This window comes from Arcicella aquatica (assembly GCF_034928825.1).
In the GTDB taxonomy this organism is placed as follows: Bacteria; Bacteroidota; Bacteroidia; order Cytophagales; family Spirosomataceae; genus Arcicella; species Arcicella aquatica.
In genome coordinates this window covers 1-57,671 of the sequence record NZ_JAYFUL010000010.1, presented here as the reverse complement: position 1 = coordinate 57,671, position 57,671 = coordinate 1, and the positions used below count along the sequence as shown (strand labels likewise).

The 57,671-nt window shown below is 36.3% G+C and carries 32 protein-coding genes (1 of these 32 running past the window's edge); 27 read left to right on the top strand and 5 right to left on the bottom strand.

From position 1 onward, the window contains the following. The 21 genes from VB264_RS08490 to VB264_RS08390 form a co-directional block, all read left to right on the top strand. Positions 1-3,107, top strand: partial view of a DUF6298 domain-containing protein gene (locus VB264_RS08490; RefSeq protein ID WP_323248461.1) — the 3' portion only. Its footprint begins 40 nt before the window's first position; the window shows 3,107 of its 3,147 coding nt (coding positions 41-3,147); its start codon lies beyond the left edge, outside the window; the stop codon is at positions 3,105-3,107. Then, entirely contained in the window at positions 3,104-4,513 is a 1,410-nt protein-coding gene (locus VB264_RS08485) for a glycoside hydrolase family 140 protein (RefSeq protein ID WP_323248460.1), read from the top strand. The genes VB264_RS08490 and VB264_RS08485 overlap by 4 nt, the downstream gene beginning before the upstream one ends. Positions 4,514-4,520: 7 nt before the next feature. Continuing rightward, positions 4,521-5,444, top strand: coding sequence for a glycoside hydrolase family 43 protein (locus VB264_RS08480; protein WP_323248458.1), 924 nt, complete (start codon positions 4,521-4,523; stop codon positions 5,442-5,444). 10 nt (positions 5,445-5,454) lie between these two features. Then, on the top strand, positions 5,455-7,296 hold the full coding sequence (locus VB264_RS08475; RefSeq protein WP_323248456.1) for an exo-alpha-sialidase: 1,842 nt from the start codon (positions 5,455-5,457) through the stop codon (positions 7,294-7,296). A 95-nt stretch (positions 7,297-7,391) separates the two neighbouring features. Next, positions 7,392-8,711 carry a sialate O-acetylesterase gene (locus VB264_RS08470; protein WP_323248455.1) on the top strand — a complete coding sequence of 440 codons (1,320 nt, stop codon included), beginning with the start codon at positions 7,392-7,394 and terminating at the stop codon, positions 8,709-8,711. Between the two features lie 2 nt (positions 8,712-8,713). Continuing rightward, a complete protein-coding gene (locus VB264_RS08465; protein WP_323248454.1) occupies positions 8,714-11,488 on the top strand; it encodes a glycoside hydrolase family 2 protein in 2,775 nt (924 codons plus the stop codon). Between the two features lie 109 nt (positions 11,489-11,597). Continuing rightward, positions 11,598-12,785 carry an ATP-binding protein gene (locus VB264_RS08460; RefSeq protein ID WP_323248452.1) on the top strand — a complete coding sequence of 396 codons (1,188 nt, stop codon included), beginning with the start codon at positions 11,598-11,600 and terminating at the stop codon, positions 12,783-12,785. Positions 12,786-12,819: 34 nt separating this feature from the next. Beyond that, positions 12,820-15,576, top strand: a complete 2,757-nt coding sequence (locus VB264_RS08455) for an alpha-L-rhamnosidase (protein ID WP_323248450.1) — start codon at positions 12,820-12,822, stop codon at positions 15,574-15,576. A 49-nt stretch (positions 15,577-15,625) separates the two neighbouring features. After that, positions 15,626-16,756: a sialidase family protein gene (locus VB264_RS08450; RefSeq protein ID WP_323248448.1), complete on the top strand. Its 1,131-nt coding sequence runs from the start codon at positions 15,626-15,628 to the stop codon at positions 16,754-16,756. A gap of 4 nt (positions 16,757-16,760) precedes the next feature. Continuing rightward, on the top strand, positions 16,761-18,149 hold the full coding sequence (locus VB264_RS08445) for an alpha/beta hydrolase (protein ID WP_323248446.1): 1,389 nt from the start codon (positions 16,761-16,763) through the stop codon (positions 18,147-18,149). A gap of 4 nt (positions 18,150-18,153) precedes the next feature. Further along, complete coding sequence (locus tag VB264_RS08440) at positions 18,154-19,032, top strand: sugar phosphate isomerase/epimerase family protein (protein WP_323248444.1); 879 nt, start codon at positions 18,154-18,156, stop codon at positions 19,030-19,032. Positions 19,033-19,035: 3 nt separating this feature from the next. Beyond that, positions 19,036-21,552, top strand: coding sequence for an L-rhamnose mutarotase (locus tag VB264_RS08435; RefSeq protein WP_323248442.1), 2,517 nt, complete (start codon positions 19,036-19,038; stop codon positions 21,550-21,552). A 38-nt stretch (positions 21,553-21,590) separates the two neighbouring features. Beyond that, positions 21,591-22,679 carry a Gfo/Idh/MocA family protein gene (locus VB264_RS08430; RefSeq protein WP_323248440.1) on the top strand — a complete coding sequence of 363 codons (1,089 nt, stop codon included), beginning with the start codon at positions 21,591-21,593 and terminating at the stop codon, positions 22,677-22,679. Continuing rightward, positions 22,679-24,262: a sodium:solute symporter family transporter gene (locus VB264_RS08425; protein WP_323248438.1), complete on the top strand. Its 1,584-nt coding sequence runs from the start codon at positions 22,679-22,681 to the stop codon at positions 24,260-24,262. The genes VB264_RS08430 and VB264_RS08425 overlap by 1 nt, the downstream gene beginning before the upstream one ends. Before the next feature lie 26 nt (positions 24,263-24,288). Further along, positions 24,289-26,472 (top strand): alpha-L-rhamnosidase-related protein, encoded by a 2,184-nt coding sequence (locus tag VB264_RS08420; RefSeq protein ID WP_323248436.1) that lies wholly within the window; start codon positions 24,289-24,291, stop codon positions 26,470-26,472. Positions 26,473-26,801: 329 nt separating this feature from the next. After that, positions 26,802-29,567, top strand: a complete 2,766-nt coding sequence (locus VB264_RS08415; protein ID WP_323248434.1) for an alpha-d-galacturonidase — start codon at positions 26,802-26,804, stop codon at positions 29,565-29,567. Between the two features lie 237 nt (positions 29,568-29,804). Further along, positions 29,805-31,355 carry an MGH1-like glycoside hydrolase domain-containing protein gene (locus VB264_RS08410; protein ID WP_323248433.1) on the top strand — a complete coding sequence of 517 codons (1,551 nt, stop codon included), beginning with the start codon at positions 29,805-29,807 and terminating at the stop codon, positions 31,353-31,355. Between the two features lie 359 nt (positions 31,356-31,714). Then, on the top strand, positions 31,715-34,531 hold the full coding sequence (locus VB264_RS08405) for a glycoside hydrolase family 95 protein (protein WP_323248431.1): 2,817 nt from the start codon (positions 31,715-31,717) through the stop codon (positions 34,529-34,531). Further along, the gene (locus tag VB264_RS08400; protein ID WP_323248429.1) at positions 34,531-38,046 is read left to right on the top strand and encodes a malectin domain-containing carbohydrate-binding protein; all 3,516 of its coding nucleotides are present in this window, start codon (positions 34,531-34,533) and stop codon (positions 38,044-38,046) included. The genes VB264_RS08405 and VB264_RS08400 overlap by 1 nt, the downstream gene beginning before the upstream one ends. A gap of 168 nt (positions 38,047-38,214) precedes the next feature. Further along, complete coding sequence (locus VB264_RS08395) at positions 38,215-39,765, top strand: sodium:solute symporter (RefSeq protein WP_323248427.1); 1,551 nt, start codon at positions 38,215-38,217, stop codon at positions 39,763-39,765. A gap of 155 nt (positions 39,766-39,920) precedes the next feature. Next, a complete protein-coding gene (locus tag VB264_RS08390) occupies positions 39,921-40,859 on the top strand; it encodes a dihydrodipicolinate synthase family protein (protein ID WP_323248425.1) in 939 nt (312 codons plus the stop codon). Positions 40,860-40,925: 66 nt separating this feature from the next. On the opposite strand, the gene VB264_RS08385 is transcribed toward VB264_RS08390, so the two are convergent. The 4 genes from VB264_RS08385 to VB264_RS08370 all read right to left on the bottom strand — a co-directional run bounded on the left by VB264_RS08385 (position 40,926) and on the right by VB264_RS08370 (position 45,880). Then, positions 40,926-41,486: a Fur family transcriptional regulator gene (locus tag VB264_RS08385; protein ID WP_323248423.1), complete on the bottom strand. Its 561-nt coding sequence runs from the start codon at positions 41,484-41,486 to the stop codon at positions 40,926-40,928. A 358-nt stretch (positions 41,487-41,844) separates the two neighbouring features. Continuing rightward, on the bottom strand, positions 41,845-42,249 hold the full coding sequence (locus VB264_RS08380) for a hypothetical protein (RefSeq protein WP_323248421.1): 405 nt from the start codon (positions 42,247-42,249) through the stop codon (positions 41,845-41,847). A 4-nt stretch (positions 42,250-42,253) separates the two neighbouring features. Beyond that, positions 42,254-43,561 carry a hypothetical protein gene (locus VB264_RS08375; protein ID WP_323248419.1) on the bottom strand — a complete coding sequence of 436 codons (1,308 nt, stop codon included), beginning with the start codon at positions 43,559-43,561 and terminating at the stop codon, positions 42,254-42,256. 6 nt (positions 43,562-43,567) lie between these two features. Next, entirely contained in the window at positions 43,568-45,880 is a 2,313-nt protein-coding gene (locus tag VB264_RS08370) for a TonB-dependent receptor (RefSeq protein ID WP_323248417.1), read from the bottom strand. A 388-nt stretch (positions 45,881-46,268) separates the two neighbouring features. On the opposite strand from VB264_RS08370, the gene VB264_RS08365 reads away from it, so the two are divergent. Together VB264_RS08365 and VB264_RS08360 are read left to right on the top strand one after the other, a co-directional pair. After that, a complete protein-coding gene (locus tag VB264_RS08365; RefSeq protein ID WP_323248415.1) occupies positions 46,269-46,550 on the top strand; it encodes a hypothetical protein in 282 nt (93 codons plus the stop codon). Positions 46,551-46,557: 7 nt separating this feature from the next. Next, the gene (locus VB264_RS08360) at positions 46,558-48,222 is read left to right on the top strand and encodes a PepSY-associated TM helix domain-containing protein (RefSeq protein WP_323248413.1); all 1,665 of its coding nucleotides are present in this window, start codon (positions 46,558-46,560) and stop codon (positions 48,220-48,222) included. A gap of 3 nt (positions 48,223-48,225) precedes the next feature. Here VB264_RS08360 and VB264_RS08355 read toward each other — a convergent pair whose 3' ends face one another. After that, positions 48,226-49,104: an AraC family transcriptional regulator gene (locus tag VB264_RS08355; RefSeq protein WP_323248411.1), complete on the bottom strand. Its 879-nt coding sequence runs from the start codon at positions 49,102-49,104 to the stop codon at positions 48,226-48,228. Positions 49,105-49,244: 140 nt separating this feature from the next. On the opposite strand from VB264_RS08355, the gene VB264_RS08350 reads away from it, so the two are divergent. Genes VB264_RS08350 through VB264_RS08335 form a run of 4 tightly spaced genes read left to right on the top strand, consistent with a single transcriptional unit; the run spans position 49,245 to position 57,440 of the window. Then, positions 49,245-52,466, top strand: a complete 3,222-nt coding sequence (locus VB264_RS08350) for a DUF1553 domain-containing protein (RefSeq protein ID WP_323248409.1) — start codon at positions 49,245-49,247, stop codon at positions 52,464-52,466. 3 nt (positions 52,467-52,469) lie between these two features. Then, positions 52,470-53,990 (top strand): DUF1501 domain-containing protein, encoded by a 1,521-nt coding sequence (locus VB264_RS08345; RefSeq protein WP_323248407.1) that lies wholly within the window; start codon positions 52,470-52,472, stop codon positions 53,988-53,990. Positions 53,991-54,017: 27 nt separating this feature from the next. Next, positions 54,018-55,127, top strand: a complete 1,110-nt coding sequence (locus tag VB264_RS08340; RefSeq protein WP_323248405.1) for an NHL repeat-containing protein — start codon at positions 54,018-54,020, stop codon at positions 55,125-55,127. Between the two features lie 15 nt (positions 55,128-55,142). Further along, on the top strand, positions 55,143-57,440 hold the full coding sequence (locus VB264_RS08335) for a DUF5703 domain-containing protein (RefSeq protein WP_323248403.1): 2,298 nt from the start codon (positions 55,143-55,145) through the stop codon (positions 57,438-57,440). The last annotated feature ends 231 nt before the right edge of the window (positions 57,441-57,671 follow it).

The window sequence follows — 57,671 nt, the reverse complement described above, 5'->3', positions numbered from 1 at the left end:
CTGTTTTATTGAACAGTATCCAGCTTTCTGCCCAGAAAGCTAAAGTTGTTAAGCCTCTTCCACCTGTCTATCTCGAAGCAAATTCGAAGTTGAGTTACACGCCAGACGAACAAGGAAATCGTATTCCTGATTTTTCATATTGTGGTTACATGGCAGGGGAAGATGCCATTCCTAATGTAACTATAAAAGTTATTGTTCCTGTAAAAACTGGAGATGCAACTGTCAGAATACAAGCTGCTATTGATTACGTAGCTACATTAACACCTAATAAAGATGGTTTTAGAGGTGTAATTCTATTAGAAAAAGGCATTTATGAAGTATTAGGCAATTTAAGAATACATTCTTCAGGCATTGTATTGCGTGGGAGTGGAATGGGAGATGGTGAAACAACTATACTAGGGAAAGGAGACATTCGTGAAACGTTGATTACTGTTGCAGGAAAAAACGATAAAGTATTAGAGGCCGCTGTAAAAATTATTGATACTAATGTTCCTGTAAATTCATCGAAAGTGAAGGTTGAGGCAAATGGTCATTTCAAGGTTGGGGATAAAGTAATGCTTCATAGACCATCTACGAAAGAATGGATTGAAAAATTAGGTGCAGACCATTTTGGTGGGGGAGTCACTGCCTTAGGATGGAAAGCTGGTCAAAGAGATATTTTCTGGGATAGAACAATCGTTGCCATTAATGATAATGAAATTACATTAGACGCACCCATCACTACAGCATTGGATGCTAATTATGGTGGTGCTTATCTTTCAAAATATAGCTGGAATGGCAGAATCGCACAGGTTGGCGTAGAAAATCTCAGGTTAGTATCTAGTTATGATTTAAATAATCCAAAGGATGAAGACCATCGCTGGGGAGCAATTTCATTTGAAAATGTTACTGATGCTTGGGCTAGACAAATAGTGTTCAAGCATTTTGCAGGTTCGGCGGTGAATATTTTAGAAACGGGTAAACGCATTACTGTAGAAGATTGTCAGTCACTAGCGCCGATTTCAGAAATCGGAGGTCAGCGTCGTTTTACTTTTTTTACTACAGGTCAACAGACGCTGTTCCAAAGATTATATTCAGAATTTGGGTATCATGATTATGCCCTTGGTTTTTGTGCCGCTGGGCCAAATGCTTTCGTACAATGCGAAGCACATTTGCCTTTTAGTTTTAGCGGTACAATTGATAGTTGGGCTTCGGGCGTTTTGTTCGATGTAGTAAATATTGATGGACAAGCATTAAGCTATGCCAATCGTGGACAAGATGGACAAGGAGCAGGTTGGACCGCCGCCAATTCTGTTTTATGGCAGTGTTCTGCTTCAAGAGTCGATTGTTTTCAAGCACCAACAGCACAAAACTGGGCTTTTGGTACATGGTCACAATTTACTGGAAATGGCTATTGGGATATGTCTAACGAGCATATTAACCCTAGAAGTTTATATTATGCACAACTAAAAGACCGTATCGGTAGCAAATTAGGTAATAGAGCTATTTTGCTACCGATACCATCAGAGGCATCTAGTAGCCCCAAAGTGGAAGTTGCGATGGCTTTGACCGAACAGGCAAAGAAACCTGCCCAAACATTACAAGAATTTATTGCACAAGCAAAAGACAGAGAGGAGATTCCTACTCAAGCAACTGTACCAACGATTGACCAAGTAGGTATTAAAAAAGCTACGCTACCGACTAAAGGAGAGGCTTTACAAATTACAAATGGTTGGCTAGTGCGTGGAAAAGAAGTAGTAACTGGAAGAAAACAAGAAGTCCCTTGGTGGTCGGGGAGTGCTAGACCTTATGGTTTAGAAAATGCGAAAGCTCATATTACTCGTTTTGTGCCTGGACAAACAGGAAAAGGATTGACGGATAATCTGGAAGAGTTAACAGATTGGATGAAAACCAATAACATAAAATCCATCGACCATAATTATGGATTGTGGTATGAGCGTCGTCGTGATGACCATGAGCGAATCCGTAGAATTGATAGTGATGTTTGGCCTCCTTTTTATGAATTACCTTTTGCCAGAAGCGGAAAAGAAACAGCTTATGATGGGTTGAGTAAATATGATTTGACAAAATATAATAAATGGTATTGGAACAGACTAAAACAGTATGCTGATTTAGCTGACCAGAAAGGATTATTGCTGATTCATCAGAATTATTTCCAACACAATATCATTGAAGCAGGAGCACACTATGCTGATTTCCCTTGGAGACCCGCTAATAATATTAATAATACTGGTTTTCCTGAGCCAGTACCTTATGCAGGAGATAAGCGAATTTTTATGGCAGAACAGTTTTATGATGTTTCAAATCCTGTTCGTCGAGAAATCCATAGAGCGTATATACGTAAATGTCTCGATAATTTTAAAGATAACACAGGTGTGATCCAATTAATCGGTGCTGAATATACGGGGCCACTACATTTTGTTCAGTTCTGGATTGATGTTATCAAAGAATGGGAAAAGGAGACGGGTAAAAAAGTAATTGTTGGATTAAGTACTACCAAAGATGTACAAGATGCGATACTGGCTGATGCTGAAAGAGCGTCAGTTGTTAATTTAATAGATATTCGTTATTGGCATTTTCAGGCAAATGGCAATGCTTATGCACCCTTGGGAGGACAAAACTTAGCTCCCCGTCAACATGCTCGATTATTGAACACTAAAAAGAGTTCATTTGAACAAGTATATCGTGCTGTAAGTGAATACCGACAAAAATTTCCAGAGAAAGCCGTTATCTATTCAGCAGATAGTTTTGATGCGATGGGTTGGGCAGTGTTGATGGCAGGAGGTTCTTTGGCAAATATCCCTGTAGTTGAGAATCCACAATTTTTACAAGATGCTAGCTTAATGAAGCCTTTTGAATTATTGGACAAAACAGCGAGTCAATGGGCATTGGGAAATCCAGAGAAAGGTTTTATCATTTATAATGACCCTCAAAATGTGATAAAGCTTGACCTGACCCAACAAAAATCGACCTTCAAAGTAAGCTATATTAATCCGAAAACGGGACAAATTAACAAAGAGGAAGAAAAACTAAAGGGAGGAAAGATTATTCAACTAAAAAATAAATCATCAGAAACAGAGGTGATTTGGCTCAGAAAAATATCATGAAATACAATGCTATGCATAAAGGTTTAATCATCGTTTTTTGTTGTCTAATGGCTATGTCAGCATGTAAGACTGTTAAAGAGGGGAATGAATTGCCAGACTTAAAAGTATCTGCCAACGGAAGATTTATTGCTACTAAAGATGAAAAACCATTTTTTTGGTTGGGAGATACAGGCTGGTTATTATTCAATAAATTGACCCGTGAAGAAACAGAAACATATCTTGAAGACAGAAAGCAAAAAGGCTTTAATGTGATTCAAGTGATGGTGTTACATACTGTTGAGGCTGTGAATGTATATGGTGATTCTGCCTTGGTAAAAAAAGATGTAGCCAATCCTAAAGTGACAGAAGGAAATGACTTTGCTAATGCTGAACAATATGATTTTTGGGACCATATCGACTTTGTAATTAAAAAAGCAGAGGAAAAAGGTATCTATATGGCATTAGTACCTGTTTGGGGGGGCAATGTAAAGGCGGGTCATGTTTCACAAAAGCAGGGCGAAAAATATGCTGCATTTTTGGCAAACCGTTATAAGAATCAATCAAATATTATTTGGCTTAATGGTGGTGATATTAAAGGAAGTGACTCTTTGGCTGTTTGGAAAACGATTGGAAAAACTATTAATGAGATTGATGATAAACATTTAATTACTTTTCATCCAAGAGGAAGAACATCTTCATCAGATTGGTTTCATAATGAAAAATGGCTAGACTTCAACATGGTGCAGTCGGGACATAAATCTTATGAACAAGATACTTCTGCTAATGAAACACGTCATTTTGGGGAAGATAATTGGAAATTTATCAATGATGATTATCGCTTAAAACCTACTAAACCAACTATTGACGGTGAGCCATCTTATGAAGGAATTCCTCATGGATTACACGACTCGTTGGCTACAAGATGGACAGCCGACGATGTACGTAGATATGGCTATTGGTCAGTTTTAGCAGGGGCTTTTGGCTATACTTATGGACAAAATGAAGTGATGCAAATGCACAAAGGGTTTTCGGCATCTACCTCTTTTGGACCAAGAGAAAAATGGTCGGTTGGGATGAAAGCATTAGGTTCAAGCCAAATGATTCATTTAAAAAATCTGATGCTTTCTAAAGCGTTTTTTGATTTTGTTCCAGACCAAAGTTTAATACTTGATCAAGGAGTAAGGTATAATTATCTATTGGCTACAAAGTCGAAAAACACGGTATTAGTATATACGTATACAGGCAGAAATTTCAAAGTAAGTATGGGTAAAATAGCAGGCGACCATGTGAATGCGTCTTGGTATAGTCCACGAGATGGGAAATCCATAATAATTGGAGTGTTTGAAAATAAAGGAGAACAAGCTTTTAATCCTCCTGCTGAACCAAAAGATGGAAATGACTGGGTATTGGTACTAGACTCAAAATAAGCCTTTCATGAAAAAAATAATTGGAATACTATTGCTTAGTCTTTGCTTGGGGTCATGCTCGAAAGAGGTATATATGTTTAGTTCATTTCATGAACCTGCTACTGATGGATTACGATTTCTGTATAGCGAAGATGGCTATAAATGGACAGATATGAATCATGTCTTTTTGAAACCTACCATTGGAAATCAAAAAGTAATGCGTGACCCATCAATCGTTCAAGGGCCAGATGGCACTTTCCATTTAGTTTGGACGAGTAGCTGGAAAGGAGATAAAGGCTTTGGTTATGCTAGTTCAAAGGATTTAATCCATTGGTCTGAACAAAAAATGATACCAGTCATGGAACATGAACCTACTACTGTGAATGTATGGGCTCCTGAATTATTTTATGATGATGAAACCAAACAGTTTATTATCATCTGGGCTTCGTGTATTCCGTTTCGGTTCCCAAAAGACCAAGAAGCAGAAGACAATAACCATAGAATGTATTATACTACTACGACAGATTTTAAAAACTTTTCGCCGACTAAATTATTAATTGACCCCAAATTTAGCGTGATAGATGCGGTGATAGTAAAACGCAAGGCAAAAGATTATGTATTGGTTTTAAAAGATAATACTCGTCCAAATAGAAATATAAAAGTTGCCTTTGGCGAAAGTGCCATTGGACCTTATACCAATGTTTCAGCACCTTTTACTAAGAATTTTACAGAAGGCCCAAGTGTAGAAAAAGTAGGGAATGATTGGTTGATTTATTACGATTCTTATCATGATAAAAACTATGGCTCGATGAAGACGAGTGACTTTAAAAATTTTACAGAAGTATCAGCACAAACTTCTGTTCCTGAAGGACATAAACATGGTACCATTTTTAAAGTTAAAAAAAGCATTTTGAAATCATTACAAAAAGAGGTTCAGCCAACCAAACAATAGCCAGATAAATATGAATCAATTAAAGTATATACTAAGTGGTTTGTCTATCATCTTGAGCTTTACAATTAAGGCTCAGGATACAGTGCGTTATATTGGAGAAACACTTTCAAATGTAGATTACCACCACGGGCAACTAAGTCCTGCGGTTGGAGTACACAATATTCAGGTATTTCATGCGAATAGAGAAAATCCTGTATTAGCAGGAGGTAATAATTGGACATATAATCATGCCCCAATGTTGGCATATTGGAATAATACTTTTTATTTACAATACTTGAGCAATCCGTCAGGAGAACACATTCCACCCGGACAAACCCTATTGTTAACCTCAAAAGATGGCTATCATTGGTCGATTCCAACGGTTATTTTTCCACCATATAAAATCCCAGACGGTTGGACTAAGACAGGATATAAAGGCGTTGCCAAAGATTTATATGCCGTCATGCACCAACGAATGGGCTTTTATGTATCAAAGAAAAAACGTTTATTGACGTTAGCTTACTATGGCATAACAATGGATGCAAAAGATGACCCTAATGATGGAAAAGGCATTGGAAGGGTAGTGAGAGAGGTTTTGGGAGACGGTAAATTTGGTGAAATATATTTTATCAGAAACAATGCCTCATGGGATAAAAGCAAATCTATTTATCCTTTGTATACAGCTAGTAAAGATAAAGGATTTATTGAAGCTTGCGACGAATTATTAGCTACTCCTTTAATGATGCAACAATGGGTAGAAGAAGCTGATAGAGACGACCCTTTGATTCCTCTGAAAAGAGAAGCCAAGGCATTTAGTTATTATCATTTGCCTGATAATAGGGTAGTGGGTTTATGGAAACACGCTCTTACTTCAATTAGTACCGACGAAGGCAAAACTTGGCAGTATAATCCATTAAGAGCACCAGGTTTTGTAAATAGTAATGCCAAAATTTGGGGACAAAAAACATCAGATGGAAAATATGCTACTGTATATAATCCTTCGGAATTTCGTTGGCCTTTGGCTGTTTCTACTAGTAAGGATGGGTTGAATTATACTAACTTACTGTTGGTCAATGGTGAAATTTCTTCGATGCGTTATGGCGGAAACTTTAAGTCTTATGGCCCCCAATATGTGCGTGGAATCATAGAAGGCGATGGCGTAGTGCCTGATGGAAATATGTGGCTTACCTATAGTATGAACAAAGAAGACCTTTGGGTGAGCAAGGTTCCAGTGCCTGTGGTAGATGAAGTGAAAAATCACGTTAACGAATTCTTCGCTACTATGAAAAATGGCGAAGAGCTAAAGTATTGGAATATTTTCAGCCCTATTTATGCCCCTGTGGCTATCGAAAAAATTGGTGATGGTTCAAAAGCATTGGTTTTAAGAGATAAAGATAAATTTGATTTTGCTAAAGCAGAAAGGGTAATTCCAGAATCGAAGAAAGTAGCAGTTGAATTTACCATTATTCCTCAACAGTCAGATAAAGGATTATTGCATATAGATTTTGTAGATGCCAAAGGAACTCCAGCGGTAAGATTGATTTTTGATGCTGATAGTGCATTTAAAGCCAAAGTGGGTTACCGAAATTCGGGTATTATGAAGTACGAAGCTCGACAAGAGTATTCCATCAGAATAGAGTTAGACAGACACAAACGGATGTTTAACGTGTTTGTAAATGGACAAAGCAAAGGAACAAAACTATTTTTTGCACCAGTGGCATCCTTTAAAAGAGTGATTTTTAGAACGGGTGAAATTCGTCGTTTCCCTGATTCAGATACACCAACAGACCAAAGCTATGATTTGAAAAATGCTGGAGAGTTAGACAAAGAAGCAGTTTTCATCATCAAATCATTCAAAACAAGTGCTTATTAGTTATGTCCAAAAACATTCTTATATTTTTCATTTTTTGTCTGCTAACTGTTAAAACTCAAGCACAAATTGTGTTGCCTCGCATTTTGGGACATAACATGGTTTTGCAACAAAATAAACCCTTGACAATTTGGGGAAAGGCTTCTGTAGGAGAAAGAGTAAACGTACAATTTGCAGGGCAAGACAAAACGACCTTTGCAGATGAAAACGGAAAATGGGCAGTGGTATTGAAACCCCTGAAGGCATCAAGTACTTCTGCTGAACTCATTATCACAGGAAAGAATATCATAAAACTTCAAAATATTTTGGTAGGTGAAGTATGGCTATGTTCGGGGCAATCGAATATGGAATATACCATGCGAAAAAATAGCAAAGTAAGAAGACCGAACATAGCAATTGAGAATCCTGTAGATGAACTAGAATTTGCTAAAAACCCTCTCATCCGTATTTTTTTAGTCAATCGTAAAGAATTAATTAAGCCAGATTCTTTACATCGTGGTTGGAGTATTGCTAAAGATTCTGCCTTACGTTCATTCTCGGCTGCTGCCTATTTCTTTGCGAAAGAATTGCATAAAAATCTAAATGTTCCCATCGGGATGATTTCTTCGGCGATTCCCGGAAGTAGAATTGAACCTTGGATTTCCGAAGAAGCATTTGCTGAAACTGAGTATTTCAAAGGGCAGAAAGTAGAAGGTGAACCTGCTAAATTTTTTGAACCGATGATTCGTCCCTTAATTCCTTTTGCAATGAAAGGTTTTTTGTGGTATCAAGGCGAAACGAACTGTTTTTTAACAGAAACGACAGAATACACACAAAAATTAACAACGTTAATCAGCAGTTGGAGAAAATCGTGGGGAGATGAAAAAATGCCTTTTAATTATGTGCAAATCGCCCCTCATACTTATTCGGAATCAAAAGGGAAATTGGTATTAACCAGAGAAACTTTGCCAGCATTCAGAGAGGCTCAGACCAATGTGTTGAAAGTTCCCCATACTGGAATGATTATCACCACAGATTTGGTTGATAGTATCAAAGACATTCACCCATCTTATAAATGGGAAATTGGAAGACGTTTGGCTCTTGTCGCTTTGCATAATGATTATGGCATGAAAAACATCGTAGCATCTGGTCCAATCTTCAAGAAAATGAAAATTAAAGACACTGTGATTCGTTTAGATTTTGACGAAATAGGGAGTGGTTTAATCAGTAAAGATGGTAAAGCCTTAACTAATTTTCAGCTTGCTGGTGAAGATGGAAATTTTGTAGATGCAGAAGCTATCATCAAGGATAACAAAATATTGGTTTCCTCATCAAGTATTTCAAAGCCTGTAGCTGTGCGTTTTGCTTGGGATGAAGCTGCTCAACCCAATTTATTTAATCAAGAAGGCTTACCTGCCCGTCCTTTTAGAACAAAGTAATAATGAAGATTACCTTTTTAACCATATTTTTTTGCTTGACTTCTTGGCTTATTCAAGCACAAGAAACACAGAAATTGTATTTATCTGGAACAGGAAATGATAAAACCGTTAACTGGGATTTCTTCTGCACCGCAGGAAGAAATTCAGGAAAATGGACGACTATTCCCGTACCTTCTAACTGGGAATTGCAAGGTTTTGGAAAATACAATTATGGTTTTGCCAAAGACAGTTCAAGAGGAAAAGAAAAGGGACTTTACAAATATACGTTTAAAGTACCTACTACTTGGAAAGGCAAAAGTATCAACATTGTTTTTGAAGGGGCAATGACAGATACCGAAGTGAAAATCAATGGCAAATCAGCGGGTGCTGTTCATGAGGGTTCTTATTATGCTTTTCGTTATGATATTAGTACGTTGGTAAATATTGGAACAGAAAATCTTTTAGAAGTAACAGTATCAAAACACTCAAACAATGCTTCTGTCAATGAAGCAGAAAGAAAAGGTGATTTTTGGATTTTTGGCGGTATTTTTCGACCAGTATATCTGGAAGCTTTGCCAGTACAGCACATAGAAAGAGTAGCGTTGGATGCTGATGCCCAAGGGAATTTTAAGGCAAATGTTTACTTGAAAAATAGTCAGCTCAATCAAACAGTTTCAGCACAAATTTATACGCTTGATGGTAAGAAAGTAAGCTTGCCTATTACTGGAAAAATAATGAAAGGGGATGGGACTGTAGCGTTAAAAACGTTTGTAAATAATCCTCTTGTGTGGTCGTCTGAAAAACCAAATCGCTATAAATTAATCGTAAGCCTGTTAGACCAGAATAAAGTTGTCCATACACTAGAAAAGAAATTTGGATTTCGTTCAGTTTTAGTAAAGCAAAGAGACGGTGTATACGTAAATGGAAAAAAAATTAAGTTTAAAGGAGTAAATCGTCATTCATTTTGGACTACTTCTGGTAGGACTACTAGCAAAGACATTAGTTTACTGGATGTGAAGCTGATGAAAGACATGAATATGAATGCCGTTAGGATGTCACATTATCCACCTGATGACCATTTTTTAGATGTTTGTGATTCATTAGGATTATACGTAATGGATGAATTAGCAGGTTGGCATGGCAATTATGATACGCCAACAGGAACGAAATTATTGAAAGAATTAGTGGCTCATGATGAAAATCACCCTTCTGTAATTTTTTGGATTAATGGTAATGAAGGTGGACATAATTATGAATTAGATGGGATTTTTCCGCAAGAAGATATTCAAAAGCGTCCAGTGATTCACGCTTGGGAAGCTTTTGCAGGGTTTGACACGCAGCATTACCGTGAATATAATTATGGAATTGGGAATTATGATAACGGTCATAATATCGTAATGCCAACAGAGTTTTTGCATGGAATGTACGATGGTGGTCATGGATCAGGCTTAGAAGATTACTGGGAAAAAATGTGGGTAAGTCCTTTATCAGCAGGCGGTTTCCTTTGGGATTTTGTAGACCAAGGTATTGTAAGAACTGACAAAAATGGGATATTGGATACCGACGGTAACCATGCAGCAGATGGAATCGTAGGACCTTATCGTGAAAAAGAAGGAAGCTATTTTACCATCAAAGAGGTATGGAGTCCTATAAAGTTTGAAGCTAAGGAAATTACGCCTGCTTTTGATGGTGTATTGAATATCGAAAATCGCTATTCATTTTCTAATATCAATGAATGTACTTTCACTTGGAAATTAAAACAATTTGATAATAAAAATCTGATAGAAAAAGCAGGGTCTATTGTTCCACCTAATATTAAGCCATCCGAAAAGGGAAGTCTTAAATTATCCCTTCCGACTGATTGGCAAGCTTATGATGTGCTGTATGTAACAGCCAAGGATTTTAATAACCAAGAAATTTTTACTTGGAGTTTCAAGATTTCTTTGCCAGAAAAAATAGCGATAAATATTGTTAAGAAAGAAGGAAATGAAAAAGCGAAGATTGTAGAAATAGATTCTCTTTATACCATTTCAGTAAAAGACTTAGAAGTATCGATTAACAAGTTCACGGGAATCTTACAGAAAGTTAAAAATAAACAAGGTGTCATTCCTTTTAACAATGGTCCAATTGTACAAGAAGGAGCGACTAATTTTAGAAACTTCGCTTACCAATTTGACAAGGACAATTTAATCATTACATCCACTTTCGATAGAAAAAATAGCTATAATACCTTGCAGTGGACAATCTACCCTTCTGGCTGGGTAAAAATGAAAGTCAATTATTTCCCTGGCGATTACTTTACTACCTTCTTTGGTGTGAATTTCTCATTTCCTGAAACAGCAATAAAAGGAGTAGAATATATGGGGAATGGCCCTTTCAGAGTGTGGAAGAATCGGATGAAAGGAAATCAGTTTGGGGTTTGGCAAAAAGAATATAATACTACCGAAACAGGAGAAATTCCATTTGTCTATCCAGAATTTAAAGGTTATCATTCAAATATGTATTGGTGTAAGTTTATTGGTAAAGAACAAGCCTTTACAGTAGTTACTGAAAATGAAGATATTTTCTTCCGTTTGTTCACACCAGCTTTCAAACAAGACCCTTATAAAAACTATCAAATCAATTTTCCAAACGGAGATATTTCATTTTTACAGGGCATTGCAGGGATTGGTTCAAAAACCAACAAAACGGAAAATTCTGGTCCGATGGGGATGAAGAATATTTATTACGATTACGAAAAAGAACCTGCCAGAGCGAAGGAATTGATTTTATACTTTGACTTTTTAGGAAATAAGTAGAATAATAGCATTGTCTATTGTAAAATAAACCATTAAATGTGCAAATTTGATTGGAAATTCGACAAAAAGTATGATTATTTGTAAATTTTAGAAGCAAAAAGTTGCATTTATGATACACAGAAATATATTTCCATCATTATTAGAGCATTTGTCAAAGCCTCAAGCCACAGTAATAACTGGAATGAGAAGGGTTGGAAAGTCAACCGCTTTGAAATATCTATTGACACAAGTACCACATAATAATAAGGTTTATTTGGATTTGGAAAGGGTTGAAAACCGTTATTTGCTCAATCAAACAAATACGAAAGATATTGAAATTGGCTTGGCAATAGAAGGGATTGACCTTTCAAAACCAGCTGTAATTGCACTAGATGAAATTCAGTTGGTAAACCAAAGTACAAGTGTGATAAAATTCCTATATGACACTTATGGTACAAAATTCATTGTTACGGGATCTAGTTCATTCTATTTGAAGAACCATTTTTCAGAAAGTTTGGCTGGCAGAAAGAGAATTTTTGAGATGTATCCTTTGGATTTTGCGGAATTTGTCGCTTTCCAAGGAGAAAGTCCAACACTTTTAAAACAGTTTGCTGAAGCTTCCTTCCATCTTAGTATTTACCTTAAATGGAAGGCATTATATGAAAATTTTCTAAGTTTTGGAGGATTTCCTGAAGTTGTTTTAGCTGAAACCGAAGAGGATAAAAAAGCTTATTTACGAGATGTAATTAATGCCTACATTGAGTTAGACATAAGGTTATTGTCAGATTTTTCGGCATCAGATGACCTTTATCGATTAGTAAGATTATTGGCTGTAAGAACAGGTAGTAGATTAGATTTTAGCAAATTAGGTGCTGTGCTGGGTATAAATCGTGCGAAAGTAAAAGAGTATATAAGTTTGTTGGAACATACATATTTTATAAAATCAGTAGGAGCATTTACGCAAAGTTTGGATAAGGAGTTTTCAAAACAAGAGAAAATATACTTAGCAGATACGGGCTTATTACAAGCATTGGCACAAGTAAGTAGCGGACAAGTTTTTGAAAATGCAATTGCTTTACAGTTAAGTCATCTAGGTTCAATTCAGTATTATCAGAAGAAAACAGGGTTAGAGATAGATTTTATTTTAGAGGGTAAAAAAGCAATAGAAGTAAAAGAAACACCGACGCCACACGACGAACAAATATTAAAAAACAGAGCTAAAAGCTTGGGATTGGACACTTATTATTTAGTTGGACGGCATCAATCTCCTAATGATTTCAAAGATTTTGTTTGGGGAGGAAGTTTAATCAGTCAATAAAACCACAAGATTTATATCAATTGATTATAAAAGAATGAAAATTACAAAACACATCTTCCTTTTTGTCGCTATCGTATTGTTTGCTTCGTTTAGTAAACAAGATGCAGGCATTCAATTGCAAAATTTGCGTTGCGAAATGCTTGTAAATCCTGAAGGAATAGATGTAGTAAAGCCTAGATTAAGTTGGGAAATTACGGCTTCACAAAGAAATGTACAGCAAGTTGCCTATCAAATTTTGGTAGCTTCTACGCCTGAAAAACTAGCTGCTAACGAAGGTGATTTATGGAATTCAGGGAAAGTATTATCTGATGAATCTATTCATGTAAAATATGCAGGAATAGTATTAAAGAGCAAAAAAAGATGTTTTTGGAAAATAAAAACTTGGACAAATAAAGGAGAATCAGCTTGGTCTGAAACAGCATTTTGGAGTGTAGGGTTATTAAATTATGTAGATTGGAAAGGGCGATGGATTGGTCTTGACCGTTCTTTTGAATGGGATAATGAAAGCCAATTTGCTAGGCTCTCAGCAAGGTATTTTAGAAAGGAATTTGTAGCCAAAAAAAGTATCAAGCAAGCTACTGTTTATATCGTAGGATTAGGACTTTATGAATTATATCTAAATGGGCAAAAAGTGGGTGACCAAGTATTAGCTCCCGTTCCTACAGATTATACCAAAGGGATAAAGTACAATACTTTTGATGTAACCAAACTCTTGCAAGCAGATAAAAATGTTATTGGGACAGTCTTGGGAAATGGACGTTTTTATACCATGCGTCAAGATTATAAACCATATAAAATCAAGACTTTTGGGTATCCTAAAATGTTGTTGAATCTGGACATTGAATACACAGATGGCACAAAGGAGACAATATCAACTGACGAAAGCTGGAAGGTAACTGCCGATGGTCCTATCAGAACTAACAATGAGTATGATGGCGAAGAATATGATGCTACCAAAGAAATGCCTAATTGGAACAAGGTAGGTTTTGAAGATAAAAATTGGCTGAAAGTCCAATTAGTACAGGAAGCAGGAGGAATGTTTGAAGCGCAGATGACGGAGAACATGAAGGTAATGGAAACCATCAAACCTGTATCTATCAAAAGCTTGAATGCCAATACTTATATTTTGGACATGGGGCAAAATATGGCAGGTTGGTTAAGAATGCGTGTTACTGGTAAGAAAGGAGATAAAATAGGTCTTCGTTTTGCTGAAACATTGCAGAGTAATGGTGAATTGTTTGTGAGGAATTTAAGAGATGCCAAAGTGACGGATGTGTATACGTTAAAAGGAGAAGGGCAAGAAACGTGGGAGCCTTCGTTTGTATATCATGGCTTTAGGTATGTAGAAATAACAGGCTTCCCCACTGTGCCGACTGTCGAAAATTTTGATGGGAGAGTTGTTTATGATGACATGGCAACGATTGGAGATTTTGAAACGTCAAATAAAACTATCAACCAAATCTATAAAAATGCCTATTGGGGAATCAGGAGTAACTATAAAGGAATGCCTGTTGACTGTCCACAAAGAAATGAACGTCAACCTTGGTTAGGAGATAGAACAACAGGAGCTTATGGCGAAAGCTTTATTTTTGATAACGTTCGCCTGTATTCAAAGTGGCTGAATGATATTGAGCAAGCACAAAAACCTGATGGAAGTATTCCCGACGTAGCACCAGCATTTTGGCGATATTATGGCGATAATGTTACTTGGCCCGGCACTTACATTACGGTAGCTGATATGTTGTATCACCAGTTTGGTGATCAAGAAACGATAAAAAGTCATTATCCATCTATGAAAAAATGGATAGATTATATGCAAGATAAGTATTTAGTAAATGGATTAATTACAAAAGATAAATATGGTGATTGGTGTGTACCACCTGAGTCTTTGGAATTGATTCATGCTAAAGACCCTGCTCGACAAACAGATGGAGAATTATTGGCTTCGGCAACTTATGTAAGATTGTTGGACGTAATGCAAAATTTTGCTCGCTTACTCCACAAGTCTGATGATATCAAAGCCTTTGAGCAAAGCAAGCAAGCAATTATCAAGGCATTTAACAAGAAATTTTTAGATAGTAAAAAAGGGCAATATAGTAATGGAACAGTTACGGCAAACCTTTTGCCTTTGATGTACAATATGATTCCTGCTAATGAAAAGGCAAAAGTTTGGAAGAGTATTGTTGAAAAAGTCTTAGTCGAAAACAAAGGGCATATCAGTACGGGCGTTATTGGTACACAATGGTTAATGCGTGGATTAAGCGAGAATGGACGTCCAGATATAGCCTATACAATAGCTTCTAATCGCGATTATCCAAGCTGGGGATATATGGCAGAAAATGGTGCTACTACTATTTGGGAACTTTGGAATGGAGATAAAGCAAACCCAGAAATGAATTCTGGGAACCATGTGATGTTATTAGGCGATTTGATTATCTGGTACTATGAAAATGTAGCGGGAATCAAATCTTCAAAAGAATCAGTTGCTTTCAAGAAAATCGTGATGAAACCTGAAATGATTGCAGGGTTAACGTCTGCCAAGGCTTTATATCACTGTATGTATGGCATCATCAAATCTGATTGGAAAAAAGAGGGAAATAAATTTCAATGGAATATCAGTATTCCTGTTAATACTAAATCTTTAGTTTATCTGCCTACTAATTCACTTAATCAAGTCACAGAAAGTGGGAAAGCAATCGCATCAGTAGAAGGAGTAAAGTTTGTAAAAGCAGTGGGCAATAAATTGATTCTGGAAGTAAGTTCTGGCAATTATTCATTCAATGTTAATTAATTGTGTTGATAACAGGCATTAAAAATATTAAAATTCAATACGCATTATCATGTTAAGAAAAAGCTTATTTACGGTATTAATGGCAGTTTGTGTGTTTTTCAGCTTGCAAACGAATGCTCAAAAATGGAAGTCAGGAATATTATTAGATGAGTTTGTCGTAGAAAACCCTCCGTTTCCTGAAAGCCATGCAGCCACCATTGCCGAAACGCCTAAAGGGCTCGTCTCAGCATGGTTTGGAGGTACTAAAGAACGCAATCCCGATGTATGTATTTGGATAAGCAGAAACGAAAATGGAAAATGGTTAGCGCCTCAAAATGTGGCTAATGGTATTGTGAATGATACCCTACGCTATGCGTGCTGGAATCCAGTATTATATCAAATTCCAAATGGCGATTTAATGCTTTTTTATAAAATTGGTCCTAGTCCTGCAAAATGGAAAGGGTGGTTAAAAACATCTTCAGATAATGGTATTACTTGGTCAGCAGCAAGAGCTTTACCAGAAAATTATATCGGACCTGTTAAAAATAAACCAGTGTTATTAAGCAATGGCAATTTGTTTTGTCCAACTAGTACAGAAGGCTCAGGATGGAAACTTCATTTTGAGGTAACGCCAGATTTTGGGAAGACATGGAGAATCGTTGGGCCAATCAGTGATGGAAAAACGTTAAATGCTATTCAGCCAAGCATATTGGATTATGGCAAAGGCAAATTACAAATTTTAGCAAGAAGTAGAGACAGAGCAATTATTGAATCGTGGTCTTACGATAACGGTGAAACTTGGACACCATTAGCAAAAGCAGCTTTACCCAATAATAATTCAGGAACAGATGCCGTGACCTTGAAAGACGATCGCCATTTATTGGTATATAATCATGTGTTACCACCAGGGGATTTAGCAAAAGGTCCACGCACACCTTTGAATGTATCATTAACCAAAGATGGTAAGCAATGGTATGCCGCATTAATTATAGAAGATTCACCGATTAGTCAATATTCATATCCTTCTATTATTCAAACGTCGGATGGCTTAGTGCATGTAATTTATACTTGGCGACGCAAGAAAATAAAACACGCTGTAATTGACCCTTCAAAATTGAAATTGAAGAAAATCAAAAATGGAGAATGGCCACAACTAAAAGGATACAAAGCACCAAAAGGAGGAGAAATTACTAAAGACTAATCTCATGAAATATCTAAAAACACTCTGTTTACTCTTTTTGACTTACTTTTCTTTCGCTCAAACGGCTGATAATTCTTTCAGAAAACCATTGAAAGATGTGATTGCTCAGATTGAAATTCGTTTCAAAGTAAAAATCCGTTATCCCGAAGATTTAGTAAAAGACAAATGGGTGACGTATGCAGATTGGCGTTTCAGACCAGATTTTGAGAAAACAATGAACAATGTATTGTCGTCGCAAGATATTACGTTTGCCAAAGAAGGTGAAAAGAAGTATAAGCTTCAAAGCTACCAGTATCATCTTAAAACACCTGAGGAAGGTGAACAGCAATTAGCCTATTTATCTACTTTGTATAATGATGAAGCAAGTTGGGAAAAACGCAAAGAAGAATTAAAAGCTTGTATGTGGGATGCCTTAAAGCTTTCGCCATTGCCAGCTAAGCCACAGAGTAAGGTTATTACGAGCAATAAGCGTAAAATGGATGGCTATACCATAGAAAATGTGGCTATTGAGACACTTCCTGGGGTTTATGTGTGTGGTTCTTTGTATATGCCTATAGAAAGTAAAGGTAAAATACCCGTGATTTTAAATCCAGATGGTCATTTCGGAGATGGTCGTTATCGAGCAGATTGCCAATATCGTTGTGCGATGCAGGCTAAAATGGGAACAATTGCTTTTAGTTACGACCTTTTTGCGTGGGGAGAATCTACATTACAATTCAAATCAGAGTTTCATAGAAAAAGCATAGCCATGTCGGTTCAGGCTTTGAATAGCATTAGAATTTTAGACTGGTTACTCTCTTTCAGCAATGCCGATGCTAGTCGTGTAGCCATTACGGGTGGTTCTGGTGGGGGTAGCCAAACGATGTTGATTACAGCCTTAGATGATAGAATTACGTTAAGTGTACCTGTAGTGATGTTATCGTCTTATCATAGTGGGGGATGCCCTTGCGAAAGTGGTATGGGGGTACATTTATGCGGAAATGGCACAAATAATGTAGAAATAGCCTCAATGGCTGCACCAAGACCACAGTTAATTTTATCGGATGGCAAAGACTGGACACAACATGTGCCTGAAACAGAATTTCCTTTTCTACAAAAAATATATGGCTTTTATGACCAAAAAGATGCGGTTAAAAATGTGCATTTCCCAACCGAAGGACATGACTACGGAAAGAGTAAACGCATGGCATTGTATGATTTCTTAGCCATAAATTTCCAGTTAGATTTGAAAAAACTAAAAGATAAAACAGGAAATGTTGACGAATCGAAGGTGACAATTGAGCCGTTTCCAGCGATGTATGTTTTCGGCGAAAAGGGTGAAAATCTCCCCAGTAATGCATTGAAAAGTTTTGACACATTAGAAAAAATGTTTGGAGAAGCTCCTAAAAATTAGATAAATGAAAAAGCTACCTATAGCAATTTTTGTAACGAGTATGATAATTTTATGCTCGTTGCCATTGAAGAGTATTGCCCAAACAAATCATCAATATAAAATTGGGCTAATTGATTTAATGCTTTTGAAGAGACAAAAACTAGGTGCTTTGACCCTGACAAAAGAGATTGGAGCAGACGGTGTAGAAATAGATATGGGCGGATTAGGCAAACGCCCAACATTTGATAATCAGTTAGCTAACGACTCTATCAGAAATGTTTTTTTGACAAAAGCCAAAGAATTGAATATTGAGATGTTCTCGTTGGCGATGACTGGCTATTATGCTCAATCTTTTTGTGGACGAGAAGAATACAAAAAATCAATTGAGGATTGTATTACTACAATGAAATTGATGAATATCAAAGTAGCATTTTTGCCACTGGGTGTTCAATGTGATTTGAAAAAAGACCCTGCCGTGAGAGATTCAGTCGTTACTAGATTAAAAGTAGCAGGAGAAATGGCTAAAAAAGCAGGCGTCGTGATTGGAATTGAAACTGCTTTGGATGCTACCGAAGAAGTAAAGCTACTGAAAGAGATTGGTTCTGACGGCATTAAAATATATTTCAATTTCTCTAATCCACTAAAAGAAGGGAGAGATTTATATGAAGAATTGAAAATATTGGGTAAAAATAATATCTGCATGATTCACTGTACTAATAAAGATGGCGTATGGCTACAGAATGACCCTGAAATAGACATGAAGAAAGTAAAAGCTACCCTCGATAAAATGAAATGGAGTGGCTGGCTAGTAATAGAGCGCTCGAGAGATGCTAATAAGCCCAGAGATGTAAAAGGAAATTTTGGGGCTAATACAACATTCTTGAAAACAGTTTTTCAAAACTAAATGATGAAATATTTTTTTATAGTTTTCTCTTTTTTAAGCATTGCTTTTTCACCAAATAGTCAGGCGCAAACGGATATTTGGGTGTCTCCTGATGGACTTGATGTAAATATTGGTAGCCAAGATAAGCCCTTGCAAACAGTAGCGATGGCTATTCGGAAAGTACGTGAGATGCGTAGGCTATCGGACGGGAACTTGACCAAAGCCATTCACATTTATTTGCGAAAAGGGAGTTATCAATTGTATGAACCAATCGTAATTCGTCCAGAAGATGCAGGAACAGCTATTAGTCCGACTATTATCGAAGCAGCACCTAACGAAAAACCCATCATTAGCGGCGGTATTAGCATAACAGGTTGGACAAAATTAAAAGGGAGTCTTGCTGGGTTACCCAAAGAAGCGATAGGGAAAGTTTGGGTAGCGGACGCTCCAAAAGTAGGAGGAGACTTATTGAAATTCAGACAATTATGGGTGAATAATCAAAAAGCTGTTCGAGCTAAAGATACGCCATACCCAATCATGAATCGTATTTTATCTTGGAATAAGAAAGAAGAAACCTGTTGGATTCCTGCACCAAAATTTGGGGATTTATCCAAGGTGAATGGTATGGAAATGTTTATTCATCAATGGTGGGCAATTGCTAGTTTGCGTATCAAAAAAATAGAAGTGCAAGGTGATAGTGCAAAGCTTTCATTTTTTCAGCCAGAAAGTCGTATTCAGTCAGAACACCCTTGGCCAGCCCCTTGGATTTCAAAAGAAACAGGTAATTCAGCTTTTTATCTAAGTAATGCTCTCCAGTTTTTGAATCAAGAAGGAGAGTGGTATTTGGATAGCAAATCAGAGAAGGTTTACTATATCCCACGTGCTAACGAGGTGATGGATAAAGCAGAAGTAGTGGTATCTTCCTTAGAAACTTTGCTTCGAATAGAAGGTACCATTGATAATCCTGTAGCGTATGTTTTCTTTAAAAATATCGCTTTTAATCATAGCTCATGGTTGCGTCCTTCTAAACAAGGACACGTCCCTCACCAAGCAGGATTGTATATGTTGGATGCCTATAAGCTAAAAATACCTGGTACACCCGATAAAAAAACGTTAGAGAATCAGGCTTGGGTGGGTCGACCAAAAGCGGCTGTTGAAGTTTCTTATGCTCATCATACAGGCTTTGAAGGTTGTCGTTTTGAACATTTAGCCTCTACTGGACTCGATTATCACAAAGGAGTTCATGATAATATTATTAAAGGAAATCTTTTTAAAGACATAGGCGGAACAGGCATTCAAGCAGGCGTCTTTGCAGATGAAGTTACTGAAATACACTTGCCTTATAATCCTTCTGATGAAAGAGAAGTATGCACGAATTTGTTGATTAGCAATAATTTAATTACGGATGTTACTAATGAAGATTGGGGTTGTGTTGGGATAGGAGTTGGGTATGTAAAGGGCATTAATATAGAACATAACGACATTTCGGATGTGTCTTATTCAGGTATTAGCATGGGTTGGGGTTGGACGAAGACTATCAACGCAATGAAGAATAATAAAATTATGGCTAATAAAATACATCATTATGCCAAACACATGTATGATGTAGCAGCAATTTATACCTTGTCAGCTCAACCGGGTTCTGTCATTTCAGAAAACTATGTCGATAGCATTTACAAAGCTCCTTATGCGCATATTCCGAATCATTGGTTTTATTTATATACAGATGAAGGTTCTTCTTATTTTACGATTAAAGATAATTGGACTCCCTCTAAAAAATTCTTACAAAATGCCAATGGACCAGGGAATACTTGGCAGAATAATGGGCCACAGGTTGCAGATAGTATTAAGGTTAAAGCAGGTATTCAGTCGGAATACAGCTATCTGCTAAATGATAAAAATCTGGCAGATAAGTATTGGGCTATCAATGTAGAAAAGCCTGTTATCATAGAATTGATTACTGAAAATGGAAAGACGGTAGACAGGAAAAAATTAGACGAGATTCTTTTGAAAAGTAAAGTTTCGCAAGAAGCACTATTTCAATGGGAAAATCATGTAGTGATTTTTGATAAAGTACAAGATGTGTATTTGCTACGAGAAAGACTAAGAAATGCTTTCCCTCAAGTATTGATTAAGACTTACGATGATTTGTTTTACGAGTTCAATCAAGAAAGATGTAAGAATGAGAAGGTGGCTAAAGAGTGGTCTCACACCATATTAACAGCCAATCTAGTCGCAGATACTACTTTACAAAAAGAATATTTGGCTTATCATGCTACACAGTTTGCCAAATGGCCAGAAGTAGCCCAAGGTTTTTGTAATGCCGACTTTCAACAATTACTACTGTATAAAAATGGCAGACAATTGATGTTAGTAATCAGTATTCCCAAAGGTGAAAACTTAGATAAACTCAATCCAAAAACCATTGAGAATAACCCAAGAGTAGTAGAATGGAATACCTTGATGAAAAAATATCAAGAAGGAATTACAGGTACAAAAAAGGACGAAACATGGGTTTTTCTGAAACCTGCTGGAAATTAATAAAGAAGAATACAAGGTTTAATAAATAGCAATCAAAAATGTTGAAAATAGCAATTTTAGGTTTAGGAGAAGGTCGAAGTACTATGTCGGCAGCATTGGCTAGCAAGAAATTAGCATTAGTTAAAGTATGCGACCGTAATATTGATTTATGCAAGCAAAGAGCGAAGGAGTTCGACTTTCATCATTACACTACCGAGTATCAAGATTTATTAGATGATAAAAGCATTGACATCATCGCGATTTATACGCCTGATAAATTCCATGCAGAGCATACCAAGCAAGCATTATTACATGGTAAGCACGTAGTGTGTACTAAACCTTTTATTGACGATTTATCAAAGGCTAAAGAATTAATTGAGCTTTCAGAAAGTACAGGCAAAAAGGTTTTTGTCGGACAAAGTTCTCGTTTTTTTGAACCTATGAAAAAACAAAGAGCAGACTTTGAAGCAGGACTTATTGGCGAATTAATTACCATTGAAGGCTACTACCATGCTGACCACAGATGGTTTCTGGATAAAGGATGGTCGTTAGAGAATGCTTTTAAATGGCTTTATGGGGGCTTGAGTCACCCAGTAGATTTTATCAGATGGTATTTGCCCAATATAGAAGAAGTAATGGGTTACGGCATGTTGAGCTCGAATGGCGTAAAAGGAGGGCTGAAAAATGCCGATACCATGCACTTTATTTTTAAAGCGACTGATGGGCGAATTGCCAGAGTAAGTGGAGCATATACAGGTCCTGTTCAACCAGTAGTACGCGATAGTGAAATGAGCTGTATCCTAAGAGGGACAGAAGGTTGTAGCCAAGCTGATTACATGGATTTACGCTATGCGGTTACTACCAACACAGGGGAAGAAAGAGTCCAAACTTGGGAACATAAGCTTAAACATTATTTCCGTTTTGAGGGCAAAAGCCATCATGCTGGAGAATACCAAAACTATTTAGAATACTTTGCTGATTGTTTAGAAAGTGGTGAAACGGCTTATCCAAACATCAAAGAAGGTATTGGAACGGTGGCATTATTGCAGGCAATGGATAAGTCTTTACAGACGGGCACACCTGTGAAAATTGCTGACGTTTTGGCGACTCATCATCTTAGTGCAGACATTTTAAATAACTTTAGATGATGGGAAACATCGTAGAACGCCTAACCTTTTTAGATTATAGTATTGTAGTAGCCTATCTGGTTATCTTAATAGTCATAGGTTACAGAGCAAGTTTCTCAGACAAAACTAATAAGGATGAAACCCTATTTCTGGCTAATAAATCGTTAGGCTGGTCGAGTATCGGTTTTAATATGTGGGGTACTAACGTGGGGCCTTCTATGCTACTTGCCTTTGCGAGTATAGGTTATAGCACGGGTATTGTAGCCGTAAATTTTGATTGGTACGCCTTTGTCTTTTTATTTTTACTTGCTATCGTTTTTGCCCCTAAATACCTTGCAGCGAATGTAAGTACCATGCCCGAATTTATGGGTAAACGTTATGGTGATTCTACCCAAACTATTTTGGCTTGGTATGCCTTAATCAAGATACTAATTTCTTGGTTATCATTAGGTTTGTTTGCAGGGGGCTTTTTAGTGAGGCAAATTTTGGGAATACCCATGTGGCAATCTGTGATTGTCTTGGTGCTATTTGCGGGCTTATTTGCCTTTGCAGGTGGACTAAAGGCCATTGCAAAAGTAAATGTATTCCAAATGATTTTACTGATTGCAGTGTCTTTAACACTTACCATATTAGGCGTTATTAAAGTAGGAGGTATTTCGGAGGTTTATCATAAAGTCCCTGCTCATTATTGGACGCTGATTCACCCTGCTAGTGATACAAAATATCCTTGGTATGCTATTTTATTGGGCTATCCAGTAGCAGCAGTAGCTTTTTTCTGTACAGACCAAGCGATGGTACAGTCGGTATTAGGAGCTAAAAATCTAGAACAAGGTCAATTAGGTGTAAACTTTATTGCTTGGTTAAAAATACTGTCTCTGCCTTTATTTATTTTAACGGGTATTTTATGTTATATCCTTTTCCCCAATTTAAAAGACCCATCTGAAGCATATATGACGATGGTTACTAACCTTTTTCCTCCCGGAATGAACGGTTTAGTCATTGTTGTTTTAATCGCTGTACTTGTCGGTACAATAGGTTCGTCTTTAAATTCTTTGAGTACCGTTTTTACAATGGATGTTTATTTAAAGAAAATAAATCCACACGCAACCAATCAGGAAATTATTAAAGTAGGACGATACACGGTTATTGCAGGTTGTATTTTTGCCATTATGATGGCCTTGGCAATTGATAGCATCAAAGGGTTGAATTTATTTGATGTCTTTCAATCAGTCTTAGGTTTTATAGCGCCACCTTTGGCTGTTGTATTTTTACTGACTGTTTTCTGGAAAAGAACTACCAAGAAAGCGGTAAATTTTACGCTTTCGGCAGGTTCGGTCGTTAGTTTAGGGATTGGAGTAATGTACCTATGGGTTTTCACTCCCGACAAATATCCTATTTGGCCACACTATCTTTTGCTTTCATTCTTGATTTTTGCTTTTCTTTTTGTGTTAGCCATCATTATATCACTGTTAGATAATGAGCCTACGGTTTATTTAGCAACCTTTGAAGAAAAAAACAGCATAGAAAAGCCAACAAAAAAAGTATGGATTTCATGGCTTTTGCTAACGATTGTAATGATTGCCCTTTACCTCTTTTTTAACTAATGAACTTTTAATCTAATCATATTGATATGCTTTCCACAAAAATCTCTTTGAAAACGAAATTACTGGCTATCCTGACTTTTTTGTCTTTTTGTTCGCCTGTATTGGCACAGAACCAAGCTACTTGGATTTGGTATCCAGGAGATTTTGAGGTGTGGCTCAGTAACAAAATGCAAAATAGAAGAACTGAACGTGGTTCTTTTTTTCCTCCATTTTGGAAATTAGATAGTCACTATAACTTGGTTGATTTTCATAAAGATTTTGATTTGCCTGCTTCTGAAGAAGTATCCCTTTTTGTAGAAGGTCAGTTTAATGTGAAGATAGATGGAAAAGCAATCAGCGGATTCCCTAAAAAAATCACAGTACCCGCAGGAAAGCATAAGGTGAGTTTAAAAGTATTTTGCCAAGACCGTGTGCCTGCCATTTTTGTACAAGGTAAAAGAGTAGTCTCGGATGCTTCGTGGTTAGTTACTTTTGAAGATAAAGAATGGATTGATGAAACAGGAAAAGCCTCTGACCAATCGGGTACAAAATGGCTCAACGCAGGATTTTGGAATTTTAATTCAGCATCAGTACCACCTTCTAAATTTAAATTAGAAACGAAGGTACAGCATGCCGTAAAAGTTGAGAAAAAACAACAAAGCCTTTTGGCTGATTTTGGCAAAGAAACTTTTGGGTTTATCAAATTACATGGTTTAAAAGGAAAAGGTAAAATCAAGATTTATTACGGAGAGTCTAAAGAGGAAGCCTTAGCTACAGAAACCTGCGAGACATTAGATGATATTGACGTAAGTCAGACTAAGAAAAGCAATATGACCATGGAGCTTTCAAAGGCTTTTCGGTTTGTCAATATAAAATTTGATGCCGCTGTATCACTCGACTCGGTATCGATGTTATATGAATATTTACCCGTAGCCGACCGTGGTGGATTCCGTTGTTCTGATGAACAAATTAATAAAATCTACGATGTTTCAAATTATACTTTTCATTTGAATACCCGTGAGTTCTTTATTGACGGTATCAAGCGTGACCGCTGGATTTGGTCGGGAGATGCTTATCAGAGTTATTTGATGAACTACTATTTATTGTTCGATTCTCCTTCGGTTACACGCACATTGTTGGCTCTTAGAGGAAAAGACCCTGTTACTAGCCACGTAAATACCATCATGGATTATACCTTTTATTGGTTTATCGGTATCAACGACTATTACCAATATACGGGCGATAAAACATTTATTCAGCAGTTTTATCCAAGAATGCAAAGTTTAATGGATTACTGTTTATCACGCCGAAATAAAAACGGGATGATGGAAGGCTTGACGGGCGACTGGGTTTTTATTGACTGGGCAGATGGTTTAAGTAAAAAAGGAGAAGTAAGTTTTGAACAGTTGCTTTTGGCGAGAAGTCTGGAAACAATGGCAACATGTGCCAGTATTGTAAATGATACTGAAGGAGCAAAGAAGTATAATCAGTTAGCGACTGACTTGAAAGCGAAACTTTTCTCAAATTATTGGAATGATGAAAAGCATGCTTTAGTACATAGCCGAGTAGAAGGAAAACAGACTGATAACGTGACTCGATATGCCAATATGTTTGCGATTTTCTTTAATTATTTAGATGAAGCCAAAAAGCAAGACGTCAAAAAACATGTGTTGTTGAATGATAAAATTCAGAAAATTACAACACCATATATGCGCTTTTATGAATTAGAGGCACTGTGTGCATTAGGTGAACAAAGCTATGTATTGAAAGAAATGAAAGACTATTGGGGTGGTATGTTGAATTTAGGAGCGACTTCTTTCTGGGAAGAATATAATCCGAACAAAAAAGGCGACGAACATTATGCCATGTATGGTCGTCCTTTCGGAAAAAGCCTTTGTCATGCATGGGGAGCAAGTCCTATTTATTTGTTAGGTAAATATTTCTTAGGCGTAAAACCAACTTCCGCAGGTTACCAAACATATTTAGTTGAACCACAATTAGGAGGTTTGCAATGGATGGAAGGCGCTGTGCCGACACCTGATGGCGATGTAAAGGTGTATTGTAGTACAAAACAAATCAAAATAAAAGGAGCTGGCGGAATAGGCACTTTACGTTTTAAAAGCCAAATAAAACCAACTTGCCAAGAAGGAACTATCAAAGCCTTAGCAAACGATATGTATGAGTTGACGCTTGAAAAAGGTAAATCATACGAAGTGACTTATGGATTATAATATTTAGAGTATTGATTAAAAACGGGCGTTTTATCGTCCGTTTTTTTATTTATCTCCACAAAAACAACAAAGAAGCGTATATTAAATAAAGAATCCTCATTAATAAATACGAACGTTAGTTTTGTTGTAAATTTTCACTTCACCCAAACATTATTTAGATAAGATAAAATTGTACAATAGTTAGGAAAAATGATAGAAAAAAATGCCTGGCTTTAACAATAAATTTGTATCATTATTTTAGCTAAGTTGAATTTTATTGATACTTTATTAGATTTTTCTTTAAAATAAAAAAGTTGTCCAATCGCTTTATCAATATATTATATCATCGTATGAATAAGTTTTTGAAATATATTATCCTTAACCTACTGATTTTCTGTGGTTTTTCTTTACAAATATTAGCTTCACAAAGTCCACAAAAAAAGCGTTTAGCTACTATTTTATTGGCTGATACGAATCAAGAACGTGTCAAATTTGGTGTTGATAAGCTCAAAACAAGTTTGTCAGCAATAGGCTATCAAGTAACCGTAAAGCTTGTTTCGGAGACTAAAGAACAAGGAACAGTTATCTTGATAGGTACTTCACCAGATGAAAAGCTTCAAAAGGCATTTTCTTTATACAATATTGACAACAATAAAGAGCTTAAGAAAGAAGGATTTTCAATTGTTAAGGCACTTAACAAACCAATCTCAATTGTGGGGAAAGATGCCTCAGGAGTGTTGTATGGATGTTTAGCATTAGCTGAGGAAATCAAAGAAAAAGGGAAAATATCAGAAGAAATTAATATCACCGAACAACCAGAAATGGTTTTGCGTGGTACTTGCATAGGCTTACAAAAGCCAACTTTATTGCCAGGAAGAGGAACTTATGAATATCCGTATACGCCAGAGAGTTTTCCTTGGTTTTATGATAAAGCCATGTGGATTCAGTATTTAGATATGATGGTAGAAAACCGTTATAATTCTTTGTATTTATGGAATGGACACCCTTTTTCGTCTTTAGTGAAGCTAAAAGAATATCCTTATGCGGTAGAGGTTGACGATGAAACGTTCAAAAAAAATGAAGAGATTTTTCGTTTTCTTACCAATGAAGCAGACAAACGAGGTATTTGGGTAATACAGATGTTTTATAACATTATTATTCCTAAACCTTTTGCTGAAAAACATCATTTGGAAACACAAGACCGTAATCGTCCTATCATTCCTATTATTGCCGATTATACGCGTAAATCTATCGCCGCTTTTGTGGAGAAATACCCTAATGTAGGTTTATTAATCACATTAGGGGAAGCCATGGAAGGCGTAGGGCAAGATGATGTTGATTGGTTTACTAAGACAATCATTCCAGGGGTACAAGATGGTTTAAAAGCAATAGGACAAACCACCGAACCGCCTATCGTTCTTCGTGCACACGATACTGATGCGCCAAGAGTAATGAAAGAAGCTTTGCCGTTATATAAAAACCTATACACCATGGCGAAGTTCAACGGAGAAGCACTGACGACTTATACGCCACGAGGTTCTTGGGCTGAATTACACAGAAGTTTAAGTAGAATCGGGACGGTTCATGTAGAGAATGTGCATATTTTAGCGAATCTTGAACCTTTTCGTTACAGCTCACCAGACTTTATTCAAAAATCAGTGTTGGCTATGCATAATACTTATGAGGCTAATGGTCTGCATTTGTACCCACAAGCATCTTATTGGGATTGGCCATTTGCGGCGGATAAAGTGGGAGGCAAGCGTTTGATGCAAATTGATAGAGATTGGATGTGGTATAAAACTTGGGCAAGGTATGCATGGGATTCCCACAGGAAACGTGATACTGAAATAAATTATTGGGGAAAAGAACTAGCCAATAAATATGGTTTGCCACAAGAAAAGGCAAAAAATGTATTGGAAGCGATGGAAGAAGTAGGAGAGATTTCCCCCAAATTGCTTAGACGTTATGGCATTACAGACGGCAATCGTCAAACACTTACTTTGGGAATGTTGATGACACAGTTGATAAATCCTTTCCGCTATGGATTATTCACAATGTTGTATGAATCGGAAGCACCTGAAGGTGAGATGATTATTGAATATGCCGATAAAGAGTGGAAAAATGAAAAACACATAGGAGAAACGCCAGTAAGAGTGGCCGATGAAGTAGTAGAACATGGTAGAAAAGCCGTTGTAGCTATCAATAAGGCTTCAAAATTTGTAACAAAGGATAAAGCAGAATTTGCTCGATTGAAAAACGATACTTATTGTTATGATGCCATGGCAAATTTCTATGCAGAAAAAGTAAGAGCGTCATTAGCAGTACTTCGCTATAAAAATTCCAACGACATAAAAGATTTAGAAAAAGCATTACCCTATTTAGAAAGTAGCGTAAAACATTTTGGGGATTTAGTAAAATACACCCAAAATGCCTATTTATATGCGAATAGTATGCAAACCAAACAGCGTAAAATACCGATGCGTGGTGTAGATGCAACCTTTATTCATTGGAAAGAAATGTTACCTGTTTATCAAAAAGAATTAACGCGCTTTAAATTTTCGATAGATTCCTTGAAGTCTCAAAAAAATGTTACCATCAAGCAACCTGTACTTTTTGAAAATGTTGAAGTAAAAATTACCTCAAACATTGAAGGATTTTATCAGAATGAAAAAGCACAGCAGGTATTTTCAGATACTTTATCAGCCATTAGCGATTTGGCGGTTGAATTAAAAAAACTAAAAGGAATAAAGTTTAGTAAAGACAAACAACAAACAATAGGTACTAGTCTGACTTTTACCACTACAGAGCCTGTAAAGTTACTGGTTGGATTCTTTAATGATAAAAACCGTAAATTCTTGCAAGCACCTGAATTAGAAACGGATGCCAGTGCTAATGATTACGGACAGTCAGAAATTAAGATTTCTAATGCTTTGCTCATCGCTGGATTTCCTGCTGTCAATATTCATGCATATTCGTTCAAAGCAGGAAGTCATACCTTGAATCTTGGCAAAGGAGCTTGCTTAGTACTGGGCTTTATGAAAGGGAATCAAGAAATACCTATCACAGATGCAGGCTTGGCTGGCAACAAGAAAAACATAGATTGGCTATTTGAGTAAGGAGTTTTTAATATTCAAGTAAAAAATCAGTGGATTATACAAAATAGGTATTAGTTTTTTATGAAATTCCGTTGTCTGAGCGAAGCGAGACGGGGCGCCGTTGCAATTCGGAATTTCTTGATTTTCTTTTACGGTCCGCCGTTGCGGTTACTTTTCTTGCATCAAGGCAAGAAAAGTAAGCCTATGAGAAATGGATTTACTTAAATAATCTTAATTAATATTTTGGATAAAATTATTATGAAATATAGATCACTTTACTTTATCACAATACTTTTACTGTTTTCGTTGATTAATACTTCTGCCCAAAAAGCAACAATATTATCAACGGATAAACTAAAAGGATTCGTAACAGAATTTAATGCGTCAGATGATGAAGCTGTCGTAAATTATGTGCCTAATGCCCAATCTTTTGAGTGGCTTTCTCAGAATATTCCATTGTTTGAATGTCCAGATTCGGTGATTCAGAAAGTATATTATTATCGTTGGTGGGCATTGCGTAAGCATCTTAAACAAACTTCCGACGGATTTATTTTTACAGAATTTATTACCAAAGTAAACCATGCTGGTAAACATAATGCTGTAAGTAGTGCTTTAGGACATCATATCTACGAAGGCCGTTGGCTACGAAATCAACAATACACTAACGATTATATTACTTTTTGGTTGGATGTTGACCCTAAGCATACTGTCCAACGCTTTCATGGATTTAGTAGTTGGATAGATAATGCAGTTTACAATCGTTATTTAGTAAATTTAGATAAGGCTTTTATCGAAAAGAATCTTCTGACAATGGAAGCTGATTATCGAAAATGGGAGGTAGAAAAACAATTGCCCAATCAGCTTTTCTACCAATTTGACGTAAAAGATGCTATGGAAGAATCTATCAGTGGCGGAAGAAAAGAAAAGAATATTCGTCCTACCATTAATAGCTATATGTACGGAAATGCTAAAGCATTAAGTGCTATGGCAACCCTCGTTCATAATGATACGATGGCAAAAAAGTATGAGCAAAAAGCGACAATTCTTAGAAAATTAGTACTTGATAATTTATGGGACGAAAAGGCATCTTTTTTCAAAGTAAAGCTTGAAAAAACAAGCAATTTTTCGAATGCTCGCGAGGCTATCGGTTTTATTCCTTGGTATTTTAATTTACCAGAAGACAAACCCAATGTTGCCCATGCATGGAATCAATTGACAGATACTTCGGGCTTTAAATCTCCTTGGGGATTAACAACTGCCGAACGTCGTCATCCATTATTTAGAACACATGGTTCTGGTCATGGGTGTGAATGGGACGGTCCTCTTTGGCCTTATGCCACTACACAAACCCTGAAAGGTTTATCGAATTTGCTTACTAATTACAAAAACCATGGAACAATGAGTTCACAGGTTTTTTATGATGAATTATTCAAATATGCCAATTCACATCAAATGAACGGCAAGTTGTATTTGGGAGAGTATCAGGATGAAAAAAATGGAGAATGGCTGAAAGGGGATAACCCAAGAAGTAAATTTTATAATCATTCAAGTTTTGCAGATTTGATTATTAATGATTTGGTTGGACTAAAACCTAGAGCAGATAATATATTAGAAATCAATCCATTGATACCTGAAAAACAATGGGATTGGTTTTGTTTAGACAACGTTTTTTATCACGGGAAAAACCTAACAATTCTTTGGGATAAAACAGGAAAAAAATATGGCAAAGGCAAAGGATTTTTGGTATTTGTTGAAGGAAAACAAATAGCCCAAGCTAAAAAATTAAAACATTTAAAGGTGAGTTTATAAGTTATCAGTGTCAACTCTTACTATTAGGGGGAGACTTAAGTCCTATTGATTACCCACAAGTATATAAATAGCTGGTAATCAAGGTATTTATTTCTAGCGAGGGACTTAAGTCCCTCGCTAGAAATAAGAGCTTCAGGTAGTCAGGCTGTGACATGAGGCGACCAAAGCTCAGTTTGAAAGATGATTTAAGCCTGTTTGAAACAATTTTGTCAATAATTACATCTTCATTTCAACTTCTTAAAAGATGTGGGCAATCGTTAGGACTTAAGTCGCCCCCTAATAGTAAAGAGTTGAGTAATATTTTTATACATAATGTTATACTTAAATCCCTTAACTGACAAATCCATAGACTATTCATCATGAAATCTACTTCTTTACTCAAAAGTATTCTTTTCATTTTCTTACCATTGCTTACCAATGCGCAAGCCTATAAACTTTGGTACAAAAAGCCTGCGGAAAAATGGACAGATGCTTTACCAATCGGAAATGGTAGATTGGGTGCAATGGTTTTTGGAGGATTAGAGAAAGACAGAATACAATTTAATGAAGAGACGTTATGGACAGGTGAACCAAGGAATTATAATCGCCCAAACGCATCACAACACTTAGCAGAAATCCGTCGATTATTACAAGAAGGAAAGCAAAAAGAGGCTGAATTATTAGCGCAAGAGAAATTCATGGGTACCAAAAGTAATGAAGGGCAACGGGAAGACTGGCTAAAACAACTAAAGTTATTAAAAGAATTTTCTGGAAATCCTGCTGACGATAAATTTGATGATACTGCTTGGAAGACTATCAAAGTACCAACTTATGAAGGCTGGGAAACAGTAGGACTGGAAGGATTAGACGGTGCACTTTGGTTTAGAACTACTTTTGATTTACCAGCGAATTGGCAAGGTAAAAACTTGATATTGGATTTAAATAGAGTTCGCGACCATGATTTTACTTATATAAATGGAAAGTTAATTGGTACAACCAACAGCACAGATATTAGAAAATATGAAATTCCTGCTGAAGTATTAAAAGTAGGTAAAAATAGCATTGCTATTCAAGTAATTAATTATTTTGATAAAGGAGGAATAGCAGGATATAAGGATACTACCAGACATATTGGGATTTATCCAGCCAATGAAAGTGGCGTACAAAGAATATCATTGGTTAAAGATTGGAAATATTTTATTCAAAATGACGAGCCACCAGCTATTGGAAAATACCAAGCAGATTATCAACCTTTTGGAGATTTATTCATTGATTTTAAAGGAACTGAAAACTATATCAACTATAAAAGAGAATTATCGCTATCAGAAGCCATAGTTAAAACAAGCTATACCTCAAAAGGAATAGATTTTACCAGAGAATATTTTGCCAGCGAACCAAATCAGGCGATAGTAGTACATCTTTCAGCCAGTCAACTGAAAAGTATTAGTTTTGAAGCTAGCTTGACAAGTCCGCATAAATACTTTGAAGTTCACAACATAGATAATCATACTTTATCCTTATCTGTAAAAGTTCGAAATGGCGTTTTGAAAGGAGAATGCAATCTATTGGTTATTGCTAAAAATGGGAAAGTTAGTGTCAATGACAATAAAATTTCAGTTGAACAATCAGATGATGTAACGCTATATTTAGTGGTAGCAACTAATTTTATTGATTATGAAAATACGTCTGCCAATCCAAGAGAAATTTGTAAAAAGAGGCTTCAAAGCATCCAACAACTTACCGCTACAAATCCAAAAGCTTTTCTTTCCATCAAACAAAACCACCTAAAAGAATACCAAAGATATTATAATACTTTTTCAATTGACTTTGGAAAAGATAAAATGGACAAGTTGCCAACTGATGAAAGGATACAACAATTTCAACATCATTCAGATCCATCTTTCGCAGCACTGTATGTACAATATGGGCGGTATTTACTAATTTCTTCATCCAGATTAGGAACAAATCCTGCTAATTTACAAGGTATTTGGAATGATTTACTTACGCCACCTTGGGGAAGTAAGTATACTACCAACATTAATGCAGAAATGAATTATTGGCCAGCCGAAGTACTGAATCTAGCGCCTATGCACGAATCTCTTTTCAAAATGATTGATGAAATAGCTAAAAAGGGTGCTGAAACAGCTAAAACATACTATAATGCTCGAGGTTGGTTGGTGCATCATAACACTGATATTTGGCGTGGAACTGCCCCTATCAATGCTTCAAATCATGGTATTTGGGTGAGTGGTGGCGGATGGTTGAGCCAACACCTATGGGAACATTATTTATTTACCCAAGACAAATCTTTCTTGAAAAACCGTGCTTATCCTATCATGAAAGGAGCAGCAGCGTTTTTCGTAGATTTCTTGGTAAAAGACCCTAAAACTGGTTGGTTAATCAGTACACCTTCTAATTCTCCAGAAAATGGGGGATTGGTAGCAGGCCCTACAATGGATCATCAAATCATTCGAAATTTATTCAAAAACTGTATTGAAGCCAGTGAAGTATTAAAAATTGACAAAGCTTTTAGAGATACTTTATTAACGAAATATAGGCAGATAGCCCCTAACCAAATTGGGAAATACGGACAGTTGCAAGAGTGGCTAGAGGATAAAGACGATACCACTAGCAAACATCGCCATGTATCGCATTTATGGGGAATACATCCCGGCAATGATATTACTTGGGAAACATCGCCAGATATGATGAAAGCGGCGCGACAATCATTAATTTATCGTGGTGACGAAGGAACAGGATGGAGTTTGGCTTGGAAAATCAATTTCTGGGCTAGGTTCAAAGATGGAGACCATACCATGAAAATGATTAAAATGCTGATTCGTCCAGCGAGTGGAGCGGGAGGGTCGTATGTAAATTTGTTTGATGCTCATCCGCCTTTTCAAATTGATGGTAATTTTGGAGGTGCTGCTGGTATTGCCGAAATGCTCATCCAAAGCCATACAAAATACATTGATTTGTTACCTGCTTTACCAATTGATTTAAAAGAAGGAACTGTAAAGGGAATAAAAGCCCGAGGGGGCTTTGAATTAGACTTTACTTGGAAAGAAGGAAAGTTGGTCAGTCTGAAAATATTATCAAAAGCCGGAGAAAAATGCGCTTTGAGATATGGCGATAAAGTGCTTGACTTTAAAACCACGAAGGGTAAAATTTATACATTTAATGGAGCATTGCAATAATGAGAATATTCTTATATCGTTTTTTAATTCTGACACTTTTTTTATCCCGTCATTCCGAAGCACAAACATTTCTTCGCAAAGATATTTCATTAGATAACAATTGGTTTACTACAGCTAACGATTCGCTTTCCAATGCTTTTGCCCATTTTGAGCAGAATACTTTTTCAGTTGCGACGTGGGAAAATGTAAATGTTCCTCATAATTGGGATCAATATGAAGGATATAGACGAATGCTTCATGGTAATAAACATGGTTATGCATGGTATCGCAAAAGCTTTAAGGTAAAAGAACAAAAGCAAGGGAAGCGGTTTTTTCTATATTTCGAAGGTGTGAGCTCTTATGCCACCGTTTGGCTAAATGGTAAAAAAGTTGGTACGCATGCCGGTGGAAGAACTACTTTTACATTAGACGTTACAACATATATTTTGCTTGATAATCAGGCAAATACGTTAGCAGTTCGTGCCGACCACCCTGCCAATATCCAAGATTTACCTTGGGTTTGTGGGGGATGTTCACCTGAACGAGGTTTTTCTGAAGGTTCACAACCGATGGGTATTTTCCGACCAGTTCATTTAATCGTTACTAATGAAGTACGGATAGCACCCTTTGGTGTTCATATCTGGAATGATTCAACGGCTTCAGAAAAATCGGCTACGCTGAAAATATCAACAGAGATTAAGAATTATGGAAAAGCATCGGCAACGATTACGATACTGAATGAACTAATCGATAAAACAGGTGTAACCATAACAAAAGCAGAGACGCAAGAGAAAGTTACTTCTAATACCACTCTTACCATTAACCAGCAGTTTCTTCCCATCAATCACCCACACCTTTGGTCTTTAGCCGACCCGTATCTCTATCAATTACGCACAAGTGTATTTGAAAATGGGAAAAAAATAGATGAAATAAAAACAGATTATGGTATTCGTACCATCAGTTGGCCCATTGGGAAAAAGGACTCAAAACAGTTTTTATTGAACGGAAAGGCAGTTTTTATCAATGGCATTGCAGAATATGAACACTTAATAGGGAATAGCCATGCTTTTAGCAAAGAGCAAATTTACGCTAGGGTACAACAAATCAAGTCGGCAGGATTTAATGCTTTTCGAGACGCTCACCAACCGCATAATTTAGATTATCAGCAATATTGGGATAAATCGGGCATACTTTGGTGGCCACAAATGGCGGCACATGTGTGGTATGATACACCTGCTTTTAGAGAAAACTTCAAGACACTTTTAAAAGATTGGGTTAAAGAACGTAGAAATAGTCCATCTATAGTACTTTGGGGTTTGGAAAATGAAAGTACTTTACCCGAAGATTTTGCCAGAGAATGTAGCGATATTATTCGTCAACTTGACCCTACAGCATCTTCACAACGCAAGATAACAACTTGTAACGGAGGAAAAGGAACTGATTGGGATGTTCCACAGAACTGGACAGGGACTTATGGGGGCGACCCTAATTTATATGGTCAGGATGTAGAAAGACAAGTACTTATTGGTGAATACGGTGCTTGGCGAACCTTAGATTTACATAAAAAAGAGGGTTTTAGCGAAGATAAAATGACCAATTTGATGGAATTGAAGGTACGTTTAGCGGAAGCTGCTAAAGATAAAACCACGGGTCATTTCTTTTGGCTTTTTAATTCGCATGATAATCCTGGGAGAGTGCAAGGTGGTGAAGGTTTACGTGAATTAGACCGTGTTGGTCCTGTTAATTACAAAGGTTTATTAACGCCTTGGGAAGAACCATTGGATGTTTTTTATATGTTCCGGGCAAATTATGCTTCTAAAATAACAGAGCCAATGGTTTATATTGCCTCGCATACTTGGCCAGACCGTTGGACAGCAACAGGTAAAAAAGATAGTATTGTCGTATATTCTAATGCTGATGAAGTAGAATTATTTAATGATATAGATAACGTGTCCTTAGGAAAAAGGAAACGGAATGGAGTAGGTAGTCATTTTCAATGGGATGATGTTGATATACAATACAATGTACTGTATGCTATAGCTTATGTAAATGGAAAAGCTGTTGCCAAAGATTATATCGTATTAAATCATCTTCCAGAAGCACCTCATTTTAAGGTGCTTTATCAAGGGAAACAAGACTTAGTAAACCCACAAAAAGATTATCATTATTTATACAGAGTAAATTGTGGGGGAAATCAATTGACGGACAAGCAGGGGAATAAGTGGTTGGCAGACCAACACAAGACAAATAAAAATACTTGGGGCTCTAGTTCATGGACGGATGATTTTGAAGGAATCCCTAATTTTTTTGCAAGTCAACGAAGAACATTTGACCCAATTAAAGGCACATCTGATTGGAAATTGTTCCAGACTTTCCGTTATGGTCGTGAAAAATTAAAATACCATTTTGATGTGCCTGATGGAGAATACCTAGTCGAGTTATATTTTATTGAACCTTGGTTTGGTGCTGGAGGTGGAATGGATTGTACAGGCTGGCGTTTGTTTGATGTAGCAGTGAATGAAAAAACTGTCTTGAAAAACCTAGACATTTGGAAAGAAGTAGGGCATGATGGAGCGTTGAAGAAAACCATTAAAGTAAAAATATCAGGAGGACAATTAGTCATTTCATTCCCTAATATCAAATCTGGACAAACATTGATTTCAGCGATAGCGATAGCTAGTTTAGATAAAAAAATAAAAGCAACAACTACGAATTCGAGTTTAATTAAATCAGAAGAAATACCTTTAAGTAAAATTCAACATTGGCTAGATACTGGCGAGAAAGTATATGCCGATGACGAAGCAAAAATTGTATCCTTGCCAGCCAATTTGTTCGGGTCAGAATCCTTACAGTTTACGGAAAATGATTCATCAGAAAAGCTTACTTTTACAGTCAACGAAAATGTTGATGTTTTTGTGGCGATAGCTGAAACAGTAATGCAAAAGCCAGCGTGGCTTGCTAGCTTTGAAGAAACAGGACTTTTGATACAAACAACGTATCAAAATGGAGTATCATTTAAAGTATTAAGAAAACGCTTTTTGAAAGGAGAGAAGGTTGTACTTGGGGCTAATTCAGAAAAGTCACCACACTATTTAGTGATGATTAACCAGACTAGTACCATAGAACCAGCTTATGATTTAAAAACCATCAAGAGCTATAAAGCTACTAAAGCTCAATTATCAGGAACAGGAGTAATGAAAGAATTTTTGATGGAAAAAGAACGAGTTTCTTTCAAAAACCCTTCCGCAGGGGTGATGGAATGGACCATTGCCGTGGGTGTTGCAGATACATACTCCTTAACAATAAAGTATTATAACCCTACGGAACAATCATTGAAAGTTAGGCTTGATATGGTGACGACCAACGGGACAGTAATTAAAAAAGGTGATTTGATTGTTTTTCCCCCTTCCAAAAAAGGGAAATGGAGTTACTATAATACTAGTACAGGAACGATGATAAACGCGGGGACTTATCAGTTAAAACTGACCTCGGAAGATGCTGAAAACCTGTCAATTGATGCACTTGATGTGCAATAAATTGCTGATTTGTCGAAAAAAGCTTTGCAAAAGCTTGTAACAAGATAATATAGTATAATACTAAAGAAAAATCCTATAAATAATCTGAGAAATACTACTGTATATTTGTCCTGTTGAATATAGAACAAAGTACAGTTTTATAATCATACAATCTCATAGTTAGAATACATGAAAAACCTTCCAGTTTTTGATTTAGCCATTATTATTATTTACTTGATAGGAATGGTTTTGGTAGGGTTTTATTTTTCAAGAAAGAATAAAAACGCTGAGCAATTTACAACAGCCTCTGGAAAAATTCCAGGTTGGGCAATAGGGGCATCTATCTATGCTACCTTTCTGAGTAGCAATACTTTTTTAGGCGTACCTGGCAAAGCGTTTGGGAGTAATTGGAATGCCTTTGTATTTAGTTTATCTATGCCTTTAGCAGCGTGGGTAGCATCAAAATATTTTGTGCCATTTTACCGAAAAACGGGCGAAGTATCAGCATATACTCACTTGGAGCATCGTTTTGGTGCTTGGGCACGAACTTATGCGGTAGTGTGTTTTTTATTAACACAATTGGCTAGAATGGGTTCTATCTTTTTTGGAATAGCCCTTAGCTTACAAGCACTAACGGGTTATTCTATGGAATTAATCATGCTAGTAATGGGTGTTTGTATTATTATTTACACTGTGTTAGGCGGTATTGAGGCGGTTATCTGGACAGAAGTAGTTCAGGCAGTTATTAAGACATTTGGCGCATTATTAATACTCTATCTGATTGTGAATGAAATGCCGGGCGGTGTTAGTAAAATCGTAGAAATAGGCGAAGTAAATCATAAATTTAGCTTAGGGAGTTTTTCTCCTGATTTTGTACAGTCGTCGTTTTGGGTGGTTTTGTTGTATGGTTTTTTTATCAACCTGAATAATTTTGGGATGGATCAAAATTATATACAACGTTATCATACAACGTCGTCAGAGAAAGAAGCTTCCAAATCACTTTGGCTTTGTGTATGGTTATATTTACCCGCTTCTTTGATTTTTTTTATAATAGGAGCGTGTTTGTTTGCTTATTATCAAGTACATCCTGAATTAATTGAAGCCGTCAAGCATCAAGTAGCAGTAGAACGTTTTCCTAATGCTTCGGCAACTGAGATTAAATCGATAATGGCGTCTTTGCAACCAGCAGATTATGGCGATAAAGTAATGCCACATTTTATGGTAACAAAAATACCAGTGGGCTTAATGGGCTTAATTATTTCAGCTATTTTGTCTGCGGCAATGAGTACGATTAGTTCAGGAATGAATTCATCGGCTACGGTTTTTTCTGTTGATATTTTTCAGCGCTATATCAAGAAAGACGTTAGCGAAAAACAGCAGATGAAAATATTGCACATCGCAACAGTAGTATTTGGTTTACTAGGCATGGGAACAGGTATTGCGATGATTGGTGTAAAGAGTGTCTTGGATGTATGGTGGCAGTTATCAGGTATTTTTGCAGCAGGAATGTTAGGCTTGTTTTTATTAGGAATAATTAGTCGCCAAAGCAAAAATCATGAAGCATTGATTGCTACAATGGTAGGCATTTTAGTAATTGTTTGGATGACCTTTTCATCAAGTATTCCAGAAGAATATGCTTTTTTAAGAAGTTCGCTACATAAAAATATGATTATCGTAATAGGTACGCTGAGCATTTTCCTCACGGGAGTTCTTATTACTAAGTACAGAAAACAAGGTTAAAAACAATATATTTTTTTCACTTTAAACTTTTTGGGGTAAACAATACTGTTTTACCCCCCAATATCTCTGTGCCATTTTTTTCAAGGGTTTCGTGTATCATAAGCAATGTTATTGTTGAAAAGAAACGGTAAAGCAGGTTATCTAATTTAATAAAAATGGAAAAATCGAAAAAAGGATTTATCCCAGTCATGCTTACGCCTTTTAATGACAATGGGTATATAGATTTTGATGCTTTAACAAAACTAACAGAAGTTTATCTTGAGGCTGGTGCAAGTGGTTTGTTTGCCAATTGTCTTTCAAGTGAAATGTTTGAGCTTTCAGATCAAGAAAGAATACAGTCAATCGAACACGTGATTAAAGTTGTGAATGGAGCTGTACCTGTAGTAGCCACGGGAACATTTGGCGGTGCTATCGAAAAACAAGCAGACTTTGTCAAAAAAGTAAATGATACAGGGACAGAAGCTGTCATCTTGATAACGAGCTTATTAGCAGATGAAAATGAAGCTGATGAAGTATTCAACGAGAGGGTATTTTCTTTATTAGCCAAAACGGATTCAATACCAGTGGGCTTTTATGAATGTCCAGTTCCCTATAAAAGAGTACTTACGCCAAATCAATTAAAAGATTTTGTAGCGACTGGTAGGGTAATTTATCATAAAGATACTTGTTTGGATATTGAGCAAGTAAAAGAAAAAATAAATTTAACAGTAGGGTGTAAATTTGGACTATACGATGCCTATATGGGTCATGCTGTTGAATCATTAAAAGCGGGTTCGGCGGGGCTTTCGTGTATACAAGGCAATTATTTCCCTGAATTGATTGTATGGTTGTGTGATAATTATGATGATGTATTACAGCAAAAAGAAGTAGCAAGAGTGCAACAATTCTTGATAGATAACATGGATGTAATGCACAACGTATATCCTATAGTTTCAAAATATTTCCTTCAAAAAAGAGGTTTAGATATTTCTACTTTTACCCGTAGAAAAGTAGGTACATTTACGTCTACTATTACGAAAGAGATAGAAAATTTATACAATAATTATGGGGTTTTGCAAGATGAACTTGATTTAAAACCAGCCTTAAATTATTAAAATTTTGCCAAGCATCTTTGAATCAAAGTAGTAATACTGAATGATTTAAAGATGCTATTATTTATATTATTCGCCTTTCTTTCTATCTTCTTTAACGTTCATTTTTAGCTTTTCACTACAATCTTGTTGTTTACACTTGCTGTAAAAAGTAAGGGAATGATGAAGTATTTCACAATTAAAAAACTCGCCAACCATATTTTGAATATTTTGTATTCTCGGGTCACAAAATTCTGTAACCTTCTGGCAATCAGTACATACTACATGGTCATGTTGGCGACGGCCATAAGCTTTTTCGTATTTTGATGAAATTTTATTGCCAAACTGATGTTTTATAATTAGTTCAGCCTCAACCAAAATCTCCAAGGTATTATAAACCGTTGCTCTACTTACATGATAATTTAAAGCTTTCATGGCAATAAAAAGTTCTTCGGCTTCAAAATGATCATTCCTTTCATAAATGTGTTCTAAAATCGTAAACCTTTCATGTGTTTTACGATAGCCTTTAGCATCTAAAAATTCTTTAAAGAAGATTTTAACAGTATTTAAATTTGAGAGAGCCATATTAATGTTTGCGTGTTGATTTTTTATGCTTACTTGTTTTTGGAAAATAGGGAAGAATGTATTCAAGGTAATAGACTATCCATAAATGAACTTATACGTTGATAATCAATATAATATGAATCTACTTGTTACAGATAAAACAACCTTATTTAGACTAAAAAACAAAAAGGATGAATAAAATGCCCTTTAAAATCTAAAGGGCATTTTATTCATAAACAAAGTCTGTAATAGAGGTAAGCAGGGAAGTTAACTTTTTCATAAATGTTGGTTTTAGAATAATTCAGCTTTAAAAACTGTTAATTAAAATAAGTCTTTTAATTATTATGCAATATTAGACTAAATCTAAATAAACCGCAAAAATTATTTAGACTTATTTTAAATTAACAGCTTTCTGAAAAACAAACAAAGGATTTTCACGGTATTGTTAAGCGCTCAAATCTTCTTTTAACCATCTCCAGCTTGCCAAGGTCAACAATAAACTACTAATAAATACAAAGCTTAGTAGGTTCAACTGAGATAAATCTAACTTTAGACTCATAAATTCTTCAATTAAATGAGCCAAATTAGCCAATGCGAAGATTGCAGCAATGCCAAAATTGATTTTACGAATGATAGGCTTTTCGATAAATAGAATAAAAGTTATCAACGACATTGGCAAAATTTCAAAGATAAATCTAATGATGGCAGCACTGGGTGGTACAACTCCCGTAGCGTTAGGTCTTTTAATCTCTATTCCATAAAAAAGCTCGCCAATATGGTAGTTAAAATGGAGAATCATACATACTACGAATAGTATCCAGAGAGTTATTATTTTTTGTGCGTTGTTCATTAGTTTATTTGGTCAGTTTGATAAAATGATTTACAACTCCACCTTTGGCAATATTGATAGCCTTTGATGCCTTACCCGTAACAGGGTCATATACGTAATATCCGTTTAATCCTAAATTTGCATTGTTTACATTGAAGTAAAATTTGCTATCATATTTATAAGAAAAAGGATAAGCATAAGCGGCTGTAAGCGGAATATCCTGAATAATAGCAGCTGTTTTAGCATTCAAATCCAGTTTTACCCAACGTTGGTCAGGGTCATTGAATACGCTGTTAGATAATTCTTGATATTCAACTGCGGTGATAGTGCCATTCGCTAATTTCCCAACCAATTCAAGTACCCTTGCAGAATTTGATTGACCCGACACTGCTGCAAAAGCGATACCGTTTTCATGATAAATAGTACCCATAGCAAGCTGAACAAGTAGCGAATTTAAGCCAATAGCATCAACAGGATTGAATTTATAAGTAGCATCAAATTCAGTTGAGTTTGCAGGAATTTTCAAGATTTGTGGACGAGAACGTTTAGCCGCATTAATACCAAGTTGATTATCTAACCCATACGAACCTTGTGTAAGAATATAAATATTACCAGATTCATCAACCATACTATTTTCCAAACCTCTAGAAATCGGATACATTGCTTGTTCTATTGTCAATGTTTTTTCCCATTGCTTAGTTGTCAGGTTGATTACTTCTACATAAACATTCTGAGAATCATAATAATTACCCGTTTTAGAATTGTCAGTATATAATGGAAGGAATAGCTTATTATCCTGTTTTCTGTAAATAATGGTATTATAGTTATTACGGTCGTTGGCTGGAATATCCATCGCTTTTGACATATCTATATCCCCCAATTTTTCCATAGTGGTTGGGTTAAATAAATGTACCGAATGGTTTACACCAGTTGTATAAACACCTAAGTTTTCATTAATGATTTCAACATCCCAAACATAGCTAAGAAGAGGGATAGAGGCAACTTCGGTCATTAAACCTGTTGACTTCAAAACGGCTTGCTTTGAAAGAGTTTGTTCATTTTTAAGTGATTGACCAAACATAAAGTTTTTCCAAGTAGCTCTAGGATAAAAATACTCGTAAGAAGACTTTGCCGTCATATCTATATTTTCACCAGGGATAGTGGTATAATGACCAACATAATAGGCATTGCTGGCTGTAGACTGTGATAATGTACTAAGGACATAGCCTTCTTCCATATATTTAGACTCCTCCGTCACTACTGGTTCTTCTGTTTTACAAGCGATAAGTGATGCAAAAAGAAATGCTGAAAGAAATAGTTTATTCGTTTTCATAAGGATTTAAAAATTATTGATTTCGTAAATTAGTTTTCCGTTAAAATTGATACCTGCCTTAGGCACCAAGAAATTATCATACAATTCTGCATTCAATAGGTTCTGGATATTGAATGATAGGGTAAGATTCTGTTTGCTTAATTTATAAGAACAACCCAAATCAACACGATGCTGTACGGGTACATAAGCATCTGGGGTTGTTGTAGGAGAATTGCTCGCTGCTACTAGAATGTGATTGAAGGCTCCGATATAGTTATAAAAAGTATAGAAGCGAATCTGGTTTTTTGGTGATAGAAAATTGGCTTTTAGCCATGATAATTCTACATTACCAAACGTTGTTGGATAATTTGGGAAAGCCGTTCCGATTAAATAATTATTGCGTGTATCTAAAACAGCCGTAAAGGTTTTACTAAGGATAGTAAGGTTTGCTTTCAGATTAACGGCTCTTTTATACCAAACAGATACATCTCCTTCACCCCCTAAAGTTCTAACTTGGTCAGCGTTTTCGTATCTTCTAAATACTGAACTTCCTAGATAAATGATATTATATTGTTGGCGATAAAAACCACTTAATGAGGTACTTAACTGAATATTGTCGGATATTTTATGGGTATTAGAAATACCCACATTTAGGTTATCACTACTTTCAGGTAATAAATCAGTATTTCTAAGAATATCACCTCCATTTCCTACAAATTGGGTGAAAAGGGGGATTAAATATCCTCTTTCAAACGAGGCTCTTATGAAAGTATTTTCACTGAAGTTATACTTTGCACCCATGTTCCAACCCCAGAAATTTCCATTCTTTTTGACCAATGCGAAGGTGTTGTTCTCTGCTCCATCCAACATATAATCATATTTTTTGATGGCTCCTGATAATGTAGTTTTTTCTCCGAAAAGCCCTTCATATTGTAAGCCAGCAATATTTTTGGTTAAATACTGCGGTATCGTTAAGTAATCTCTTTCACCACTTTCTTTCAAATAATCAACACCAGTTAACTTTTGATGAGCATATAAGTTCGACAATAACAATTTATGCTTGTCATTGATTCTATATTCAATACTAGTTCTGTTGGTAAGACCTTGTGTATAATTGATAGTATTTCCAAGATAATATTCGCCTGCTTGGTTTTTACCAACTATGCTACCGCTCCAGCTATATACGTTGGTTGTAGTATCTACAAATTTTAAAGATTGGTCTGTATAATTGCCAAGCGTACGCAACAATATTTTTTCATTCAAGAATGACTTTTCATATTTTAATACCGCAGATAAATTTCTGGCAGTATATTTTGCTTCGCCGATAGCAGTATTGGTAATTCTTGCACCATTCTGCAATTCTTTATCACCTCCTGATAAATTAAGCGAAAGCCTAAATTCATCTGCCCAAGGTTTGCTATGAGTCCCGACTGTAATACTACCATACAAAAAGCGATAAGTATCATGAAAACGTTTTACTTGTTCATATTTGTTAGTTTCATACACCAAAGCCCTCATTTTGTAATTATTATCTGAATAATTATAGCCAAGAGAAGCATTCAAGAAATAATTCTTTTTATTGGCTAGACCAAGGTTGATGTCCGTCAAATGGGTATTGAAAGAGGCAATGTTATAAGAAGCTTTGAAGGTATTGTAGGCCTTTTGTTCAGTGATAATATTAATACCACCACCAAGGGCATCAGAACCAACATCAACAGGCAAAACACCCTTATAAACATCTACACGCTTGATATTGCCCAACGGTAAGTTTGAGATATCGAATGAAGGATACATAAACTCCATTGGAATGCCGTCTATATATACCCTAATGGCATTCCCTCTCAAGCCGTTAATTGAAATATCAGAAGCTTCGCCTAGCGAACTCGACCTACGGATACGCACGCCAGAAATTTTGTCAAGTACGTCTGTTAGCAATACAGTTTGACTAACAACATCTTTAATTTCAATGCTTTTAATACTAAGCGGTTTTGTTTCTTGCACCTTAGCTTGCGCAGTTGCTTTGACAGTCACTTCATCCAATTCTTTAGATGATGCTTCTAATTGAATATTAATCGTTTTAGAAGAAGTATTCACAGTGAACTTATGTTCTAAGGTCTGAAAACCCACCGCACTAAAAACTAAGATATGCTCACCATGTGGAATCTTCGTTAGTTTGTAATAGCCATCGGCATTGGTAATAATTGCATTTTTCGTATTCTTCAATGATACTGTAACAAAGGGTAATGGCTGCCCTTGAGCATCTTTTACTACGCCATCTACTACGCTCTGTTGAGCAAATAGCTGAAAGCCCATTAACATAAAAAGGAAAATTAGTCTCATTTTTTGGATTAGGATTATTGTGCAACAAAATTATACTTTTATTTGGAAATAGTCTAAATAAAAATAATATTTGCAAAAAAATATTTTATGATAGCTATATACTTTAATTTAATAGGAATTTTATTGTACTATTCAAAGGTGAAATACTTTCCAAAGGATGTCTTAACATTTCCATTTTCTTATGAAAAGCCAATAGGCTTGTTTCTTTTCATTGTTTCCTTGGGTGTTTTTATTTACCAATGGGGTGGAACAATGGGTTGTTTGATGTACCTCACAAGCCTTATTTTATCTGCTAGTGTTGTACAATTATTTGCTGTTTTAGGAAAAAAATGGTTTTATAGTTTTCTGATTTTAATACATGTTGTACTTGTTATAAACCTAGTTACTTATGCCAGCTAAAAAAGAATATCTATCTACTTCAGGACAAAGGTTTTTGAAGGTATCGGCAGGAATCTTAGGTGGTTTATTTCTGTCGGTTGCTATCCATTTATTATTAGGAATACTCCTTCAAAACAAGGTGGCAGTAATGCTTACGGGTACTTTTACAGCATTTTTATTATGGGCTGCTTTGCTTACAATTGCTTTTTTAGCTAAAAGTGGTTTGAAAATATGGGGTATCTATCTGGCAGGCATTCTAATTTGTTCATCAATCATTTACCTAATTCGCTAAACCACAAATGAAGTTAAAAGGATTATCAAATAGAGCATTTAATATATTTTTCCATACACATACTGTTGCAGGTATCGTGATTAGCTTTGCCTTGTATATTATTTTTTTTGCTGGGGCATTTACCATTTTTAGAAGTGAGATTTATCAGTGGGAAAACCCTAGTGCAAGGATTCAATTAACTGAAAATAGTCTTGAATACGACCAAATAATAGAAAAAGTAAAGCAACAATACCCTGAGGTAGATACTGAAAAAGACATTATTATCAGACCTGGCACCACCAAAGAACCCCTAACAACCGTTTGGGTTTCGATGAAAGAGAAGGTCGAAAAAAATAAAAATGCTAAGAAAGAAATTAACAAGGCAAGAGCCGAATCGTTAGAATTGTCATATCACCCAGTCTATAAAACCTTGCAAGTTTATGAAGGGAAAAACCACGAAAGCTCGCCGACAACCATCGGCGAAACATTATTTCGCTTGCATTATTTCAGTCAGATTCCTATTGTTGGAATGTATCTAGCTGGTTTCGTTGCTTTTTTCTTTCTGTTTGCCAGTATCACTGGTGTATTAATCCATTGGCGAAATATTATCACAAAGTTTTATGGATTTTCTATCAAAGGGGCTTGGAAACAAATTTGGACAAACGCTCATACTGTTTTTGGACTTATCGGATTGCCTTTCCAGATGATGTATGCCGTTACAGGGGCCTTTTATTGTTTGTCTATTTTGTTATTAGCACCTGCTACGATTGTGTTTTTTAATGGTGATCAAAAAGCGGCATTTGCAGCATTCAGACCTGACAGAGTGATTGAAGTAAATGAGAAATCACCTATAAACACCAACCTAAAGAGCGTTAATAGTGTAGTGAATGAGTTCTATAAGACTATTCCTGACATTGAAGTGACGAGAGTAACTGTCAAGCATTTAGGCAGAGAGGATGCTATACTGACAGCCTATGTGCAAGACGAAACCATCTTTAATGGTTATGGAGTAGTAGGCGTTACGCTAAAAGATGGTAAAAGAGTGATGGAAGTGTTGCCAAGAGAAAAAACCTATACCCAAGCTGTTTTGGGAGCGATAGGGGCGATACATTTTGCAGAATTTGGTGGAATCGTACTGAAAGCCATGTTTTTTATTTTAGCTTTCATTACTTGTTTTATCATTATTAGTGGCGTATTAATCTGGAAAGAAGCTAGAAACAAGAAAGAATATACCGATAAACAAAAAAGGTTTCATCATCGCATTACAATGTGGTATTTGGCTATTTGCTTTGGATTGTTTCCTGCGACAGCCATTTTATTTATCTCTGAAAGAGTAATACCAATGGCTTTGAATAACCATAGTTCATTAGTGAATACCGTTTTCTTTGTATCATGGCTGATATTGATGATTGTGGGCTTATTTAGCAAAAAAGAATCGATTTTAACAAAGCGATATTTATATATTAATGGAGTTTTGTCATTAATTGTTCCTATTGCTAATGGGATTACGACAGGCGACTGGCTTTGGAAGACATTGGCTAATCAACAATTTTATGTAGCCGCAGTAGATATTTTTTGGTTACTGATTGCTACAATAAGTTTCTTTCTCGCAACCAGTATTTATGGAAAATTAGATAAATTAGTAAAGACTAAAAAGGGCAATACGATATTAGAAAAGCCTATTCTTAGCTAAAAATTAATATATCACCCGATTGTTCTTTTTGTATTCACTAGGCGTTTGTTGAATAACTTGTTTGAATATCCTAGAAAAATAAGAAAGACTTTCAAATCCTGTTTTGATAGCAATATCATTCATCGAGAGCTCAGTTGTAATCATCAGCAACTGAGCTCTTTCTATTCGCTTGTATTGAATATAACTCAAAGGTCTTTCTCCTGTATTTTCATTGAAAATTCTTGAAAAATAATCGGGACTTAAATTCGCTCTATCTGCCAAATGTTCTACTGTCAAGCTATTATCAAGATGCGTTTGTATGTAATTGATGGACTCTAATATTTTAGAGGGAATTACATTTTTTTCTTCAATATCGAAATACTCCTTGGTCATAAATCGTGAAAGCAACTGCATAATAATTCCCTGCGTTTCCATCAATGCCGAGGCATCCAAGGCTTCGTTCATTTGTTTGAACGATTGCAGGATAGGATGTTTTTCATAATCTCTAGGGTCGTTTGATTGCGTCAATCCTCTTCCTTTATTCAATGCTAATATTCTTTTGAAATGCTCAACATCTATCGTTTGAGCAGGTACTTTGATGATTTTTTGATGGTTTGAAAATAGGGCATTCCCGTCGATGGATTCTTCAATAAATTGTATATAATATTGGCTAAGAAAACGGTCACATTGATAATTGCAAACCGTAAAACTTGGAATTAAATACAAATAATTAGGTTCTAGTGTTTGTGACTCATGCGCATTAAAAAGTATACCTTGTCCCTCGTCTATCAAATACATTCTGTAAAATGGACTAATTACATGTTTAAAATTCCAATTTTTGTTCAATTGCACATAATCTGCATTCAATAGCGAAAATGTGTTTTTCAATGATTTCCTAAGCATATTTAGTATTTTAAGAGAGCTATAATAACCATAAAGCTATTAATAAAAGTCGGATTTGTGAAAATATTGGTCAGTTTTGTATAATATTAATAATATATTGTATTATACATTTGTAAGATTGTTTGCCCAATTTTATGATAATGACACGGATATTTATATTGTTGATTTCCTTAGCGAGTTTAGCGCTGTTTTCATGTTCGCCAACATTACCTGAAGAGGTTGAGGTAGCTATGCGTGAAGTCCCAGCAGAACTAGATTATAACATTCATGTAAAACCCATTCTTTCGGATAAATGCTTTGCTTGCCATGGGCCAGACAAAGCCAAACAAAAAGCAGGTTTACGGTTAGATTTAGCCGAATTTGCTTATGCCGATTTGCCAGAAAACCCCAATAAAGTAGCGATTAATCCAGGGAATTTAGCAAAAAGTGAATTCTTTCATAGGATTATTTCTGACGACCCCAATTATGTAATGCCCACACCTTCATCGCATTTAAGTTTGACAGCCAAGGAAAAAGCGGTATTGATTAAATGGATCAAAGAGGGAGCTGAATATAAACCTCACTGGGCTTTTGTAAAACCTGTAATGACTGATGTACCTGAAGTAGAAAACGAGGAATTGGTGAAAAATCCTATTGATAATTTTATCCAAGAAAAGCTGGCAGAAGAACAACTAAGTCCTTCCAAAGAAGCTTCTAAAGAAATTTTACTACGTCGTTTGTCTCTCGACTTAACGGGCTTGCCACCATCAGTGCAAGAAATGGATGCTTTCTTGAAAGATAATTCTCCGAATGCTTATGAAAAACAAGTAAACCGCTTGTTGAATTCGCCACACTATGGTGAGAAAATGGCGGTTGATTGGTTAGATTTAGCCCGTTTTGCCGATTCGCATGGGTATACGGTAGATAGATTGAGAGATATGTCGCCTTATCGGGATTTTGTGATTAGTGCATTCAATAAAAATTTACCTTACGACAAATTTGTCCATTGGCAATTGGCAGGGGACTTAATGCCTAAACCAACCAAAGAAATGATGATTGCTACTGCCTTCAATCGTAATCATCAACAAAATATGGAAGGTGGTATCGTTGAAGAAGAATTTCAAACTGAATATGTGATAGATAGGACGAATACTTTTGGAGATGCGTTTTTAGGACTTTCGGTAGGGTGTGCCAAATGTCATGATCATAAGTATGACCCTATTTCTCAGAAAAATTATTATCAGTTGTTTAGCTTTTTTAACAATGTAAAAGAAGCAGGACAAATTTCGTGGGATGATGCCCTGCCCACACCCACCATGATGTTGCCAACGAAGCGACAGGAACAGATACTGCATTTTATCAATACCAAAATTGCACAACAAGAAAAAACAATTGATAAGCAAATCAGGGAGGCTGACGGTAGTTTTCAGAAATGGTTAACCAATAAGAGCTACAAAACATTAGCTAAAGAAAGTATTCCCAAAATAGGCTTGCAAGCACTTTATACTTTTGAAGACGGCACATTGAAAAATACCGTTAACCCAAAGCAAGTAGCCGTGATGAGAAGGGAGTCGGGGCAGACGGGAGATATACCAGTTTTTGAAAGTACACCAAAAGGAAAAACAATGCTGATGGATGGGGATGTTTTTCTGGATTTGATTGAAGTAGGTGTTTTTCGTAAATCACAAGCTTTTACAGTCGGCATTTGGGTTAATATCCCAAAAGAATTGAAAGAAGGCGTGATTTTACACAAGAGCCAAGCAGAACGGCTGTATAATTTCAGAGGGTATCATTTGTATTTGAAAGACAATAAGTTAGAACTCAATATGGCTCATACGGCACCATCCGATGCCATTACGAAAGTTACTAAACAACCTGTTCTTCGTAATCAATGGATTCAGTTGACGATTACCTATGATGGGTCATCAAAAGCTAATGGTTTTAAGCTATACCAAAATGGGCAAGAAATGAGTATGGAGACTAAAACAGACCAGTTGAAAAAAGATATTTTGTTTCGTACTGCCATACAACCTGGTTTGCAAATTGGAGGTTGGTGGCGTGGTCTAGGCTTCAAAAATGGAAAGGTTGATGATATTTCGGTATATAATCGCGTACTAAGTCCTTATGAAATAAATGTACTCGCCCAGAAAGCTAGTTGGGCTACAATTGCTACTAAAAATAACAATCAGCTTTCAGCTCCAGAAATATCATCTTTAAAAGCCTATTATCTATCAGCCATTTATCCAGCCTTACAACATTCAAGGAAAGTCCTTGAACAATTCCGAACTACTTTAGCTGATTCTACTGAGAATATTGAAGAATTAATGGTAATGCAAGAAATGCCAAAACCTAAAAAAGCCCATATTTTACTACGAGGGAATTATGATGCTTTTGGGGAAGAGGTTTTTCCGAATACCCCCGAATCAGTGTTGGCTTATCCTGATGATTTACCTAAAAATCGCTACGGTTTGGCGCAGTGGCTTACGCATGAAGACCATCCCCTGACAGCAAGAGTAGCGGTGAATCGTTTTTGGCAAAATTTCTTTGGTGTAGGTTTAGTAAAAACAACCGAAGATTTTGGTAACCAAGGTGAAATGCCAAGTCACCCAAAACTATTAGATTGGTTAGCCATTACGTTCAGAAAGTCGGGTTGGGATGTTAAAAAACTCAATAAGCTAATTGTAATGTCGGCAACATATAGACAGGACTCTCGTGTCAATAAAGAAACACGAGAAAAAGACCCAGAGAATCGGTTGTTAGCACATGGCCCTGTTAATAGAATGACAGCCGAAATGATTCGTGACAATGCCCTGATGGCTAGTGGATTGCTGAATCCTGTTATTGGCGGAAAGAGCGTAAAACCTTATCAGCCAGAAGGACTTTGGGAAATTAATAATACCACTTATAAAGCAGATTCTGGTAAATCTGTTTATCGCAGGAGTTTGTATGTGGTTGTAAAAAGAGCCGTTCCGAATCCAACTTTGGCTACTTTTGATGCCACTTCACGAAGTTCATGTGTGGTAAGAAGACAAAAAACTAATACGCCATTGCAAGCGTTAGTCACGTTGAATGACCCAACTTTCGTGGAAGCAAGCAAAGTAATGGGCGAGCAAATGGCTAAAATAGGCGATGTAAATAAGGGAATCATTTACATTTATCGAAAATTGACAGGAAGAACCCCACAGCCCCAAGAGGTAGCGTTATTAGCCCAGTTGCAACGTGTGTCACGCGCTAAATTCCAACAGTATCCTCAAAAAGCAAAAGGAATATTGAAAGCGGGGCAGTATGTAGTGGATAAGAAGTTAGATACTTCGCTGATTGCCGCTAATACTCTGGTGACCAATACGATTTTAAATTCAGATGCTACTTTAACTAAAAGATAGAAAATGGCACATCATCACGACGAAGAATTTAGGCTTCATACGCCCGAATTCAATCATTTACATGATAAATTAGACAGAAGAAGTTTTTTGACTAAAACCTCTTTGGGTTTAGGTTCGTTAGCAGTAGGCTCTTTGTTGACTGGCGTAAGTGGTTTTTTTGATTCTCCTAAGAAGAGCGTCAAAGAAAATACGACATCTAATCTGGAAGAAGAAATTCTAAAAGCTTTACCACATATTGCTCCTAAAGCCAAAAGGGTAGTTTATTTGTTCATGAGTGGCGGGCCGTCGCAATTTGAAACCTTTGACTACAAACCTAAGCTGATTGATTTAGCAGGACAAAACTTACCTGATTCTGTTAGAAAAGGACAACGTCTGACAGGTATGAGTGCCAACCAAAGTGCTTTACCGATGGTGCCATCTGCCTTCAAATTTAATCAACATGGACAAAGTCAAACTTGGGTGAGCGAACTATTACCACACACTGCTGCCGTGGTGGATGAGCTATGTATTATAAAATCTATTCACTCAGAAGCCATCAATCATGACCCTGCCATTACTTTTTTTCAGACAGGCAATCAACTTCCTGGGAGACCATCAATAGGCTCTTGGGTAAGTTATGGACTTGGTTCTGATAATCAAAATTTGCCAACATTTATCGTATTAGTGTCTAAAAATGGACAAAAAGACCAGCCACTTTATGCACGTCTGTGGGGAAATGGTTTTTTACCGTCCAAACATCAAGGAGTGCAATTTAGATCAGGCAAAGACCCTGTTTTATTCCTAAATGACCCCGAAGGTTATGATGGGAAAGACAGAAAAGAGATGTTGGATTATCTATCCAAACTCAATAAGTTACAAAATGACACCTATGCCGACCCTGAAGTTGAAGCGAGAATTGCACAATACGAAATGGCATATCGCATGCAAACCTCTGTGCCAGAAGTAATGAGTACCGCTGATGAACCCGACGAAGTATTTGATTTATATGGTGCTGATAGCCGAGATGCAGGAACGTATGCAGCCAATTGTCTTTTAGCAAGGAAGCTATTGGAGAAAGATGTAAAATTTGTACAATTATATCACCAAGGATGGGACCAACACGGGGGACTTCCGCAAGGAATAGCACAGCAATGCAAAAGCACTGACCAAGCGACAGCGGGCTTAATTAAAGACTTGAAAAGACGAGGAATGTTAGAAGATACCCTCGTTATTTGGGGCGGTGAATTTGGTAGAACAGTATATTCTCAAGGGAAACTCAGTGCCAATGATTATGGCAGAGACCACCATCCAAGGTGTTTTACCATGTGGATGGCTGGTGCAGGTGTAAAAGCAGGATTGAGCTATGGAGAAACAGATGATTTTAGTTATAATATCATAAAAGACCCTGTGCATGTACATGATTTTCAAGCTACATTAATGCACTTAATGGGTGTTGACCATGAGCGACTGACGTATAAATTTCAAGGAAGAAGGTTTCGCCTAACTGATGTTCATGGAAAAGTTGTAAAAGATATATTAGCTTAATTTGAATAATACAGGATTTAAAATACGATGACAACCAGAAGACATTTTATTAAAAATACAGCTTTAGTATCAGCAACAACCCTATCAAACCCAAGTTTTGGTTTTTCTATTCTTCATAAAGACAAAAAGACCGAAGAATTAATCATTGGTCATGGAGACTATCAATATAAAGTAGATAAAACTTGGGCAAAAATTAGTGCCAACTCCAATCCACTTTTCAATTGCCATGAAATGGTACAAGACAGCAAAGGACGATTGATTATGTTGGGGGATGATATTAGAAATAATATTTTGATTTTTGATAAGTCGGGTAAGTTGTTGGATTTTTGGGGAACGGCTTTTCCTGGGGGACATGGTTTGACGTTGAGCAAAGAAGGCGGAGAAGATTTTTTGTTGATTGTAGACTGTGGGTGGTATCAAGACAAAACAGGTAAATGGAATGCTCAGGTAGGACAGGTATTAAAAACAGATTTAAATGGGCGGGTAATTTTTACGATTGGTCACCCACGCACGATAGGTATTTATAAAGATAATGAGCCTTTTATGCCTACAGAAACGGCTGTTGCACCTAACGGTGATATTTATGTAGCCGATGGGTATGGATCTGACTATATCATTCAATATAATAGCAAAGGGCAATATATTCGTCATTTTGGCGGACAGCATAATGCTAATAAAGAGCATAATTTATACAATGCGCATGGTGTTGCTATTGATTTACGAGATAAGAATAATCCAGTGTTGATTTGTACTTCCAGAGAAGAAAATGCTTTTAAATTCTTTACGTTAGATGGAAAGTTTATTAAAAGAGTAGATTTGCCCGGTATGTATGTGTGTCGCCCCGTACTTGATGCTGAAAATATTTATGCAGGCGTATGCTGGTCGAAAGATGCTAATGGGCAAAAATTAGGAGGAGATTCTGGGTTTGTGACGATTCTGGATAAGAACAATAAAGTGGTAGCTAGCCCAGGAGGGACAGCCCCAATATATAAAAATGGTATCTTGCAACCTACGCTTCAACAAGCCAACGCTATTTTTCAGCACGGACATGATGTGTGTGTGGACGAAGACAAGAATCTTTATATCTGTCAATGGAATGCCAATCATACACCTCCTGTAAAACTGACACGTGTGTAAAATGAAAGAATCAGAATGTATAAGATTAGAATAAGTATCCTTTTATTGGTTTTGATAGGTTTGTTTTTTGGCAGTAAAGCACAAAACAAACAACTAAAAGCGTACAACGTAGTTTGGAATAGCCAGAGTAAAAACTCTTCTGAATCAATGCCCTGTGGCGGTGGAGACATCGGTTTAAATGTGTGGGTTGAAAACGGAGATGTATTGGTATATCTTTCCAGAAGTGGCACTTTTGATGAGAACAATACTTTTTTAAAACTGGGTCGAGTTCGTCTACAATTATCATCCAATCCTTTTAATGCCTCTGATTTTAAACAAGAATTACATTTAGAAGAAGGCTTTGTCAGCATTAGTGCAGGCAAAACATTATTGAAAATATGGGTAGATGTTTTTCGTCCAATAGTACACTTAGATTTACAGAGCGAAAAAGCCATTAAAATAAAAGCCTCTTTTGAATCTTGGCGAAATGAAGACCATCTTATTACAGATGCCAAAGAATTAAGAGCTAATTCCTATAAAACCAAACAAAAATTTGATGTCACCACCTTTAAAGACAATATAGATTTTCAAAGGAATAGCATACTTTTCTACCATAGGAATAGGAGTGATGTAGAGAACATCTTCGATTATACCGTGAAAATGGAAGGTATGAATACGGTAAAAGACAAACTATTTGACCCTATCAAAAACAACACTTTTGGAGGGATAATAACTGGGAAAAACCTGAAAGCTATAAATACTTCGATAGGTAAATATGCAGATACAGATTTTAAGGCTTGGTCGCTTGAAAGTATCAAAGCTACTCGTTCACAGCAGATAGACATTGCCTTGCATGTTGCCCAGACCAATACCTTAGAGGAATGGCAAAAAGGCTTAGATGATGTGTTGAAAGATGCGACAACCAATAGCAAAACAGCTTTACAAAGAACGAATGCTTGGTGGAAGGCTTTTTGGGAGAGAAGCTATATTTATATTGAAGGAAAAGACAGCACGGTTTCTCGTAATTACCAACTTTTCCGTTATCAATTAGCTTGTAATGCTTATGGGAAATGGCCGACTAAATTCAATGGAGGATTGTTTACTTTTGATCCTGCTCATGTTGATAAAACCTATCCTTTTTCGGTAGATTTTAGGCTCTGGGGTGGCGGAACGATGACGGCACAAAACCAACGATTAGTGTATTTTCCGATGTTTAAAAGCGGAGACTTTGATATGCTAAAACCTCAATTTGATTTTTACTTACGTTCGCTGAAAAATGCAGAATTACGAAGTAAAGTCTATTGGAATCATGCTGGGGCTTGTTTTACAGAACAAATAGAAAACTTTGGGCTACCTAATATTTTTGAATATGGGATAAAGCGTCCCGAAGGGTATGACGCAGGCATGGAATACAATGCTTGGCTTGAATATGAATGGGAAACTGTGTTGGAATTCTGTTTGATGATGCTAGAAACACAGCGGTATGAAGGAAGGGATATTTCGGAATATGTGCCTTTTATAGAAAGTTGTCTGACTTTCTATGATGAACATTATCAACTTTTGGCAAAAAAACGAGGTGTAAAAGCATTCGATGAGCAAGGGCAATATATTTTTTATCCAAGCTCTGCTGCCGAAACCTTTAAAATGACCTACAATTCAACAACAGTGATTTCGGCATTGAAAGTGATTCTAACAAGAGTACTTGAATTGCCTGGAAAATATTTAGATAGTACCAGAAAAGAAAAGTGGACAGGAATGTTAAAACGCATTCCACCGATTCCATTGCAGGAAATGGCAGGACATAAAACCCTTGCCCCTGCACAAACTTGGGCTAGGGTACAGAATTCAGAAGCCCCACAACTATATCCTGTGTTCCCTTGGGGAATTTATGGCATTGGAAAACCCGATTTAGATGTAGCTGTCAATACCTATCGTTTAGACCCACATATACAAAAATATAGAAGTCATATTGGTTGGCGACAATATAGTATTTTTGCCGCCCGATTAGGTTTAACTCAAGAAGCACAAGAACTTACCACAGAAAAATTCAAAGACTCAAATCATCGTTTCCCAACATTTTGGGGACCAGGTTTCGACTGGACTCCTGACCATAATTGGGGTGGTTCTGCAATGATTGGCTTGCAAGAAATGCTGATGCAAGTAGATGGCAAAAAAATCTATCTATTACCTGCTTGGCCAAAAGAATGGAATGCTCAATTCAAACTACATGCTCCCTATAATACAACGGTTGAAGGTATTGTAAGAAATGGGAAGCTTGAAAAGCTGATAGTAATTCCTGAGGCTAGGAGGAGTGATTTGGTGGTGATGGAGTAGGATAGACTAGTCGTATCAAAAAAAGAAGTTATTCTAAGTAAGTTTTGTAGGGTTTAAATATTTCATATATTACGATTATAAAATAACAAGGGATATTTTATTAACTGCTCCTGGCTTCCCTTGAAAATTATTTTTCGATATTGATTTATAATAGAATCCACTCATGTTTTGGGTGGATTTTTCATGTTTATTGAGGTGATTTATTTGAAAAATACAATTTTATTCATATTG

Coding starts and splice junctions, on each gene's coding strand:
- VB264_RS08485 (WP_323248460.1), top strand. CDS start 3,104: ATGAAATACAATGCTATGCATAAAGGTTTAATCATCGTTTTTTGTTGT.
- VB264_RS08480 (WP_323248458.1), top strand. CDS start 4,521: ATGAAAAAAATAATTGGAATACTATTGCTTAGTCTTTGCTTGGGGTCA.
- VB264_RS08475 (WP_323248456.1), top strand. CDS start 5,455: ATGAATCAATTAAAGTATATACTAAGTGGTTTGTCTATCATCTTGAGC.
- VB264_RS08470 (WP_323248455.1), top strand. CDS start 7,392: ATGGTTTTGCAACAAAATAAACCCTTGACAATTTGGGGAAAGGCTTCT.
- VB264_RS08465 (WP_323248454.1), top strand. CDS start 8,714: ATGAAGATTACCTTTTTAACCATATTTTTTTGCTTGACTTCTTGGCTT.
- VB264_RS08460 (WP_323248452.1), top strand. CDS start 11,598: ATGATACACAGAAATATATTTCCATCATTATTAGAGCATTTGTCAAAG.
- VB264_RS08455 (WP_323248450.1), top strand. CDS start 12,820: ATGAAAATTACAAAACACATCTTCCTTTTTGTCGCTATCGTATTGTTT.
- VB264_RS08450 (WP_323248448.1), top strand. CDS start 15,626: ATGTTAAGAAAAAGCTTATTTACGGTATTAATGGCAGTTTGTGTGTTT.
- VB264_RS08445 (WP_323248446.1), top strand. CDS start 16,761: ATGAAATATCTAAAAACACTCTGTTTACTCTTTTTGACTTACTTTTCT.
- VB264_RS08440 (WP_323248444.1), top strand. CDS start 18,154: ATGAAAAAGCTACCTATAGCAATTTTTGTAACGAGTATGATAATTTTA.
- VB264_RS08435 (WP_323248442.1), top strand. CDS start 19,036: ATGAAATATTTTTTTATAGTTTTCTCTTTTTTAAGCATTGCTTTTTCA.
- VB264_RS08430 (WP_323248440.1), top strand. CDS start 21,591: ATGTTGAAAATAGCAATTTTAGGTTTAGGAGAAGGTCGAAGTACTATG.
- VB264_RS08425 (WP_323248438.1), top strand. CDS start 22,679: ATGGGAAACATCGTAGAACGCCTAACCTTTTTAGATTATAGTATTGTA.
- VB264_RS08420 (WP_323248436.1), top strand. CDS start 24,289: ATGCTTTCCACAAAAATCTCTTTGAAAACGAAATTACTGGCTATCCTG.
- VB264_RS08415 (WP_323248434.1), top strand. CDS start 26,802: ATGAATAAGTTTTTGAAATATATTATCCTTAACCTACTGATTTTCTGT.
- VB264_RS08410 (WP_323248433.1), top strand. CDS start 29,805: ATGAAATATAGATCACTTTACTTTATCACAATACTTTTACTGTTTTCG.
- VB264_RS08405 (WP_323248431.1), top strand. CDS start 31,715: ATGAAATCTACTTCTTTACTCAAAAGTATTCTTTTCATTTTCTTACCA.
- VB264_RS08400 (WP_323248429.1), top strand. CDS start 34,531: ATGAGAATATTCTTATATCGTTTTTTAATTCTGACACTTTTTTTATCC.
- VB264_RS08395 (WP_323248427.1), top strand. CDS start 38,215: ATGAAAAACCTTCCAGTTTTTGATTTAGCCATTATTATTATTTACTTG.
- VB264_RS08390 (WP_323248425.1), top strand. CDS start 39,921: ATGGAAAAATCGAAAAAAGGATTTATCCCAGTCATGCTTACGCCTTTT.
- VB264_RS08380 (WP_323248421.1), bottom strand. CDS start 42,249: ATGAACAACGCACAAAAAATAATAACTCTCTGGATACTATTCGTAGTA.
- VB264_RS08375 (WP_323248419.1), bottom strand. CDS start 43,561: ATGAAAACGAATAAACTATTTCTTTCAGCATTTCTTTTTGCATCACTT.
- VB264_RS08370 (WP_323248417.1), bottom strand. CDS start 45,880: ATGAGACTAATTTTCCTTTTTATGTTAATGGGCTTTCAGCTATTTGCT.
- VB264_RS08365 (WP_323248415.1), top strand. CDS start 46,269: ATGCCAGCTAAAAAAGAATATCTATCTACTTCAGGACAAAGGTTTTTG.
- VB264_RS08360 (WP_323248413.1), top strand. CDS start 46,558: ATGAAGTTAAAAGGATTATCAAATAGAGCATTTAATATATTTTTCCAT.
- VB264_RS08355 (WP_323248411.1), bottom strand. CDS start 49,104: ATGCTTAGGAAATCATTGAAAAACACATTTTCGCTATTGAATGCAGAT.
- VB264_RS08350 (WP_323248409.1), top strand. CDS start 49,245: ATGACACGGATATTTATATTGTTGATTTCCTTAGCGAGTTTAGCGCTG.
- VB264_RS08345 (WP_323248407.1), top strand. CDS start 52,470: ATGGCACATCATCACGACGAAGAATTTAGGCTTCATACGCCCGAATTC.
- VB264_RS08340 (WP_323248405.1), top strand. CDS start 54,018: ATGACAACCAGAAGACATTTTATTAAAAATACAGCTTTAGTATCAGCA.
- VB264_RS08335 (WP_323248403.1), top strand. CDS start 55,143: ATGTATAAGATTAGAATAAGTATCCTTTTATTGGTTTTGATAGGTTTG.